The sequence below is a fragment of the Paenibacillus sp. BGI2013 genome (assembly GCF_002843485.1).
Classification (GTDB): domain Bacteria; phylum Bacillota; class Bacilli; order Paenibacillales; family Paenibacillaceae; genus Paenibacillus; species Paenibacillus amylolyticus.
The window spans coordinates 749,727-807,397 of sequence record NZ_PJFA01000001.1; the positions used below are offsets into that span (position 1 = coordinate 749,727).

At 45.7% G+C, this 57,671-nt stretch carries 55 protein-coding genes (1 of these 55 only partly in view); 46 read left to right on the forward strand and 9 right to left on the reverse strand.

Annotation, left to right across the window (positions count from 1 at the left end; genetic code table 11):
* Positions 1-126, forward strand: the 3' portion of a protein-coding gene (locus CXK86_RS03345) for a hypothetical protein (protein WP_076249791.1). It extends 429 nt beyond the left edge of the window; 126 of the gene's 555 nt are visible here — the last part of the coding sequence; its start codon lies off the left edge, out of view; its stop codon occupies positions 124-126.
* 77 nt (positions 127-203) lie between these two features.
* Here CXK86_RS03345 and CXK86_RS03350 read toward each other — a convergent pair whose 3' ends face one another.
* Positions 204-722 carry a MogA/MoaB family molybdenum cofactor biosynthesis protein gene (locus tag CXK86_RS03350; RefSeq protein ID WP_036609234.1) on the reverse strand — a complete coding sequence of 173 codons (519 nt, stop codon included), beginning with the start codon at positions 720-722 and terminating at the stop codon, positions 204-206.
* Between the two features lie 171 nt (positions 723-893).
* Between CXK86_RS03350 and CXK86_RS03355 the strand changes: the two genes are divergently transcribed.
* The 7 genes from CXK86_RS03355 to CXK86_RS03385 all read left to right on the forward strand — a co-directional run bounded on the left by CXK86_RS03355 (position 894) and on the right by CXK86_RS03385 (position 7,724).
* A complete protein-coding gene (locus CXK86_RS03355; RefSeq protein WP_101313442.1) occupies positions 894-2,012 on the forward strand; it encodes a CobW family GTP-binding protein in 1,119 nt (372 codons plus the stop codon).
* Between the two features lie 73 nt (positions 2,013-2,085).
* Positions 2,086-2,421, forward strand: coding sequence for a four-helix bundle copper-binding protein (locus CXK86_RS03360; RefSeq protein ID WP_036609230.1), 336 nt, complete (start codon positions 2,086-2,088; stop codon positions 2,419-2,421).
* A 535-nt stretch (positions 2,422-2,956) separates the two neighbouring features.
* Entirely contained in the window at positions 2,957-4,687 is a 1,731-nt protein-coding gene (gene argS / locus CXK86_RS03365) for an arginine--tRNA ligase (RefSeq protein ID WP_076249789.1), read from the forward strand.
* 6 nt (positions 4,688-4,693) lie between these two features.
* On the forward strand, positions 4,694-5,749 hold the full coding sequence (locus CXK86_RS03370; protein WP_101313443.1) for an ATP-binding cassette domain-containing protein: 1,056 nt from the start codon (positions 4,694-4,696) through the stop codon (positions 5,747-5,749).
* Positions 5,746-6,456: a hypothetical protein gene (locus CXK86_RS03375; RefSeq protein WP_076249787.1), complete on the forward strand. Its 711-nt coding sequence runs from the start codon at positions 5,746-5,748 to the stop codon at positions 6,454-6,456. Before CXK86_RS03370 ends, CXK86_RS03375 begins: the two co-directional genes overlap by 4 nt.
* A 99-nt stretch (positions 6,457-6,555) precedes the next feature.
* Complete coding sequence (locus tag CXK86_RS03380) at positions 6,556-7,101, forward strand: hypothetical protein (protein ID WP_051447120.1); 546 nt, start codon at positions 6,556-6,558, stop codon at positions 7,099-7,101.
* A complete protein-coding gene (locus tag CXK86_RS03385) occupies positions 7,098-7,724 on the forward strand; it encodes a YdcF family protein (protein WP_076249786.1) in 627 nt (208 codons plus the stop codon). The genes CXK86_RS03380 and CXK86_RS03385 overlap by 4 nt, the downstream gene beginning before the upstream one ends.
* A 183-nt stretch (positions 7,725-7,907) precedes the next feature.
* On the opposite strand, the gene CXK86_RS03390 is transcribed toward CXK86_RS03385, so the two are convergent.
* Together CXK86_RS03390 and CXK86_RS03395 are read right to left on the reverse strand one after the other, a co-directional pair.
* Positions 7,908-9,998 (reverse strand): ABC transporter ATP-binding protein, encoded by a 2,091-nt coding sequence (locus CXK86_RS03390; RefSeq protein WP_076249785.1) that lies wholly within the window; start codon positions 9,996-9,998, stop codon positions 7,908-7,910.
* Positions 9,999-10,010: 12 nt separating this feature from the next.
* The gene (locus CXK86_RS03395; protein WP_076249784.1) at positions 10,011-11,756 is read right to left on the reverse strand and encodes an ABC transporter ATP-binding protein; all 1,746 of its coding nucleotides are present in this window, start codon (positions 11,754-11,756) and stop codon (positions 10,011-10,013) included.
* Between the two features lie 486 nt (positions 11,757-12,242).
* Between CXK86_RS03395 and CXK86_RS03400 the strand changes: the two genes are divergently transcribed.
* Positions 12,243-12,539: a HesB/YadR/YfhF family protein gene (locus tag CXK86_RS03400; RefSeq protein WP_036609218.1), complete on the forward strand. Its 297-nt coding sequence runs from the start codon at positions 12,243-12,245 to the stop codon at positions 12,537-12,539.
* 56 nt (positions 12,540-12,595) lie between these two features.
* Positions 12,596-13,045, forward strand: a complete 450-nt coding sequence (locus tag CXK86_RS03405; RefSeq protein ID WP_076249783.1) for an NUDIX domain-containing protein — start codon at positions 12,596-12,598, stop codon at positions 13,043-13,045.
* Between the two features lie 98 nt (positions 13,046-13,143).
* Here the strand turns inward: CXK86_RS03405 and CXK86_RS03410 are convergent, their stop codons facing one another.
* From CXK86_RS03410 to CXK86_RS03420, 3 genes are all read right to left on the reverse strand, one after another.
* The gene (locus CXK86_RS03410; protein ID WP_036609214.1) at positions 13,144-13,656 is read right to left on the reverse strand and encodes a hypothetical protein; all 513 of its coding nucleotides are present in this window, start codon (positions 13,654-13,656) and stop codon (positions 13,144-13,146) included.
* 376 nt (positions 13,657-14,032) lie between these two features.
* Complete coding sequence (locus CXK86_RS03415) at positions 14,033-14,476, reverse strand: DUF441 domain-containing protein (RefSeq protein ID WP_036609212.1); 444 nt, start codon at positions 14,474-14,476, stop codon at positions 14,033-14,035.
* 5 nt (positions 14,477-14,481) lie between these two features.
* A complete protein-coding gene (locus CXK86_RS03420) occupies positions 14,482-15,480 on the reverse strand; it encodes a YpdA family putative bacillithiol disulfide reductase (RefSeq protein ID WP_076249782.1) in 999 nt (332 codons plus the stop codon).
* A 178-nt stretch (positions 15,481-15,658) separates the two neighbouring features.
* On the opposite strand from CXK86_RS03420, the gene CXK86_RS03425 reads away from it, so the two are divergent.
* From CXK86_RS03425 to CXK86_RS31955, 6 genes are all read left to right on the forward strand, one after another.
* Entirely contained in the window at positions 15,659-16,252 is a 594-nt protein-coding gene (locus CXK86_RS03425) for a DUF2087 domain-containing protein (RefSeq protein ID WP_076249781.1), read from the forward strand.
* Between the two features lie 531 nt (positions 16,253-16,783).
* Positions 16,784-17,809, forward strand: coding sequence for a ribosome small subunit-dependent GTPase A (gene rsgA, locus CXK86_RS03430; protein ID WP_370511412.1), 1,026 nt, complete (start codon positions 16,784-16,786; stop codon positions 17,807-17,809).
* 56 nt (positions 17,810-17,865) lie between these two features.
* Positions 17,866-18,204 carry a L,D-transpeptidase gene (locus CXK86_RS03435; RefSeq protein ID WP_076249779.1) on the forward strand — a complete coding sequence of 113 codons (339 nt, stop codon included), beginning with the start codon at positions 17,866-17,868 and terminating at the stop codon, positions 18,202-18,204.
* 162 nt (positions 18,205-18,366) lie between these two features.
* Positions 18,367-18,906 (forward strand): GNAT family N-acetyltransferase, encoded by a 540-nt coding sequence (locus tag CXK86_RS03440; protein WP_076249778.1) that lies wholly within the window; start codon positions 18,367-18,369, stop codon positions 18,904-18,906.
* Positions 18,907-19,072: 166 nt separating this feature from the next.
* Entirely contained in the window at positions 19,073-20,548 is a 1,476-nt protein-coding gene (locus CXK86_RS03445) for an aldehyde dehydrogenase family protein (RefSeq protein WP_076249777.1), read from the forward strand.
* 244 nt (positions 20,549-20,792) lie between these two features.
* Entirely contained in the window at positions 20,793-20,945 is a 153-nt protein-coding gene (locus CXK86_RS31955; RefSeq protein WP_164783094.1) for a hypothetical protein, read from the forward strand.
* 122 nt (positions 20,946-21,067) lie between these two features.
* On the opposite strand, the gene CXK86_RS32500 is transcribed toward CXK86_RS31955, so the two are convergent.
* Positions 21,068-21,307 carry a hypothetical protein gene (locus CXK86_RS32500; protein WP_074094612.1) on the reverse strand — a complete coding sequence of 80 codons (240 nt, stop codon included), beginning with the start codon at positions 21,305-21,307 and terminating at the stop codon, positions 21,068-21,070.
* Positions 21,308-21,729: 422 nt separating this feature from the next.
* Here CXK86_RS32500 and CXK86_RS03455 point away from each other — a divergent pair, with 422 nt between their 5' ends.
* From CXK86_RS03455 to CXK86_RS03505, 11 genes are all read left to right on the forward strand, one after another.
* Positions 21,730-22,050, forward strand: coding sequence for a hypothetical protein (locus CXK86_RS03455; protein WP_074094613.1), 321 nt, complete (start codon positions 21,730-21,732; stop codon positions 22,048-22,050).
* Between the two features lie 54 nt (positions 22,051-22,104).
* A complete protein-coding gene (gene essC, locus CXK86_RS03460; RefSeq protein WP_101313444.1) occupies positions 22,105-26,109 on the forward strand; it encodes a type VII secretion protein EssC in 4,005 nt (1,334 codons plus the stop codon).
* A gap of 16 nt (positions 26,110-26,125) precedes the next feature.
* Positions 26,126-26,956 carry a hypothetical protein gene (locus CXK86_RS03465; protein WP_047842537.1) on the forward strand — a complete coding sequence of 277 codons (831 nt, stop codon included), beginning with the start codon at positions 26,126-26,128 and terminating at the stop codon, positions 26,954-26,956.
* A 6-nt stretch (positions 26,957-26,962) separates the two neighbouring features.
* Positions 26,963-27,511, forward strand: coding sequence for a WXG100 family type VII secretion target (locus CXK86_RS03470; RefSeq protein ID WP_076249775.1), 549 nt, complete (start codon positions 26,963-26,965; stop codon positions 27,509-27,511).
* 186 nt (positions 27,512-27,697) lie between these two features.
* Positions 27,698-27,973, forward strand: coding sequence for a WXG100 family type VII secretion target (locus tag CXK86_RS03475; protein ID WP_017689071.1), 276 nt, complete (start codon positions 27,698-27,700; stop codon positions 27,971-27,973).
* Between the two features lie 158 nt (positions 27,974-28,131).
* Positions 28,132-30,204 (forward strand): protein kinase family protein, encoded by a 2,073-nt coding sequence (locus CXK86_RS03480; RefSeq protein WP_076249774.1) that lies wholly within the window; start codon positions 28,132-28,134, stop codon positions 30,202-30,204.
* Positions 30,205-30,238: 34 nt separating this feature from the next.
* Positions 30,239-30,991, forward strand: a complete 753-nt coding sequence (locus tag CXK86_RS03485) for a vWA domain-containing protein (protein ID WP_017689069.1) — start codon at positions 30,239-30,241, stop codon at positions 30,989-30,991.
* A 10-nt stretch (positions 30,992-31,001) separates the two neighbouring features.
* A complete protein-coding gene (locus CXK86_RS03490; RefSeq protein WP_076249773.1) occupies positions 31,002-31,844 on the forward strand; it encodes a protein phosphatase 2C domain-containing protein in 843 nt (280 codons plus the stop codon).
* 411 nt (positions 31,845-32,255) lie between these two features.
* Positions 32,256-33,062, forward strand: coding sequence for an SDR family oxidoreductase (locus CXK86_RS03495; RefSeq protein WP_017689067.1), 807 nt, complete (start codon positions 32,256-32,258; stop codon positions 33,060-33,062).
* Positions 33,063-33,214: 152 nt separating this feature from the next.
* Positions 33,215-35,734, forward strand: a complete 2,520-nt coding sequence (hrpB, locus tag CXK86_RS03500) for an ATP-dependent helicase HrpB (protein WP_076249772.1) — start codon at positions 33,215-33,217, stop codon at positions 35,732-35,734.
* Between the two features lie 856 nt (positions 35,735-36,590).
* Positions 36,591-37,196: a general stress protein gene (locus CXK86_RS03505; protein WP_017689064.1), complete on the forward strand. Its 606-nt coding sequence runs from the start codon at positions 36,591-36,593 to the stop codon at positions 37,194-37,196.
* A 177-nt stretch (positions 37,197-37,373) separates the two neighbouring features.
* Here CXK86_RS03505 and CXK86_RS03510 read toward each other — a convergent pair whose 3' ends face one another.
* On the reverse strand, positions 37,374-37,766 hold the full coding sequence (locus CXK86_RS03510) for a YidH family protein (protein ID WP_017689063.1): 393 nt from the start codon (positions 37,764-37,766) through the stop codon (positions 37,374-37,376).
* A gap of 72 nt (positions 37,767-37,838) precedes the next feature.
* Between CXK86_RS03510 and CXK86_RS03515 the strand changes: the two genes are divergently transcribed.
* From CXK86_RS03515 to CXK86_RS03545, 7 genes are all read left to right on the forward strand, one after another.
* A complete protein-coding gene (locus CXK86_RS03515) occupies positions 37,839-38,987 on the forward strand; it encodes an acyltransferase (RefSeq protein ID WP_180361715.1) in 1,149 nt (382 codons plus the stop codon).
* A gap of 506 nt (positions 38,988-39,493) precedes the next feature.
* Positions 39,494-39,868: a replication termination protein gene (locus CXK86_RS03520; protein WP_036609188.1), complete on the forward strand. Its 375-nt coding sequence runs from the start codon at positions 39,494-39,496 to the stop codon at positions 39,866-39,868.
* Between the two features lie 2 nt (positions 39,869-39,870).
* On the forward strand, positions 39,871-40,878 hold the full coding sequence (locus tag CXK86_RS03525) for a Gfo/Idh/MocA family protein (RefSeq protein WP_101313446.1): 1,008 nt from the start codon (positions 39,871-39,873) through the stop codon (positions 40,876-40,878).
* 269 nt (positions 40,879-41,147) lie between these two features.
* Entirely contained in the window at positions 41,148-41,588 is a 441-nt protein-coding gene (locus tag CXK86_RS03530; protein ID WP_076318556.1) for a ribonuclease, read from the forward strand.
* Between the two features lie 14 nt (positions 41,589-41,602).
* Positions 41,603-41,878, forward strand: coding sequence for a barstar family protein (locus CXK86_RS03535; protein ID WP_101313447.1), 276 nt, complete (start codon positions 41,603-41,605; stop codon positions 41,876-41,878).
* A 249-nt stretch (positions 41,879-42,127) separates the two neighbouring features.
* Positions 42,128-43,417 (forward strand): MFS transporter, encoded by a 1,290-nt coding sequence (locus tag CXK86_RS03540; RefSeq protein WP_101313448.1) that lies wholly within the window; start codon positions 42,128-42,130, stop codon positions 43,415-43,417.
* A gap of 133 nt (positions 43,418-43,550) precedes the next feature.
* Positions 43,551-44,243, forward strand: coding sequence for an ArsR/SmtB family transcription factor (locus CXK86_RS03545; RefSeq protein ID WP_101313449.1), 693 nt, complete (start codon positions 43,551-43,553; stop codon positions 44,241-44,243).
* Positions 44,244-44,432: 189 nt separating this feature from the next.
* Here the strand turns inward: CXK86_RS03545 and CXK86_RS03550 are convergent, their stop codons facing one another.
* The gene (locus CXK86_RS03550; RefSeq protein ID WP_101313450.1) at positions 44,433-44,999 is read right to left on the reverse strand and encodes a TraR/DksA C4-type zinc finger protein; all 567 of its coding nucleotides are present in this window, start codon (positions 44,997-44,999) and stop codon (positions 44,433-44,435) included.
* Positions 45,000-45,198: 199 nt separating this feature from the next.
* On the opposite strand from CXK86_RS03550, the gene CXK86_RS03555 reads away from it, so the two are divergent.
* The 12 genes from CXK86_RS03555 to CXK86_RS03610 all read left to right on the forward strand — a co-directional run bounded on the left by CXK86_RS03555 (position 45,199) and on the right by CXK86_RS03610 (position 57,459).
* Positions 45,199-45,576 carry a DivIVA domain-containing protein gene (locus CXK86_RS03555; RefSeq protein ID WP_017689054.1) on the forward strand — a complete coding sequence of 126 codons (378 nt, stop codon included), beginning with the start codon at positions 45,199-45,201 and terminating at the stop codon, positions 45,574-45,576.
* Between the two features lie 42 nt (positions 45,577-45,618).
* A complete protein-coding gene (locus tag CXK86_RS03560; protein WP_017689053.1) occupies positions 45,619-46,053 on the forward strand; it encodes an Rrf2 family transcriptional regulator in 435 nt (144 codons plus the stop codon).
* Between the two features lie 159 nt (positions 46,054-46,212).
* Positions 46,213-46,710 carry a metallophosphoesterase family protein gene (locus CXK86_RS03565; RefSeq protein WP_076249767.1) on the forward strand — a complete coding sequence of 166 codons (498 nt, stop codon included), beginning with the start codon at positions 46,213-46,215 and terminating at the stop codon, positions 46,708-46,710.
* A gap of 348 nt (positions 46,711-47,058) precedes the next feature.
* Positions 47,059-47,973 carry a sugar phosphate isomerase/epimerase family protein gene (locus CXK86_RS03570; RefSeq protein ID WP_076249973.1) on the forward strand — a complete coding sequence of 305 codons (915 nt, stop codon included), beginning with the start codon at positions 47,059-47,061 and terminating at the stop codon, positions 47,971-47,973.
* Positions 47,970-49,142 carry a Gfo/Idh/MocA family protein gene (locus CXK86_RS03575; protein ID WP_076249766.1) on the forward strand — a complete coding sequence of 391 codons (1,173 nt, stop codon included), beginning with the start codon at positions 47,970-47,972 and terminating at the stop codon, positions 49,140-49,142. Before CXK86_RS03570 ends, CXK86_RS03575 begins: the two co-directional genes overlap by 4 nt.
* Positions 49,143-49,205: 63 nt before the next feature.
* A complete protein-coding gene (locus CXK86_RS03580) occupies positions 49,206-50,303 on the forward strand; it encodes a Gfo/Idh/MocA family protein (protein ID WP_036609170.1) in 1,098 nt (365 codons plus the stop codon).
* 305 nt (positions 50,304-50,608) lie between these two features.
* A complete protein-coding gene (locus CXK86_RS03585) occupies positions 50,609-51,055 on the forward strand; it encodes a DinB family protein (protein WP_051447118.1) in 447 nt (148 codons plus the stop codon).
* 530 nt (positions 51,056-51,585) lie between these two features.
* Entirely contained in the window at positions 51,586-53,937 is a 2,352-nt protein-coding gene (locus CXK86_RS32505) for a YecA family protein (protein ID WP_047842550.1), read from the forward strand.
* 541 nt (positions 53,938-54,478) lie between these two features.
* Positions 54,479-54,976 (forward strand): DUF6933 domain-containing protein, encoded by a 498-nt coding sequence (locus CXK86_RS03595; protein WP_076249765.1) that lies wholly within the window; start codon positions 54,479-54,481, stop codon positions 54,974-54,976.
* A gap of 170 nt (positions 54,977-55,146) precedes the next feature.
* Positions 55,147-55,938, forward strand: coding sequence for a GNAT family N-acetyltransferase (locus CXK86_RS03600; RefSeq protein WP_083684238.1), 792 nt, complete (start codon positions 55,147-55,149; stop codon positions 55,936-55,938).
* 174 nt (positions 55,939-56,112) lie between these two features.
* Entirely contained in the window at positions 56,113-56,832 is a 720-nt protein-coding gene (locus tag CXK86_RS03605; RefSeq protein ID WP_076249764.1) for a ferritin-like domain-containing protein, read from the forward strand.
* A gap of 222 nt (positions 56,833-57,054) precedes the next feature.
* Positions 57,055-57,459 carry a hypothetical protein gene (locus tag CXK86_RS03610; protein ID WP_076249763.1) on the forward strand — a complete coding sequence of 135 codons (405 nt, stop codon included), beginning with the start codon at positions 57,055-57,057 and terminating at the stop codon, positions 57,457-57,459.
* Positions 57,460-57,671 lie beyond the last annotated feature (212 nt).

The following is a 57,671-nucleotide window of genomic DNA, read 5'->3' on the forward strand; positions in this document are numbered from 1 at the left end:
GGCCGGACAACGATTCGTAGCAAAGGGTACGTCTCACTCGTATATACAGCTTCCGGTGGAGAAAAGGACAAGTATGAACAGGATGTTATGCAGGTGTTCCAACATGTGTTGGGGCAACTAAGGTAAGAGAAGATGGGAGCACAGAAAACTTTCAATCCTTACCGTACAGCTAAAAAATAAACCCGAAAAACCCGTCTGATCTTTCAGACGGGTTTATATATTTCACGCATCACATGCCGCAGCTCGGGCAAAATGAGTTTTTCCATGGCCAATTTGACGGCTCCTTTGGAACCCGGCATGGAGAATACGGCTGTTCGTCCAATCGTTCCAGCGACGGCTCTGCTCAGGATGGCAGCGGAACCGATATCTTCGGTGTAACTGAGAAAACGGAAGATCTCACCAAAGCCCGGGAGTTCCTTGTCGAGTAATGAGGATACTGCTTCATAAGTTGTATCTCGGGGTGCAATCCCTGTTCCGCCGCTAAGTAACACGGCTTCAATATCATCACGAACAGCTGCATCTTGCAGGATGCTTCGAATGTTCTCCGTCTCATCTGGTGTGATGATGTATTCAACAATCTGATAACCCGCTTCATTCAAAAGCTGGTGCATGAGCTGGCCACTGGTATCGGTGTCTTTAGTTCGTGTGTCAGACACTGTAACAATCATGCACGATACCGTGTCAGGGGCTTCCTGGCGATGTTGTTCCACTGAATTAGTCATGAAACTTCCTCCTTCAATCAACATGTCCTCATAGCATAGACCATCCGTTAGAATCAGGCAATGTACTGGGGAAGAGTTGAACGTTATTGCACAACGAATGCGGGATGGTGTACACTCGCTAGATATAGATAGACTAGGTTACAAGAAGGACAATCAGAGAGGTGTATACGCATGAATGAAACGATTATAAAAGAACAATCCATACCTGTATATATACTGTCAGGTTTTTTGGGGAGTGGAAAAACAACACTGCTTGTTCAGTTGATTGAACATTGGCAACAGCAGGGTTTGCGCCCCGCAGTGGTTATGAATGAGTTAGGCGATGTCAATCTGGATGGTCAGATTGTGGATTCCACCGTTCCGATGACAGAGATGTTAGGCGGCTGCATCTGTTGTACCGTACGTGGTGACTTGGGATTGCAACTTGCCGATCTCGTTCAGGAGGAATCCCCTGATGTGATCATCATTGAAGCAACCGGTGCGGCGAATCCAATGGAGATTCTGGATGCAGTAACTGAGACTTCACTTTACATGCGATTGGAACTGAAAAGTCTCATTACGGTTGTGGATGCAGCACATCTATCTGGTCTGTATCAGGAGCAGAAGGGGCAGACCTTCAAGCTAATGCAGGAGCAGATTCGTTGTGCGTCTGTGCTTCTCTTGAATAAAACGGATCGGGTGAGTGCACAGGAACTGAAGGATCTGGAGCAGCTTTTGGCAAAATGGAATGGTTTCGCACCTGTAATCCCTACGGTCAAATGTGAGGTGGAGATGGATCTGTTGCTTCGCAGCGGGGCAGACGTGCACGTACGTGATTCAGCTTCTGAAGCAGGCAAGCCGGCTCACAAAGAGCATCATGTGCATACGGAAACCTGTGGTACACATGGCTGCAATCATGGACATGAGCATACAGATCATACAGTCCAAGGCGATGCTACGAATACTGACGCATCTCATAGCCATAGTCATGACCACGGTCACGAGCATTCTGCTCCTCATGCCTCACACGAACATGTTATGGTGTATACACATTATTTCAGTCATCCGGTGAACAGTGAGGCGTTTGAACAATTTGTATCTGCTTTGCCACGGGATGTGTATCGAGCAAAAGGCATCTTATCGTTTAGTGACACGGCGAGCCGTTTCTGGTTCCAGTATGCCTACCGTGAATCGGATTACATGAAGATCACACCTCAGGTAGAGGTCCCTAATGTTGCTGTGTTTATAGGTGAACATTTTGACCAAACTGTCATTCGTGACCAATTACTGGAATTGGAAGCGATAAAGTAGGTTAGATGATTCAATATTCCTCCGAACTGGGTATTAAGATGCATAGCAAACTTTGCCTGGGGGGTAACTTTAAATGACACAACAACAATATCAACAATGTATCGATGCTTGCCTGGAGTGCATGAATGCATGCAACGTATGTTACATATCGAGTCTGAAAGAATATGATCTGGCGATGTTGCGTGATTGCATTCGTTTGAATCGGGAATGTGCAGAGATCTGCAGTTTTGCTGCACAAGCGATGACACGTGGAAGTGATTTCATTGCTGAAATATGTGAATTGTGTGTGAAAGCTTGTGAAGCTTGCGCCGCTGAGTGTGGCAAACACCACCATGATCACTGCCAAGCATGTGCAGAGGCTTGCCGCAGATGTGCAGAAGCTTGCCGGTTGATGGCAGCAGTAGCGTAAATATTATTTCACTGGAATATATAATTAAAACCTATAATGACCGTTTTCCCCTAAGGAAAGGCAGTGAACACAAGCATCTGAGACGATGTGCCTATGTGTTGCCTTTCAGTAGGGGATTTTTAATGTAGGTTGCCAAGTCTGATCGTGGTATGTATAATGATGGCAATGAATTGAAACGAAGAATATCAATGATCGGGAGAGTAGCCAGATCCATACATGACAGCGAGCCGGGAGAGGTGGAAGCCGGTATGACATGACCTGAGTGAACCGCACCCGTGAGATGGTTATCCGAAAAGATGTGCGTATCCCGACCGGGGATAGGCCATATCTGTCTGAGGGTAATCCGGCTTGCGACCGTTATACGCATCGAGCGGAACAGGTTCTACTGGTATGCATGTTGAATCATATTAGGAGTAGCTGTTCACCTAGAGTGGTACCGCGGGAACTGTTAATTCAGCTCTCGTCTCTTATTTAGAGACGAGAGCTTTTTTGTGTTTAATTTCAGCCAATAATGAATGGATAAGGAGTGTTTGACATGTTGATGAAGCAGGCTGCGGCCGATATTACCCCTTTAACGGGTTTGAATGAAGAAGAGGTTCTGAGATTACTGGAAGTCCCACCACAGGCGGAGATGGGTGATGCAGCATTCCCTTGTTTTGTATTAGCGAAGTCATTAAAAAAAGCACCGGCAGTCATTGCGACCGAGCTCGCAACGGGATTGCAGGCATCTGGAATTGAAGCGACTCCCGCCGGGCCGTATGTAAATATCCGTTTCAATCGGGAGAAGCTCGCGCCGAATCTGCTGAAAGAACTGGGGAATGCGGCATTTGGTAAGCTTCAGCTTGGTCAAGGTTCACGTGTTGTAATTGATATGTCTTCCCCTAACATCGCAAAACCCTTCGGAATTGGACATTTGCGTTCTACTGTAATCGGTGCAGCACTGTATCGGCTGTATAACGAAGCGGGTTATACCTCCGTAAGTGTGAATCACTTGGGAGACTGGGGAACCCAGTTTGGCAAGCAGATCGCAGCGTACAAACGGTGGGGCAATGATGAAGCGTTGCAGGCAGACCCGATCCGTACGTCCCTGGAACTGTATGTGCGCTTCCACGATGAGGCGGAGAACGATCCTTCTCTGGAGATTGAGGCACGCGAGTGGTTCCGCAAGCTGGAGCAAGGGGATGATGAAGCACAGCGGTTATGGGCGTTCTTTGTGGAAGTGAGCATGAAGGAATTCAACCGGATGTATGAACGCCTGAATGTACAGTTCGACCATACGCTGGGAGAAAGCTTTTACAATGACAAGATGGGCGCAGTGGTTGAAGAACTGAAGGCAAAAGGTTTACTTGAAGAGAGTGATGGAGCACTCGTGGTACGTCTGGAAGATGAGAACATGCCCCCGTGCCTGATTATCAAAAAAGATGGAACAACAATCTATCCTACTCGGGATTTGGCTACGGCAGTTTATCGTCATGAGGTGATGAAGGCAGATCGGTTGTTATACGTGGTCGGAGGCGAGCAGAGGTTACATTTCCGGCAGGTATTTGCGGTCCTATCCCGGATGGGTCATGAATGGTCTGCGAAGTGTGAACATATCCCGTTTGGATTAATGCGTTTTGAGGGACGGAAAATGTCTACCCGCCGCGGTAAAGTCGTCTTTTTGCAGGAAGTGTTGGATGAGGCAGTCGCTCGTGCTTTGCAGATTATTCAGGAGAAAAACCCGAATCTGGAGAACCCTCAGAAGGTGGCTGAGGCTGTTGGTGTAGGTGCCATTGTCTTCGGTGATCTGCGTAATAGTCGGTTAAACGATGTGGACTTCTCACTGGAAGATGCGGTGAGTTTTGAAGGGGAGACTGGACCTTATGTGCAATATACCCATGCTCGGATTCAAAGTGTGCTTGCCAAGGCAGAAGAAGCGATCCGCGTGGAAAATGAAAACCCTCTGCCTAACCCCGGCCTTGCGGATGGTGAGATTGACACAGTGACCACTCCATCCTGTGTCGGAGATACCTCATGGGCATTGCTGAAACTGCTCGGTGAATATCCCGAGTATCTTGAAAAAGCAATTCATCGGAATGAGCCTTCGGTCATTGCCAAATATACTATAGATGTCGCTCAAGCATTCAACCGTTTCTATCACGCCGAACGGATTGCAGATGCGTCATCTGATGTAAGATCCTTCAGGGTGGCATTGGCCAAACGGACTGCCGAACGCCTCGCGTACAGTTTACATTTGCTAGGTGTCCAAGCTCCAGAGCGGATGTGATCCCAGGTGATATGGAGTACACGTGGACTTTTCAAGAAAGCCAATCAAGATGTACCAGACTCATCAGGTCGAGGTATGTTGCTTCAACAAGTGAGCAAGCGATTAGGTAATGCTCAAGTACTTGATGAAATTACTCTGGAAGTGAAACAGGGCGAATGTGCTGTACTTGTTGGTAGAAACGGCTCTGGCAAAAGCACGTTGCTACGTATGTTGGCAGGTATTTTGTTACCCGATACAGGATCGATCCAGCGCACAATGAAGGGTTCTGATGGGTATGCAGTAGATGGCCTGCCACGTTTACCCTTTACCTCTGGAGAGTATTTGTGGGACATGGGTCGGATTCGGGGCATTCGCCCCGAAATACTGCATGAGCGGATTAGACAACTTAGTGAACTTTTATATCTGGATACCGCGATCGATCAGAAGTTACCCTTATTATCGAAGGGTACATTGCAAAAAGTAAATCTGATTCAGGCCCTGTTACCTGGACCGGGTGGTCTTTTGTTGCTGGATGAACCGTTGTCAGGCTTGGATATTCCAGCTCAAGAGGGCATTGTATCCTTATTGGGGCAATGGAAGGATGAAGGGACATCCATCGTTACAGCTTGTCATGAACCGTTGCTTATTGAACGTTTGGCAGACCAGGTGATTGTGTTGAAGAAAGGCCGTGTGCTCCGCTACTGGAGTCGTGAAGATATACTACAAGCTGGCGAACCCGTTGTACGTATTCAAAGTCTGACGGAAGCTGGAGAGGATCTGGCTAACGATCTATCGATTGTACAACAACCGGGAGTACTGTCTTTAGTTCCTAATACAAGTTCAGGGATATCCAATGTTTGGTTGTGGGATTGGAAAGTAGTTCAACAATCAACAGATGATGTCCTCAGAATGATTCTGGCATCCGGAGGTTCGGTTGTGTCTGTACAACAGGAAGAAAGTCAATTACATATGGAAAGTCTGCTGGAAGGACAACATCCAGCTGTACATGCGAGTCGTGGAGGTGTCACAGAATCTGTGAACTTAAGCTCTTCCATGGATGATGCGGGGGGAGAAGCTGAATGATCAATCTGACCCGATATTTGTTAAGGCATCACATTCGCTCACAGAAATATTTTGCACCGGTTATCTTTTATATCATCGCCATGCTGCTGATCTATTCCTACAAACCCAACCCTATTGCGGACAGTTACAGTGTCACGGCTATGCTGTTATTTCTGGCAGCTGCTTGGCTCGGAGTAATGGTGATGAATACCGAACCTGCAAAGCAGTATCAATTACTTGTCCTTCATGCAGGAAGCAGGCGTAAGGTTGTAACAAGTCAACTCATCTGTGCCTGGATAATGCAATTCATGCTCACCGCAATCACTGTGCTGTATCCCGTGTTCGCGGGAATGTTTGAGAGACAACCCACAGGTGAGGAGTGGATGGTGACTTGGTTAGGACATTTGGGGTTATCACTGCTGGGATTAGGCATCAGTGTATTTTTTCAAAAATCGTACATTCCCTTGCTTAGTCGAAGTATGCCTGCTCTCATTATTGTATTATTACTTTCGTTTGTTCAAGGTTCCATAAGTGAACGTTTGCCTGAATCGTTAGAATGGCTTGGCCGCATTCTTCCACCAGCCTTTTATCTGGTTCGTGAGATGATGTTATTTGATGAATTAAAGATGGGCTCTTTTGTTTCGGTTATGCTATGGACTGTGTTCTATGCATCGGTGTTACTAATCATCCATGTGTGGCTGTCCGGAAGAAGAGATCTGCGGAGTTAGAAGACGCGCTTCCCGATAACTTGAATGTTGCTCTTGGTTTGGTTAGGATAGAGTGACATGGAATGGTTAACATTGTACGGTTGAAGGGGGCGCTCGCATATGCAAAATACAGATATCCAGAATGGTGACATGCTGGACAGCGAACACTCCAGGGAATTGTTTGCCTATTACGGATTGGCAGTGTACTACGGGCAGGCGCTTGAACAGCAGCTGGTCAATCTGATTTTATTAATGAAAATGTCTCAGGGCAAAGCCGTGTCTGAAGAGGATCTGGAAGATCTGTACGAACGAAAAATGAGCAGTTCACTGGGGCAGCTCATTCACGAAGTGCGCCATCATTTTACATTCTCCGAGGAAGAGACTCTTCAATTGAATGAATTATGGCAGCAACGTAACCGTATCGTACATCATTATTTCAAGGAACGAATTCACGAGACATTCAGTCCGGAAGGACGATCACGCATGATTAAGGAATTGGAGGATTTCAAAGACCGTGCACAGGAGTTGGAGATCCGTCTTCAGCAGTATACGGGTGCATGGATTGCAGAGCTTGGTCTGGATGCCGAATCCGCAGCAGCTCTGCAAACGCTGGAGCGGATGCATACCGAGAGTATGCAAGCAAGGGCTTTGGAAGAGGATGAATGACAAGCAAACGGATAACGAAACGCTGGATATTAATGACGGCTCTGGCTGTAGTATTGGTTGGAATCCTGTGGACTGGGATTACCGCAATCCGTATATCTGCATATACGGATGAGGATTCATCCAGGATATCGGATGCAGCAATCATTCTGGGCGCAGCCGTGGCGGGGGATAACCCTTCACCTGTATTTCGCGAACGTATTGAACACGGGATTGAATTATACCGTCAGGGTACCGTTCGTAATCTGCTTTTCACAGGTGGATCAAGTGGTGATGGAGAACATACGGAAGCTGAAGTGGGTCAGAAGTATGCCATCGCACATGGAGTAGATCCTGCGGACATTCGCATAGAGACCAAATCCAGAATTACCGAGGAGAATCTAGTCAATTCAATTCCGATTGGTGAACAGGCCGGTTATCAAACCTATACGATTGTGAGTGATCCATTACATATGAAACGGGCCATGAAACTGGCTGCCGGACTGGGCATGGATGCCGTACCATCTCCGACACGAACAACGGCGTATCAAACCTGGCGCAGCAAGTTTCCTTTTCTCGCAAGAGAGACCGTGATGTACATGGGATATACGATCAAAGGATGGATAGACAATCCGCAGCAGCCATGAGGTTGCACGCGGATTGTTTTTTTGTCTGGCCTAAATAAACAGTAACGGAACCTGAATCCCGATGAAAATACAAAAAAACGATCTACACCGCAAACCCTGAGGTAACTGTGTAGATCGTTTTTTGTTTTGCCGTCGAGTACATCATTTTGATTGGTTACTTAAAGAGCTTTCTGTTTTACTCTGTTATGCATTGCCCCCGGCAAAGGAGGTTGAGGTTGGAACGGAATCACCTGACGGATTCTCGAGCGTTGCGACCGCCGCTGCTTGCGCACCTTGCTGGAGCTGATACATTTTATAATAGCGGCCTTTAAGCTCCATCAGTTCATCATGTGCACCTTGCTCAACGATACGCCCGCGATGCAGAACCAGAATCTGATCTGCCGAACGAATGGTAGACAGACGGTGAGCAATGATGAAGGTGGTACGTCCTTTTTTGAGGACTTCGAGTGCGTTCTGAATCAATGCTTCCGTTTCCGTATCAATATTGGCAGTCGCTTCATCCAAAATGAGGATGGCCGGATCAAACGCCAGTGCACGAGCGAAGGAGATCAACTGACGCTGTCCAGCAGACAATGTGCTTCCTTTTTCGATGACAGGTTCGTCAAAGCCTTGAGGCAAATGAGCCAGGATACGTTCAGCGCCTACATCACGCAGCGCCTGTTCAATTCGCTCACGGGAGATCTTTTCATCGCCGAGACTGACGTTGGAAGCAATGGTGCCTGTGAACAGATACGGGTCCTGCAATACAATCCCCATATGCTCGCGAATCCACTGTTTAGGCAGATCTTTGACGTTCTGACCGTCAATTGTAATCTTGCCTTTTTGCGGATCATAGAACCGGAACAGCAGGTTGATGATTGAGCTTTTGCCCGAACCGGTATGACCGACCAGAGCGACCGTCTGACCTTGGGATGCTTTAAACGAGATATTGTTGAGCACATAATCCTTTTTATAGGCAAAGGATACATCATCGAAGACAACATTCCCTTTGTATCTTGGCATAGAGCCATCGGTTACGGCTTCTCCCTTTTCATCCATCAGCTCAAAGACGCGACCAGCGGATACGAGGGAGGAGTCCAGGTTGGCGAGCTGATTGACCATGCCGGTAATCGGCTGGAACAAGCGGCCAAGGACATCAACGAAGGCATACAGAACACCCAGGGAGATAATACTTGTGCCATCCAACACACTGGAACCAAAATACCACAGGACCACCGCAAAGGCGATATTCCGTAATACGTTAACCAAGTTGTGTGAAGTGAAGGCATTCAGGTTCAGCATTTTGTTCTGGTGTTTCATATAGTCATCATTCAGATCTTCGAATTCCTGTTTGGTTTGTTTCTGATGGCGGAATACGCGGATAATGGACATCCCCTGAATGGACTCGTTAATGATTGCATTGATCTCACTCAGTCGGGATCGAATGATCGTGTTGTAACGAGTAGCGAATTTGCGATAGAGCACAATCCATGTAATGAGCATCGGCACAACGAATAATGAAATCAGGCCGAGGCGAACATCGAGCAGGAAGAGTGCGACATATACACCTGTAATCGTGATGATACCTGAGAAAAAGTTCGAAAGAACGGCAACGAACAGATCCTTGACGGCTTCTGTATCGTTTGTGACCCGAGATACAACTTTACCTGCGGGCAGGTTATCAAAAAAGTGCACCGGCAGTCGCTGAATATGGGCATACACATCGTTACGCAATCTTTGAATGACCTTGTTGGCCGAGGATTGCAGCCAGAATGTTTTACCAAACTCCATAATGACCGAGATCACGAGGAAGATCATGTAATACACAATTAATTGATAGATGCTGGGCATCTCCGGTTTGTAAAAAGCAAACAGTTCACCAGCGGACAGGGGGGTTGCTGCATATTGGCCTGTCACTTCACCTGCGCGTGTAACCGTGAGGGTTCCATCCGTATATGTGCGGTCCCCGTCAGGTGCGCTTACCGGTTCGTTTACAAAATAAAAACTTCTGCCGGCTTGTAATACCCGGACTTCGGAACCTTTGTTTTCATCCGGTGCGAACAAGCCTTCGCGTTTGTAATTCTTACCGTTGTAGACTGCGGCTTCATCTGAAGCTGTTGTCTCATAGAAAGGCTGCTCAATCGCGAGCAAGTGATTGTCAATCATCGATTTGGCGATGAACGGCCCGGCAAGCTCGGCCGCAACCCCAATGGTAAGCATAATTAATGCAGCAATAAATGTTCCTTTGGCTTTCAAGGCGTAATCAAGCAGCCTTTTGCCTGTATTAGACTTCAATGAATTGACCTCCTACGTGGACAGATTGGACTCGACCTGTTGCCGTTCATACTGTTCACGGTACCAGCCGTTCATGGCTAACAGTTCCTGGTGAGTGCCTTCTTCCGTAATTTTCCCGTGCTCCAGTACGATGATTCGGTCAGCATGTTCAATAGCAGACAGGCGATGAGTCGAGATCAGCGTGGTTTTTCTCGAGCGTTTGTTGCGTATATTTTCAATGATTTTGGCTTCAGTACGTGCATCGACAGCAGATAAGGCATCATCGAGGATCAGGATATCAGGATTAGCAATAAAGGCACGCGCCAGCGATACCCGCTGTTTCTGTCCACCGGACAGAGAGATTCCTTTTTCACCAACAAGTGTATCCAGTCCATCGGATAAGGTTCCCAGATCCCCGTCAAAAGCGGCGGTACGAATGGCTTCCAGGATGACTTCATCACTGGCCCCAGGTTGACCGAATTGAATGTTCTGACGAACTGATTTGGAGAACAGAACTTGTTCCTGTGGTACGTACCCGATCCAGCTGTGCAAGTCATCTTTGGCGATATCCTGAATCGGATGACCCGAGATGCTTAATGTGCCCGAACCGGCAGGGTATTCATGAAGTAGTTGTTTGAGCAAAGTAGACTTACCGCTACCCGTACGACCCACAACACCCAATGTTTGACCCCGTCGTAGCGAAAAGCTGATGTGACTGAGATTGTCGACAGTGGAACTTGGGTAACGGAATGTAACATCCTGCATCGCAATTTCTTCTGGATTCGTAACGTGAGCAGGTTGCTCCACATCTTGTACGGCAGGTTCTACCGATAGTGTCTCGTTGACCCGATCAAGCGAAGCGCTACCACGTTGCATCAGGTTAATTAATTCGCCGATGGCAAACATGGGCCAGATCATCATCCCCAGGTACATGTTAAACGATACGAGATCCCCCAGGGTAATTTCATTATGAAATACAAGATATATGCCGTAGGCAAGTGCAATTACATAACTGAGTCCTACGAAGAGCCGGATGGTGGGTTCGAATAGGGCATCCATTCTGGCAACAGCCAGGTTTTTGCGATACACATCTTCGGTCACGTCGGCGAACCGTTTCTCGTCCAGACGTTCCTGCACATAGGCACGCACGACACGAATCCCGGCGATGGATTCCAGCACCTGGTCGTTCATATCTCCGAATGCATCCTGTGCCAGGGTGTAACGTTGATGTACAGCTTTACCATAGATCATCATGGCAATGGCGATAAAAGGTAATGGCAGGATTGCCGCCAGGGTCAGTTTCCAGCTGACCAGGAAACCCATGGCGAACAATACGGTGGCCAGAAAGGCCGTAGAGTCTGTTAAGGTCAGCATGCCAAAGCCTGCTGTAGTAGCAATGGAACGAAGATCATTGGTGGCCCGAGCCATCAGATCTCCTGTTCTGTTTTTCTCAAAAAAGGGAGGAGTCATCCGTAACAAGTGGTCCATAAAGCGTGAACGAAGCAGCCGCTCCACCAGGTTGGCACCACCAAACAGTTTGTGCATCCAAACGTATGTAACCAGATAGATAATGATGACCGTTCCCAGAATAAGCAAAATATAACGGGTAAGTGAGGTGCCGGTAATGGAACCGCGCACAATCTCGTCGATGGCATTACCAAGAAGACGAGGAGGCAGGAGTTCGGCAATGCCCACCAGAATAAGCAAGATGACACCGGTTAGGTATCGTTTGCGTTCCAGCCGGAAGAACCAGGCCAGGTTTTTAAGTACAGAGAACAAGTGTTATCCCTTCCTTTCGATGTCCGAGAAATGCAAATTCCGTTCATGAATGCCGAAATGTACCCACAAAAAAAGACATACCGCACGCAGGCGGTATGTCTTCATATAATCATACGGCAGCATGGCTCAGAGAACAGAGCCGCCACCATATATAAGTTCGATTGTGAGTAAACATCACAGAGGTTCTAATGAAAGAACGCCTTGTCATGCCGACTTATGAACGGAATAATGATTTCGGGTGTGCTCCGGTATTTAGTTGTGCGTTGAATTGACCTATCATATGTTTGTTAAACACCGTAATCACCCTTTCTTTTTTTGGAAATAAATACAATGTAGACCTCGTATGTTTGCATCTTAACACCGGCTTTTACAATCTGTCAAACATTTTTCACAACTTATTTTGTCTTTATGTGGTCACTCGGGTTTGTATTCAAGTCCCTGTCGAGATATGATGGAACATATATATACAGAAGGAGCTGACACCAAATGAGTACCATACATGTATCCGATCAAGCTGCTCGCTGGTACAAGGAAGAACTGAATTTGAACGAGGGAGACAGCATTCGATTTTTTGCCCGTTATAGCTCTGGCGGAGGTCTTCACCCTGGATTTTCGCTAGGTATTGCTGTGGAGAAACCAAGACATCCTGCGGATCAAACCGAAGTGTCGGGGATTCAATTTTTTATGGAAGATCACGATTATTGGTATCTGAAAGGCCACCAACTGCATGTGGATATCGTTGATGAAGGTCAGGATATCGAATATCGTTATACGGAAGTCTAAGCAATAGATGGATTACAGGTCGCCACCGGCTTCCGAGTAGGAGGAGGGGATAAGCAGTGAATCTGCCACCACGAGATTTGGCCCAGTATATCGCAAAACGCTCTCATATTGTTGTAAAAGCGGCGGTGCGGGCTGAGAACGAACAAGGTGAATTACTGCTGATTCAACATGCTGAACATGGTCACTGGCGGTTGCCAGCAGGTGAGATGCGCCCGGGTGAGGCTATTGACGATGCTGCACATCGGGAGTTATGGGAAGAGACAGGTTGGACTGCTGATACCATGACACTGGAAGATCTCTATTCGGGGCCTGACCTTCGGTATTTGCATTCAAGCGGAGATGAAGAGTATTATGTCATTGCTCTTTTCCGGACAGTGATCATTCAGGATGACCTTGTGGAGTCGCGTGTAAATAGTGATGCAGGTCTGAAGTTTTTTGCACTGGAGTCGTTACCACCTCTTAATCAGATTAGCCGAATCCTGTTAGCGAGGGATATTGCAGAATAAAATAAGTATTGACGCAAAAAAATGACCTTGGCATGCACGATAAAGTGGATGCCAAGGTCATTTTTTTAAAAATCCGATTCACGTGCTCAGAGCATGAATTACACCTGATCGAGAGGTTCATCATCCATCGCAAAATCAAAATCATCAATATCAAATACCTGTACAGGTGATTCAGACTCAATTATGCGTGCAATCAGTTCAACCTGATCGGTGAGAATCGGGATACTCAGGCGCTGAGATGTCAGCAGCAGTTCGGTCTCAATGGGATCGAAATACTCCCCGTACTGTGCCGTATCTATTGCATTGATAATGGCAATGGATACTTGGTCACCAAATAAAATGGAGGGGCTTTTGGCCCATGGAACAAGTAACGCACGCTCTATTTTTTTCTTATTCAGCGGTTCCTCGAAATAAGAAATCATTTCATTGATTTTGGATTTCACATGCTGATCATCTGCCGGGTTATCCATCATGGGATCAGGACTGGTCTGGAATTCATATAGCTCAAGGATGGTGGTATAAGGAACAATATATTCAACAGGCGCGGGCGGCGCTAGCAATTGACCGTAAATGGCCACCATCACGGCTTCTGTAATAAACTGACGTGACATGGTTCCTTAATCCTCCTGCGCCATTAATAGTTGCAAAGTGAATCTATATTTCATGCAACAGCATAACCATAATAGTACGTGTTCAAAAAGGACGGTTTTCAGTACCGAGAAGATGGGATGAAGCTAGAAATGGAGTAGCGGAGCGTAGGGAAAACTACGTGAGCAACGGACATTTCGGCTGAATTCCATATTCGATGCTGATGATGCCTCTAGGCATCCTTCGTAATCAAAAGCGGACTTTTTGAACAACCTCTAATGTGGATTATTCTGTTGTAGACTCGTGTACACAATTTGCATGAATAGAAGTATATCACACAACGGTGGGAAATACAGCCAATCTGCATAGCATGTCAGGTCACAACCTTCACAACTTGAATCAGGATTTGCCCAGGAGCAATGATAAAATTCCCGCCGCAATCAATGGACCCACAGGTACACCCTTGAACAGGGCAACCCCAAGTACCGTTCCGATTAACAGCCCTGCAACGACAGTTGGCTGTGTACCCATCAACGTAGCGCCACGTCCTCCGAGATATGCCACCAGTAATCCTACGCCAATGGCGAGCAGGGACTTCCAGTGTAGGAAAGACTCACCGATCGTCTGCAGACTCATCTTGCCACTGGCAAGAGGTGCCATCACGCCAATGGTCAGAATGATAATGCCCAGTGTAAGTCCGTATTTTTCAAGCCATGGAAATGCCTGATTCAGGTTCAGGACTCGTAGCAACAACAGAAATACCATCGCTACAGTCACAGGTGTGTTGCTGCTGATAATCCCGAGAGCCGCAAATACGAGCAACAGCAGGGAAGTCATATCCATTGTTTTCATTTCCCTTCAGTCTGTCCACGTTGTTTGCTAACGATATGTTCCGCAATGTACCGTCCATGCCAGCGTCCGGATTCAATAAAGACTTCATTGGCATTACGACCCGAAGCGATGACTCCACCCACATATACACCAGGTACGCTGCTTTCCATCGTTTGTGCATCATATAGAGGTTTATCCATATCATCAGACATCTCCACACCTACCGACGTGAGTAGTTGACGATCTGGACGGAAACCGGTCATTGCCAGTACGAAGTCATTATCCAGTTCCCGAGTGGAACCATCCGTGTGTATCAGACGAATCGAATCATCGAGTATTTCATTCACGCGTGATTCCAGGTGGAGTGTGATATGACCTTTTGTCACCATGCTCTCGAATAGCGGGCGTACCCATGGTTTAATATGCTGGGACAGACCACTGCCGCGATAAACCATATCAATATGTGCTCCGACCCGAACCAGTTCCATGGCCGCATCCACGGCTGAGTTGCTTCCGCCAATAATGGCGACACGTGTACGGGTATACGGGTGGGCTTCCCGGAAGTAGTGGGTTACCTTATCTTTATCTTCTCCAGGGATGCCCAGATAGTTAGGATGGTCAAAATAACCGGTAGCTACAACTACATTGCGTCCAACATGTACGATGGCTTCCCCGCGGCGATTGAGCGTATGTACCTCAAACGTACCATCATCCTTGCGTTTAATTTCACGGGCTTCCTCATAGTTATGAACACGCAGACCAAAATGTTCGGCTACCCTGCGATAATAGGCAAGTGCTTCATAACGAAACGGTTTATCATTAGGTGTACTGAACGGAACGTTTCCGATCTCAAGCAGCGGGGCTGTGCTGAAAAACTGCATATGGGTTGGATACAGATAAATAGATTGAACGATATTGTATTTCTCAACGATCACAGCGGACAGTCCCAGCCGCTCACATTCAATTGCAGCAGACAGACCGCATGGGCCTCCGCCGATAATAATGACATCTTCCATGTTCTTAATCCTCCTTATTTCAAGCAATATAATCCTACCGTAAATAACGAGCCAATGCCAGTTCAAGCGTGGAGTTTAATTAGACAAGCTTACTTGAAACCAAAGGAGTTGACGTGCAGAGAAGAAAAGACTAATATCAAATTAGATATATATCTAATTGAAAGCGAGATGAACGATGATGCAGCTGGAGAAAATTGTGGCTTATCATAAAGCGTTGGCTGACCCGACCCGGCTTCGCATGCTGCTGTTATTGGCACAGGGTGAACTGCACGGACAGGCACTTGCCGAGCGACTGAATCTGTCACAGCCAACCGTGACACATCATGCATCCAAGCTGAGAGAGGCGGCGCTGATTAAGGAACGACGGGAGAAAAATACAGTGTATTTCACACTCAATCCTTCGTTTATCCGCGAGAATGCACAGGCTTCGGTTGATTTTATCTTTAATCGAGAGGAGGTTGCGGATATGAGTGATGTGAACGAAACACTGAAAGCGTCGGTCATGAGAAATTTTTTCTCCAAAGATGGACGACTGCGTCAGATTCCGGCTCAATACAAGAAAAAACTGATTGTACTTGGTCATCTGGTCGAGCAGCTTGAATTTGGTCGGAAGTATACGGAAAAAGAAATCAATACATTTATAAAGCAATACCATGAAGACTTTGCCACGATTCGGCGGGAATTTATCATGCATCAGTTCATGTATCGGGAAGAGGAGATCTATGAATTGAATCCGAAGGAAATGTGGACACGCTGGGATCAGGTCAAATAGAGTAGCTGGTGGTAAAAAAGTTTGGGCTTGACAACTGTAAAGCTCAGTGTGTAACATAATGGATAATTCTACAAGGGAGGCGATTGTTTATGACAAATTTAAATGCAGTATACGTTAATTTGAATATGAACAGCGTCTCCGGAACGGATCAAAGCATGTAATTTTGCGTTAGCTGGATAGCAGTATCCATTGTAACGTGAAGTAGCGCATGCTCACATGAAGCCACGGGTGACGCACCCGTGGCTTTTTTGTTTGCCGATAAAAGGGTGTTCCTGAATTGTTTATATCGGATGGTTAAGTATTTTATCCGGTAGATCTACAAGAAGGGATGATCTTTGATTCGGTTAACTGCTTATTGCCGCGGGTGTATTTCTACCCGTGGTTTTTTGTTTTGATCTGAACCGGAGATGATTGTTCACTCGGCTTGAATGAAGTAAACAACTTATTTTGGGAGGGATTTTTATTTTAGATAACCATATTGAGAAGTACGGCTGGTCTGCAAAGTGGCAGGAACTGTGGCAAGAGACAGGGATGGAAGAGCAGGAGAGAAAGCCAGCCAGAATTATCGCAGACCATGGACATCTGCAACGTTTGATTACAGAAGAGGGCGAATGCTGGGGAAGAATTTCGGGCCGAATGCGTCATGATAGTCTGGAGACCAGCTTGGTACCAGCGGTTGGAGATTGGGTGGCCATTACAGGTCAGGCAGGTGAAGAAGCAATTATTCACAATCTGGTGTCCCGTCGGAGCAGGGTATCGAGACAGGCGGCAGGTCCAGTGACCAAGGAACAATTAATCGCCGCAAACGTAGATACACTGTTAATCGTGGCTGCACTTAATCATGATTTCAACCTTAGACGACTCGAAAGGTACGTGATGATGGCTTGGAATGGTGGCGTAAGGCCAGTCATTGTTCTGAGCAAAAGTGATCTGTGCAACAATGTGGAAGAACAGATCCGAAGTGTAGAGGGAATTGCTCCAGGCGTTGAAGTGCTTGCGATATCTGCAGTGGAGGGTCAAGGGAAATCCTTACTGGAACGATATTTGCAGCCAGGGCTGACTGTTGCGCTCACAGGATCTTCTGGCAGTGGCAAGTCGACGCTGGTGAACTGGATGATGGGTGAGGATGTGCAGCTTACGCAATCCGTCCGCGAGGGAGACAGCCGTGGGAGACATACGACAACACACCGGGAGATGTTTGTACTTCCACAGGGAGCCGTATTGATCGATACTCCAGGAATGCGCGAGCTTAATCTCTGGGATGAGGGCAATGATGGGCTGTCGCATGCTTTTGGAGAAATTGAAGAACTTGCCGCCACGTGCCGATTTCTGGATTGCAGTCATACACGGGAAGCTGGATGTGCAGTGAAAGAGGCCATACAGGATGGTTCATTGGATGAAAAAAGACTGAATAATTATCTGAAAATGCAGAAGGAATTGCAATATCAGCAACGCAAGGAAGAAGTGGCATCCAGAAGGCGTACCGCCTCCAGCAAACCGGCCAATAGTCGCAAACCCAAGCACTCCCATAGTGTGAAAGAGTGGGAGGAAGCCTGAAATCAGGCGGGCATCATCCGGTATCTTGCATAAGATAGGTCAGGAGGGATGTCATTATGCCAGATTACAGGATTATTGTAGATCTGTCTGACCACATGTTATATCTTCTGGATGGCAATCAGGTGATTAAGGGCTATCCTGTGGCCACCGGCAAGATGCTCACGCAGACTCCAAACGGGGAGTTCACTATTATTAACAAACAATCGAATCCAGGTGGGCCATTTGGCGTGTTCTGGATGGGACTGTCTGCTCCCCATTATGGCATACACGGAACCAATGAGCCTTGGTCTATTGGCAAATCCGTCTCCCATGGTTGTATACGCATGTACAACTCGGATGTACTGGATCTGTCTTCCAAGGTATCTGTAGGCACCAGGGTAACGATCCGGCCGTAGGGCCGGATTTTACTTTATAAGAGGTAGTTCAAAAAGTCCACTTTTGATTACGAATCATGCCTAGCGGCATCAGGACTGAAGTGGATGAATTTGGAATTATAGAAAGAAGAATATATAATATGGTAAATCTAAGGGAGTTGCGTGAGAAAGTGAGTGATAGCTATGCTGATCAGGCGGGCGCGTGAAGGGGATGCGCAGGGGATAGCCCATGTACATACGGAGAGTTGGAAAACAACGTATCGGGGAATTGTGCCCGACGATTTTTTGGATCATTTGACTACAGAATCAAGATTGTCCCAGTGGGAAAAGAATATTCGCTGTGGCGAAAAGGATCAGATCCTGGTGGTAGCTGAACAGGATGATGGGAACATTGTCGGATTTGCTTGTGGGGGTAAGGAACGTGAAGGCAAATTACCTTATGATGGGGAGTTGTACGCTATATATTTGCTGAGGGAAGTGCAACAAACGGGGATAGGTCAGCAACTCGCGACACATGTCGTTCATCATCTGCAGACCCACAATATGAAACGTTTGATCATATGGGCTTTGGAGCGTAATTCAGCTTGTCGCTTCTATGAAAAGATGGGAGGCACTCCAGTCCAGACACAGTCCCTCCGCATTGGTGGTCAAGATCTGATCGAAGTTGGCTACGTATGGGAAGATCTGAGCCTCTTTGGAGAGAAGAGCCTGCCTGACAGATGAAAGACTTACAGGGCGGCAAAATACTGTGGGTTGTGTTGTTTCCTTATGCTTAAGGAATGGAAGGTTAATTCAGGTCTTCACGTTTGCGTATTTCTGAACAAGGTTAATGATGTATTACACCGTTGTGCAGGTGTGACATTTAATCTTGATCAGGAGGCGTATTCACATGACTTTAATAGACACTGAACATATAACATGGACGAAACAATATATTAATGGCAGCTGGGTAGAAGGCTCCGGTGAGAAAACAATGGAGAATATCAATCCTTATACGGGAGAAGTTATTGCCACATGGCGCTCTTCCAATAAGAAAGACATAGATAAGGCTTATGAGTCAGCTCAGAAAAATTCGATTGAATGGGCAAAGTCATTACCTGCTGCGAAAGAAGAGGTATTGCGTAAAGTTTCATCCCTGATGGCGGAGCGAAAAGAGGAGATCATTCAACTGTTGATCACGGAATCCGGGAGTACCCGAATCAAATCGGAGGCGGAGTTTGCAGCGGCTAAACGGATTGTGGATGAAGCAGCATCTTTTCCTTATCGCATGAAGGGTGAGATCATCCCGTCCAACACCCCTGGCAAAGAGAACCGTGTGATTCGTGAGCCGAAGGGAGTGATTGGTGTTATCGGGCCGTGGAACTTCCCTTTGCATCTATGCCTGCGATCTGTAGCTCCAGCGATTGCCCTTGGTAATGGTGTGGTGATTAAACCAGCATCAGACACTCCGATTACGGCAGGTTGGCTCATTGCCGATTTGTTTGAACAGGCTGGTCTGCCTGAGGGCGTGCTAAATGTCGTTGCGGGAAGTGGCAGCGAAATCGGGGATTACTTTGTCGCTCATCCGGTTCCCAAAGTGATTTCATTTACGGGTTCCACAGAAGTTGGACAAGGGATCGGTAAACTGGCGGGTGAACATTTAAAAGAAACGGCACTGGAACTTGGAGGCAACAACGCGATGGTTGTGCTGGAAGATGCGGACATTGAACGTGCTGCTGAAGCGGCGGTCTTTGGCAAGTTTCTGCATCAGGGACAGATCTGCATGGCTCTGAATCGTATCATTGTGCATGCCGATATTTACGATAAGTTCGTCGAATCATTTGTTGCCAAAACGAAGAATGTCCAGGCAGGTGATCCAGCGGATGCCAAAACACTCGTGGGTCCTCTCATTCGGGAAAAAGAGGTAGAACGATTACAGGAGCTTGTGAACAAAACCAAAGCTGAAGGAGCCCGGTTATTGCTCGGAGGGTCCAGTAAAGGCAGTGTGCTTTCTCCTACTGTACTTGCCGATGTCAAACCTGAACAGGATATCGTGCAGCAGGAATTGTTTGGCCCAGTGGCAGTGATCATGAAGGCTCATGATGAGCAGGAAGCTGTACGTTTGGCGAATGATACGCCTTATGGACTTAGTGGTTCCGTATTCACCAAAGATCTGAATCGAGGATATCAGGTTGCCCAGCGCATTGAATCGGGTATGGTGCATGTAAATGATCAGTCTGTGAACGATGAAGCGCATGTGATGTTTGGAGGTGAAAAAGCTTCAGGGATTGGACGTTTCGGTGGGGATTGGGCCATTGAGAAGTTTACACGTACTCGGTGGATCAGCCTTCAGCACCAATATCGGGAATATCCAGGAGTGAAATAAGTCGAAAAAGAGTAAATTAGCAGGGGCATTTATGAATGATTAGGGTGGGTTACAAAAAGATCGACAAATCATGCGAAAGTCCGTCTCCAGCTTGGTGGGACGGGCTTTTTGCACAATATTACACCTTGGCAAAATACGGCTTAATATAAGAGCGGAAAAGCTGTTTGGGGCTGACGCTATCTGGTTATTTATGGATACACGGAAGAATCGATCCGTAAATCCAATGGCAAAGGGGCTTAAATTCATGTCCATTGACCGCTTTATTCTGAGGAAACTGAATACCTGTCAGGAAGAACATACACGTGCCAATTTGGTTCGGCTGTTTGTCATTCGTATTCGTAAAGCCGAGATTGCGGAAGAACATGATGCCGCCTATGTCCTGAGCAAACTGCACTGAGCGATGGCTGATAATAATTGCGAGCCGCTGTTAACGGGTATACAACTCAAAAAAGGAAGCTTGTCTATAACGACAGCTTCCTTTTTCATGTCTTGTAATGGATGTGTTTTGGTTGACTCCTTTTAATATAAAGATAAAGCAAGAGAGTCGTTTTCACTTCGACTGTGGAGAATGGCTTCTCCATTAACAATCTCAATACTAATTAAAGAATGCAGACATTTTTGAATGGCGCGTTTACCGTTGCTAATTTTATGCTCAAGAGCACTGCTAAGCAATCTTAATGTCTTCTGCATAGGTTGTTTGTTTTCTTGATTAAAATATACAGGGATTGATTTGTTTTGAAAGGTTATTAGGGTTCTCACTTGAAATCACCTCACGGTTGTTATTTCATACAGCTAATATTAAATTCCAATGCTTAAAATTACCTTAAAATCAGCTTATGAAAACATAAAGGTGGGTAATGTTTGAAAAGTGTTCACAATTCAATTGTGAGCGAAGGAATAAAAGTCCTGAAAAACGTAACTTAATTACCATTTAAATGGAACAAAAAACTAAAGTTTTCGTATCCTCGCAATAATTAATTGCATAACTGCCACGAAAGTTCTGAGTCGAATGTACGATATTTTAATATATACGTGGGTCATATGTAACAAAATTACAGGTGGTACATTGCAAACAGGGTGTTTATGTAAGAAAATAGGGTTGATATAACGATTCATTCTCTTTTTTTTGATTTAATCTGACATTAGGACAATTTACATATGAGACCATGGGAGGGATTCGGATGATTCTAACCGTGTATTCCGGCCGCGAGGAAGGAGAATGGTTCGACATCGATGTTCCGGACGAATGTACCATTGAACATTTGAAGACATTACTCGGCGTTCGCATTTTTGGACAGGCACCGGGAGACGGCATTCAGTACATCCTTGAAGCCAAGTTTCCGGAAGGTCTGTGGTTCTCTCCGCAGAACGCACAGCAGTTAATGGAAACAGGGCTGCGACAGGGCAGTTGCGTACGTGTTCAGCGGGCTTTTTCAACGACTTCGGAAGAAGCGCCTGTATATGGAAGACGTTCATTGTTTCAGCAGGACAGCAACGAATAGGGCTTTTGAACGTATACATTCATTATTGAACGAACTAAAGGAGGTCTTCTCTTCGTGAATGTGTTATATCAGCGTTCTCCAAGAATGACACCGGTTCTCAAGGAAGAGAGACTCGAAATACTCAGGCCTCCAACAGAACCGAGCAAACCCACGTTTTCCATGATATCCATTATTGTGCCGATCATGATGACTATGGTCAGCATTGGTTTCTACGTATATATCAATATGACCGGCAAAATGAATAACAGCAATTATATGATGTTTCAGATGATGACGGTCATGATGATGCTTACTTCTTACACCATTCCATTCTTCGTGTATCTGAGCAACAAGAAATCATATCGCAAAAAATTGGAAGAACGAAAAATAATGTATCTTGCCCAACTGGACAAACACCGGGAAGAACTGAAAGAAGCTCAGGCGGAGCAAGTGAAGAGCCTATACGAAATTCATGGTGATCCGGGTGTGTGTCTTCAAGTGGTGAAGAACCGGAACAGTTCCTTGTGGGAGCGTTCACCAGAGGATGATGATTTCCTTCAGGTGCGCATTGGCACGGGAGAGATTCCATTCCGCATCAAACTTCAGGTTCCGCGGATTGATGGTTACGAGAAGGATGAGCTGATTGAAGCGGCCCATGAACTTGCGGCTGAATTCCAGACGGTACCAGATGCTTCCATTACATTGCCTTTGTTCCAATCGAAGGTTATGGGACTTGTCGGTGATCGGGAGGAAGTGCTTGCTTCCCTGCGAGTCATCATCTCACAACTGACGGTACGCCATTCCCCGGATGAACTGAAGCTTGCTGCTTTCTATGAAGAAAAGGACAGCAAGGAATGGGACTGGCTTCGCTGGATGCCCCATATCTGGGATGAAGACCAAGGACAACGCTATATGGCCGACAGGCACAGCGGTGCGCATCAATTGGCGGACAGCTTGTTTTCCGTGTTGAATCGGCGTCGTAACAATAAGGAAGACCGCTACAAGAAAAGCGTACAAACTCCATGTTACGTTGTGATTCTCTCCGATACGCAATTGATTGAAGAAGAACCGTTACTTCCGCTGCTGCTGGAGTCGGCTCATGACATTGATGTATGCACCATCATACTGGCTAATCGCAAGGAGTCTCTACCGATGCATTGTCAGTTGATTATGGATGCCTCGAAAGGCAAAGGGGTGTATATCAAAAAAACGGAAGATGCGGATGTTATTCAACAAACGTACAAGCCTGATGTGATCTCGAAGGAGATGGCAGAGGCGCTTTCCCGTTATATGTCACCGATCCGGTTAAAGCGTTCATCTGCTTCAGATATCCCGCAAGTGCTTCCGTTATTCGATATGCTGAGTACATCACGCGTGGAAGATCTGGATGTGGTGTCCAGGTGGGGACAGACGAGATATCCTGATACGCTGCCTGTACCAATGGGTGTACGAGCTGGCGGCAAAAAAATTGCGATAAACCTGCATGACAAAATTGAACGTCAGGGTCATGGTCCCCATGGTCTAATTGCAGGTACAACTGGTTCAGGTAAAAGTGAAGTCATCCAGTCCATCGTAGCTTCACTCGCTGCTGAATTCCATCCACATGATCTGGCCTTCATGCTGATTGACTATAAAGGTGGCGGTATGTCCAATACATTTGTTGATCTGCCTCATGTGGTAGGGACAATCACCAATCTGGATGGGAATCTGATCGAGCGGGCGAATATTTCACTTCGAGCCGAATTGGTCAGAAGGCAAAAAATATTAAATGATGCGGGAAACCTCCAGCATATTGATGAATATTACAAGATTCTGCGTTCCAGACATGAACAGCCACTGCCACATCTGGTTATTATCATTGACGAGTTTGCGCAATTGAAGCGGGACCAACCGGAGTTCATGGATGAATTGATCAGTATCGCGGCCATTGGCCGGACACTTGGGGTTCATCTAATTCTGGCAACCCAAAAGCCAGCTGGTGTTGTGGACGATAAAATATGGAGTAATTCGCGCTTCCGGATCTGCCTTCGTGTACAGAGTGAGGGAGATAGCAGGGATATGATCAAAATTCCAAATGCTGCCTGGATTACAAAGCCTGGTCGTGGATATTTCCAGGTTGGTAGTGATGAAGTGTTTGAAGAAATGCAATTCGCCTGGAGTGGTGCACCTTATAACCAGCAGGAGGATTCAACAACAGTTTTGCCTGTTATGGAAGTGCGCCTGAACGGTAAGCGGGAGCCTCTGTTAACTGGAGAGCGCAGAGCCGTCCTCAAAGGTGAAGATGTTCCGAAACAGCTTCAGGTATTTATTGATTATGTTGCGCAGTCTGCAGCGGATGCCGGTATCCGTCGTTTGCCAGGACCATGGTTGCCACCTTTACCAGAGACACTGGAATGGGAAGGTCTTCAGGACTGGCAGGAAGAAGAGAATCGGGATCTGCTGCTTGATGGCGGGGCGAATGGTCTGAAACCACTGGTTGGTTTGCTGGATGATCTCCCGAATCAGCGCCAACAACCGCTCGCATTGCCTGTGGATCAAGGACATCTGGTCGTGTACGGCATGCCAGGACTGGGCAAAACAACATTTGTTCAGACCTTGCTTATGTCTCTAGCCCGTTCCCACAGAACTGAGCCTTGGCATGGTTACATTATCGACATGGGCCGTATGATGAAGGATTTTGCAGCACTACCTCAAATCGGTGGCGTGATGATGGCTGAAGAGGAAGACCGGATCAAGCGGTTATTCCGTTATATTCTCAAGCTGTCAGCACAACGTAAAGATATCATCTCGGAGGCGGGGGTTAAAACGATTTCGGCGTACCGCCGGACAGCTCACGCGGCTGTCCCGCAGGTTGTGGTCGTTATCGATGGTTATCTTTCATTCCGCAATGCCTATCCGGAAGAAAATGAACTTCTGGAGACGATCCTGCGTGAAGGCGGAAGTCTGGGTATCACCTTTGTGCTCACCGCCAATCGGGTAACAGATGTATTTGAAAAATTCAGAAGCAATATTCCCAATGCGGTTTCATTTGAGTTATCCGATCCAAGCGATTATTATTATGCCGTGGGAAGACCTTCCAAGGCGCCAAGCCAACTTCCGCCAGGAAGAGGTCTGGTCAAAGGGCAAGTGCCTCCGTTAATGTTCCAGGCGGCATTACCTTCTTCAGGGGCAGATGAGGGCAAGCGTTCATCGGCACTGCGCCGTACGATTGCTGAGATTCGCCAAGGCTGGACAGGGGAAGAAGCGCCGCAGATTGCTCCACTTCCGGAAGAGATCAAACTCAAGGATCTGCTCATTCGGACAGGATCATATGGTCAGGCTTGGGATACATCGTCTGTAACTGTCCCTGTGGGACTGCTTACGGATGATCTGGAACCATTCGAGCTTAATCTGCGTGAAGGTCCGCATTTCATGGTAACGAGTCCGATGGAAGGCGGCAAAACGACATTTTTATTGACATGGATGTTATCACTGGCTTATCATGCTTCTCCGGAAGCTGTGCAAATATACACAGTAGATATGCGTTATGGATCAGGTGGGCTGGGGGAAATCAGCAGTTTGCCCCATGTCCGTGGACATGTATCGCGAGAAGAACAGCTTGCACCTGTCATTCAACAGTTGTACGATGAAGTTCTGAAAAGAGGCGAGATTTCCGGTGGACCGGAACTTGTGCTCGTCATCGACGATGCGGACACCTTGTCCAAGCAGCTAAACGATTTTAATGTAAAAGATCAATTGGGAGCGATTGTTCGTCAAGGAAGGGATCGCGGTGTACACGTGATTCTATCCGGAGTTCCGGCAGACTTCCCAACCTTTGGTTCTGACTGGGTAACGGATGTAAAGGCCTCCCAGAGTGGAATGCTGTTCGGGACTTTAGACCCTAACGATCTCTCGTTCTTCCGTATACCTTATTCCGAATCCGGAGGTAGTTCAGGTGGGCTGAAGGTACTGCCTCCGGGTCAAGGTTATTATGTAAAACGTAAATATTCCAGGGTTAAAGGTGCAGTTCCATGTGATGACAGCTGGAAAATGACCGATTGGATTTCTGAAATTCGTGACCGATGGCATGTTGTAGTTTGAGGGGAGGTGGCTCATAATGTTGACGGTTCATGATTCTAAGCAAAAGGTAGTCACGTTGCAAACAAAGGAACTTTTTTTCCTGGCTGGTATTCTCGGTTCAGACCGACTGCTTGGTGTGGAAGATCCGTTTCGCGGCTATATGGCGGAAGATATCGCGATGGAGTGGGAGCGTGTCAAAACCTCCCTGCTTGACAAAGGATATCTGATTCGGGATCAGGATACCGATGAGCTGATCATGACACCGACCGTTTTCTCCAGGGTAGCCATTGCCGGATTGTCCGACAGAGCTTGTTGGATTCGCTACACGATCAACGGCAAGTCGTATGAGAGTTATATACATTGCACGGATGAGCGGGTCGTTGAGGTTTCCCGTGTTGACGACGTACCGGACTCGTTCCGGCTCAGCGATCTGGGAAGTGTTCGTGAAGCCATTGATGTTCTGATAGAGCGGATGAAATGGAGCGGCCATTCTCCTGCGGAGAAACCGGCCCTAATGTGCTCCAAGAAAAAATTTTATGATGTCATGAATGAGCTCGAAAACAGCGGAGTACAGACCGTGGCAGCGGAACTCGAACAGGAGACAAGTGATCCTGAGGGCTCACTTGCACTGGCACGCTGTCTGGTGGGTAAGGAGTCAGACGGGGAGCTCAGGTTGCTTGTATGGAATGAAGACGGGTGGAAGTCGCAGTCGGCAGCATTTGCTGCAAGTGCGGTATCCAACTGGTTGTTCCGGATGAGCACTGCGGCTTCAGATGATTGGCTTGTTGCAGCACTAACGACTAGAGAACAGTTTCACGAGATGCTGCTGGACTGGCTTAAACAGCCTGCAGGGGAAGAGGAAAGGTGATGGTAAATGCGCATTCGTGTGGAACCGGATGTGCTTCGGGCACTGAGCAAGCAGATTCAGTATGCAGCGGAGCAAATACAGCAAAAGATGACAGTGTTGGATCAGGCGATTCATTCGCTGGAGTGGGAGGTTGAATCCCGCTCAGCGGTGATGAATGAATGGAATCACAGTAAACGACTGGGCGAGGATGCGCTGCGTCGATTAATGGACTTAAGCGTACAGCTGGGACGCAAAGCGTTGTTATTCCAGCAGGCAGACATGGAGTACCGTTCCGTGCTGAGTCATGTGAACACAGCCTATGGTAATGCGGTCAATATGCTGAATGTTCTTCAGAACAATCGTGCAGGAGAAATCATGCCTGCACATTCTGCAACTGTAGCTGTAGTATCCGATCCCCTTTCCGCAATGGCGGCCGTATATCGTGTACAGGATGCCGCTCCGCCTGATGGCTCCCCGGCTACACTGGTGCAGGCTATGCAGCCTGAGCCTGTAGCATGGAGATTCACAGATCCTTCCTTTCGGGGAAGAAGAGGGACCGAGCCTGTGGTTTCCTGAACAGGGTGAATGAAAGTAACAGCAGAAAGTGAATCTTTTTTTGTAAATAGGCTGTTAGGAGAAGTTTCAAGCACTGAAAATGGGGTAAATAGGATTAGGTCCTTCGGCTTTTGTCCGATCGATCCTGGTATAGTACAATTTGAACAAGTAAAAATTTAATTGCACAAACCAAGGAGGAATTTACAAATGGCAGGACGTATTTTAGTTACCCCAGAGCAGCTTGATCAGGTTTCCAACCAATTTAAACAAAGCGGTGAGCAAAGTCAGCAAATCGTATCTACATTGACTCAATCCATCACAAGCATGGAAGGACAATGGGAAGGTATGACAAAGCAACGCTTCTTCCAAGAGTTCCAAGAAGCTAGCAAACAAATGCAATCATTCGTTCAAACGCTGAACAGCATCAGCGCTGAACTTACAGCTATTGCTAACAAATTCCGTACAGCTGACCAAGCTCGTTAATCTGCTTTACATAGATCAGGCCGATGTGAAGTCTGAATTCGTCCTGAATTATAGGTGGATAGCAAGCTGAAGATGTACAACTACAGCAAAAACCGGGCGTTGTCACAACACCCGGTTTTTGCTGCAACTATGACACTAGGATAGAGAGAGGGATAAGCATGTCTTTTCAACCAAATCCCGGGGATGAAGTGGTGATTAACGACATTGCCTATACGATTGGGCAACATCCGGCAGCGCCGGGTCTGGCTTATGCCCAAGCCGGAAGGCAGGGGATTGTTTATCAGTTGTTACCCCGAAATGGTTCCATTCATGGGGCTAAAGCACTAAAAGTCTTTTTTCCTAAATTCCGTATTCCGGCTATGGTGTATCAGTCTGAGCATATGGAGTCTTATAGTGAACTGCCAGGTTTGCAGGTATGCAAGCGTGATGTGCTCACTCCGGAAAGAAACGGAGCGCTCATTGGAAAACATCCCGATCTGTTATATGCGGTGTTGATGCCATGGGTGCAAGGTCAGACCTGGTTCGATGTGATCAGTGATCAGAGACAGTTGACGGCTGAGGAGAGCCTGAAGCTGGCTAGAGCGCTTGCTGGAACAGGTTCGGCTATGGAACAACGTGGACTGGCTCATTGCGATATGTCCGCTCCCAATGTAATGATTCCGTTTTTTTCCGAAGTGGAGAACCTGGGGAAGATGTCTGCGGTAGAACTTGTGGATGTCGAGCAGATGTACGGTTCCAAGATGGATCGTCCGGATGCCCTGCTTGCGGGGTCACCCGGTTATGCAGCCCATCGAACAGTGCACAGCGGTTTGTGGAGTTCATATGCTGACCGATTTGCCGGAGCTGTTATCATTGCTGAAATGTTAAGCTGGTCGGACCCTGTGATTGTAGAGAAGGCCTGGGGCGAAAGCTATTTTGATCAGCATGAAATGCAAACGGTAAGTGAACGGTATTATGCGATGCGGGAGTCCCTTGGGAAGCGTTGGGGTTCCAAACTGTCCGATCTGTTTATTCGAGCTTGGGAAAGTCACGATCTGAGCAGTTGTCCGACGTTTGGTGAGTGGTATGTTGCATTGGCTGCGGTAGACGTGGATCAGGCCAATGCGGCGGCTGCGACATCGGAAGAAAAAGCTGCCAATCCGTCCGAAGCTGATGTGAATCTGAAAAAGAGCTCAGAACCAGTAAGTGAACCGGTGAATACACAAGACGGGAACCGTCCCCAAACGCCTCACTCTCCCGATCAGGAAGCGGTTGTGAACCGTCTGTTCCTGCAAGCAAGAGCCCTTGAGGATGAAGATAAACCGGCTGCAGCACTGGAAGTGTACCGTTCGCTTTATCATTTTATTCCTCATAACAGCGCGATGCAGATGGAAGTCGAGGCTGCAATCAAGGAACTGGATGCAAAGCTTAATCCAAAAGAAGACACAGACAAGCCCGTACCTGTGCCATTCTACAGATCCAAAAAGTTCATGATTTCCTCCGCTGTGCTTATTGTATTGCTGGCAGGTGGCGTGCCAACGGTCAAAATACTCGCCGATCAGGCAGAGGTGAAACAGAAAGAACAGCAGGAAGCCACACGACTGGCAGATATCAAAGCTGCGGAAGAGGCTGAAGCAGCAAAGGCAGCTGCGCTCAAACAGCAGGAAGAGCAAGAGAAGCAAAAGGCCGCAGATGCTGCGAAACTGGACGCAGAGGAAAAGAAAAAGCTTGCTGAAGCCAAGCAGAAGGCAGCTGAAGCAAAGAAAAAAGAAGAAGAACGTAAGGCGTTACAGGCCAAGTACGACAAACAGGCGAAATATGAGGCCTTTCTGGTGAAGCAGGAACAGCAGAAGAAAGAAGCTGCTAAGAGAGCGCAGCAGGAGAAGTATGATAAACAGGCAAAATATGAAGCTTATCAGGTCTGGAAAAAAGAGAATGATGCGAAGCTTGCAAAACAGGAAGCGGAGCGTAAAGCGGCAGCTGAAGTTAAACGTCAACAGGAGATTGCTCAGAAAGCAGCTCTGAAGAAAAAACGTGCCCAGAATGTGGTCACGCTGATTGCTCATTACAATAAGACGTATAACGCGCAAAAAGGCAGAAAAATTGAAAATGCGGAATCGTATGCCCGTGATTTCAAAAATCTCTACAATACCGATGCTTCCTATTTCAAAGGTGTCGGCAAAGTGGCCGCTCGAATGAGCGCCATTAACAAATTCCTGAGCAACAATAGCTACACGTTGCCTAACTTATAAATAACACGTGAATGATGGAGGTGACTCACCCTAGATGAACTACACGATTCAAGCATCACAGCGTACACCTGCACTTATTATATATTTAATTGATATTAGCGCCTCCATGAATATGGTTCTGGAAAATCGTCGACGGATTGACGTCGTCTATGATGCCTTATCTCTCGCGATCCGCCAAATGGTGTTTCGGTCTACCAAGGGAAATCGTCTGACACCTCGCTATCGTATAGCCATATTGGCTTACAGCGATGATGTATATGACTTGTTGAACGGAATCAAAGGGATTGACGAAATCGCTGCAGTTGGTTCTTTGCCTGACCTGACTCCGAGACGATTTTCAGATTCTGCGAAGGCTTTCCTGCAGGCGGAAAAGATTCTACAGGCCGAAATTCCGAATATGCAGGATTGTCCTGCGCCACTTGTATGCCACATGACGGATGGGGTAGCCACAGGTGAAGATCCCGAGCCTATCGCGAAAAGAATCATGGGTATGAGTGTACCTGACGGGAATGTGCTGGTGGAGAATATTTTTATATCGGATCATCTGCTGGAAGGCCCAATTGCTGAACCTAGAAGATGGAAGGGAATCTCTTCGGAAACGAATCTACAGGATGAGCATGGAGAGAAGCTACGGAACATGTCATCCGTCCTACCCGAAAGTTATCGGGAAATGCTTGTTGAAGCTGATTATTTGCTTGCACCCGGTGCACTCATGATGCTGCCAGGTACATGTGCAGAATTGGTATCAATCGGGTTCCAGATGTCCGCTGCTACGCCTGTGAGATAGGAGGGGAATCATGAGAGCGATGCGTTTGGCAACATTGTCTGCTGGAGATAAGGGGGGCCATGCCGAGCAACGGCATGGCAACTTTCGCTATGTGAGTGTACAGACCGGGGAACAGCCGCTAACTCGCTATCAGGGCACGATTAAGTGCAGATATGGTTATGGCAGAGCGGCTGAGACGGTACATCAGGGAGATACAGGACAGGACTTTGCTGCGGTACGTATGAAAGGAAATGTCTGCAATTTTGTATTGTGTGATGGGGTAGGCATGAGTTATCTGGGTGATTTTGCAGCGCGTTTTCTGGGGAATGCCTTACTGGATTGGCTGGAAACGACGCAGCATCCGACGGAGGATGCCGTGGAGCGTCTTCTTCATGACCTCACCCTTCCGGCATCCGAGCAACTGGAGAAATTACAGCCACTGGAAAGTTCCCCTTTGTTGCTGCGTGAAGTGTTGATGGAAAAGCGAAGTCGGGGCAGTCAAGCCATGTATGTATGTGGACGGATTGAGCTTACGGGAGGCGGTCGCAAAAGTCGGGTGTGGCTTGCGTGGCAAGGAGATTCGCGTATTCGTCTGTGGCGTAATGGTCAGGAACAGTCTGAATTATTTCAGACTCACTGCAAGACAAATGAGCGTTGGTCTACACTTGAAGGACCTGTTGGTGGTAAGCCGCACATCTGCGAGATGAAAGGGTCCGCAGGAGATTCACTGCGTCTACAGTTATATACGGATGGACTGAACGACCTGGATGCCATTCAAGCCTATATCCCGGATGAACACATTCAGGTACTGCTGGATGCTACACATACGGGCGGACTTGAAGATGATGCCGCTTTCATTGAGCTGGAATGGTGAGTGCCAGTTACAAAGTTGTGGACCGATCCTGATGTTGCTGTGACAGCGGCGAAGATCAACTGTGAAAAAACTTGTTGGTGTTGATTTAAAAGACACTCTTTTTGGGTAATCTTGTGAAGAATTGATTTTAAGTGCGTGTTCAAAAAGGTCGGTTTTCAGTACCAAGAAGATGGGATAAAGCTAGAAATGGAGTAGTGGAGCCTAGATAGAGCTACGTGAGCAACCGCAATGTTTCCGAAGGAAACAACCTTCGTGAGCCCACACTTATTTCGGCTGAATTCCATATTCGATGCTGATGGTGCCGTTAGGCACCTTTCGTAATCAAAAGCGGACTTTTTGAACAACCTCTTTAATGATGAGCTTAAACGTACATTCTTACATAATTGCTAAAATGAAGGAGTGGGATGGATAATGACACAACATAACGGAAAGTCGCGGTTCCAAGGCAAGGTCGCGATTATTACCGGAGCAGGCTCCGGTATCGGGAAAGCCACTGCGGTCAAGCTGGCTAAAGAGGGTGCACATGTTGCATTGTTTGATCTGGTGAATGATCGGATCTCGGAAACAGAAGCAGAGATTAATGCGCTGCACCCTGGTGCGGCAAGAGCATTTGATGTAGATATTTCCGACCCGGCACGTGTGGAAAAGGCTGTACTGGAAACCGTTGAGTTATTCGGCGGTTTGGATATTGTTTTTGCCAATGCGGGCATTAACGGTGTATCGGCACCCATTGAGGAAATTCAGGTTGAAGATTGGCAACAGATTATTACAACCAACTTGAATGGTACATTTTTCACGATTAAATATGCATTGCCTCACGTGAAAAAACGGGGTGGTGGCAGTATTATCATTACGAGTTCCATCAACGGCAATCAACGCTTCTCAAGCTTTGGCATGTCGGCGTACAGCACGTCGAAGGCAGGACAGGTTGCTTTTGCCAAGATGGCTGCGCTTGAACTGGCGAAGTTCAAGATACGTGTGAACGTGATCTGTCCAGGAGCGATTGCGACAAATATCGATCAAAGTACGGTCAAAACGGATGATCTACAACAGATCATTATTCCGATGGAGTTCCCGGAAGGACAGCAACCGCTTGCGGACGGGCCGGGTCAGCCGGAACATGTTGCCGATCTGGTAAGCTTCCTTGCATCGTCCGAATCCAGACATATTACCGGAGCAGAGATCGTGATTGATGGTGCAGAATCATTGCTCAGCTAAGTGAGCATTCTGGATAAATTTCATTTTTGCTAAGGCGTGTCTTAGGGTATGTCTGCGATAGTCGTTCCTCTGGAACGGCTTTTTTTGTTATAATGCTAACATTCGAATAGAGATATTGAAGAGCAGTAGGTACATTCAATAGGAGCGATCATATGCATACAGAGTTACCGATACAAGAGGTTATTCCTGAGTTAAGACAGTTATTTTGGGATCAAGATACAGGTGTGTTAATTGCAGAGCCAGGAGCGGGAAAAACAACTGTTGTACCGCTGGCTTTGCTGGAAGAACCGTGGGTTGCGGGACGGAAAATCATAATGCTGGAACCCCGGAGGCTGGCCGCGCGTTCGGCTGCGTCGAGACTGGCGGCTACGCTTGGGGAAAAAGCGGGTCAGACTGTAGGATATCGTGTACGCATGGATACCCGGGTGAGTCAGGGGACACGCATTGAAGTGGTGACGGAAGGGGTATTGACCCGGATGTTGCAGCAGGACCAGGGTCTTGAAGATACGGCAATGATTATATTCGATGAATTTCATGAGCGGCATCTACATGGGGATTTGGGTCTGGCTCTGGCCTTGGAATCCCGAGCGATGTTACGTCCAGATTTGAAATTGCTGGTGATGTCGGCGACCCTTGATCCTGTTCCCATCTGTGCATTGCTTGGCGAAGGTACAAAATCAATTCACTGTCCGGGTCGCACGTTTCCGGTGGAAACACGATATGTGCCGAGACCAACAGCTATGCCGCTGGAACAATTCACGGCTCAGACGGTGACTAAGGCATTAGCCGAACAGGAGGGAGACGTGCTTGTTTTCCTTCCTGGCGCAAGAGAGATACACCGTACAGAACGGGAGTTATCGAACGGTTCTCTTCCTGGACATGTGAAAGTTCATTCCCTGTATGGCAGTATGCCGGTGGAACAACAGGATGAGGCCATACGCCCGGCGGCTGAGGGCTCGCGCAAAGTAGTGTTGTCCACCTCCATTGCGGAATCCAGCCTCACACTAACTGGAGTCAAGATTGTGGTGGATGCGGGGCTGAGCCGAGCATCGGCATTCTCGCCGCGCACGGGCATGAGCCGGCTTGTTACCCTGCCGGTGTCCAAGGCGTCAGCCGATCAACGGCGGGGTCGTGCAGGGCGAATTGCCCCAGGGGTGTGTTACCGGCTATGGAGCGAAGAGGTTCATGGGGGGCTGCCTGAGGCAGCTCGCCCGGAGATCACCTCCGCTGATCTCGCGCCGCTGGCGCTGGAGCTTGCCGTCTGGGGTGTCCAGTCCCCAGCAGAGCTGCAATGGCTGGACACTCCGCCTGACGCCGCCTACGGCCAGGCACAGGTGCTGCTGCGCCAGCTGGGCGGCCTGGACGACGCAGGCCGCATCACGCCCTTCGGGCGGCGGATGAACACGCTTGGCGTGCATCCGCGACTGGCCAGCATGCTGCTCCGCGCGGCGGAGCTTGGGCTGGCCAGCTACGCCAGCATGCTGGCGGCACTGCTGCAGGAGCCTGCCGGCCTCCGCAGTAGTGGCAGTGCAGGCGCGGGCACGGACCTCCGCCCGCGCGTAGAGGCGCTGCTGACCGCGGACAGCAGCGGCATGCCGCAAGCGGCAGCGGCTGTCGCAGACGGCGCGGCCGTGCGGCGCATGCTCCAGGAGAGCCGCCAGCTGCGCTCGGCTCTCGGCCCGGCGGCAGATCCGGTGCGGCCGGATGAGGACAGCTGCGGATTGCTTCTGTCCTTCGCCTATCCGGACCGGATCGGGCAACGCCGGGAGGACGGCCGCTATCTGCTGAGCAGCGGCCGCGGCGTACGGCTCGCAGCGACAGAATCGCTGAGCCGTGCAGCGTATCTGGTCGCAGCCGAGGCAGACGACCAGGGCGCAGATGCGCGGATCCTGCTGGCTGCGCCGTTGCAGGAGCAGACCTTGTTGCAGGCAGGACAGCACTTGCTGCACAATGAAGTGCAAGTGGCCTGGGATTCCAATACCCGCAGCGTGCGGGCACATAAGAGACTTCGGATTGGAGCCCTTGTGATTAAAGAGAGCAGTATTGCACAGCCGCCTGAAGATCAGGTGCTAGAAGCACTGTTAAACGGGATACGGATGGAAGGGCTGGATTGTCTGCCCTGGACAAAAACGTCCAAACAACTTGCGGACAGGCTGCGGTTCCTGCATCTCCATCTACCTGAGTGGCCTGACCTGATTGAAGATGATCTGACCGAAGAGCTGGCAGAACATCTTACCCCTTATCTGACAGGCATGCGATCGGCAGCCGACCTGAAGAGATTGTCGATGCAGGATGTATTACTGGGTGGATTGAGCTGGACGCAACGACAACAACTGGACGATGAAGCGCCGACGCATATACAGGTGCCCAGTGGCTCACGTATTCCTGTGGACTACAGTCGTCCAGAGGACCCGGCGCTGGCAGTAAGATTACAGGAGATGTTTGGACAACAGGAGACACCGCGTATAGCGGGTGGGCGAGTCCCGTTGACCATCCACTTGTTATCGCCAGCTCAGCGACCTGTACAGGTTACACGAGATTTGGCCAACTTCTGGCGAGAGACGTACTTTGACGTCAAAAAAGACCTGAAAGGTCGTTATCCGAAGCACTACTGGCCGGATAATCCACTTGAAGCGGTCGCCACAAATCGGGCCAAACCACGGGGGAAATAGATGAATTACTTCATTTTTTAAGATATTAACGACTAGGTTCCCAAAGGGCGCGCATCAGGCTTAGACTGTGCTGGAACAACGGTCGGTTTTGTAGCTGTTCGATAATTCTCTACCTTAAAGAATTACCCTTTAACCAGGACATGTCTCAAAACTCGCTGAAGTGCATCTTTTACTATCTTTCGCCCCATGTTACGTCACTTTGCCTTTTCGCTCCATGCTACGTTACTTTCCCTTGACGTCTGCTGAAAACTTCCGGCATGGAACGAGAATTTGGAATAATCTGCTTCTTTTGAGGTTGAAGACACATCCTAGAGCGTATCTTCAAACCTGCCGAAGCCGAAGCGCAACTGAACGTGCCTGGAGTGGAGCTGAACATGGAGCAGAACCATGGAGCGGAGCGCTAACGAACTTGTGACGTCTTATTCAGCGATTTGAAGCGCCCGCAGCAATCTAAGGAATCTGAAACACCTTATATCTGAATAACCAGCTGTATACAACGGGTTTGTCAGGTGATTTTGGTAAATAACGTGTCTCATGTTCCTTACAAACTTAAATGAAGACCCGAAGGCTAAATAAGACGTCCTTGGTTCCTTAGAAAATCGTCTGGGACAATCCGCCAGGATCAGCCAGTCTGGACTTCAAGATGTTTTGGACCCTAACATCCTTCAACGTAGAACATGCCTAACAACGTATCACATGTCTGAGTTTGAAGGCGCAACCTGATGAGGCATGAAAAAAATGAACCTCAGCAATTCATTGCTATTAACACATACGATATTGACTTGCAAGCGTTTGAAAGAAACGAAGGCGGGTAATAACATAACGAACCACTCAATCAGATGAGGAGGGATTCATTATGCAAAAGAAAATCGTAGGTGTGTTTAATACAGAACGTGAAGCATCGCAGGCTATCGAGGGTCTGAAAGCACAAGGATTCACTTCAGACGAAATCTCCGTTGTTACACAAGATCGGGACGAACTGAAGGCAATTCGGGAAGAGACAGGTACCAAAGCCCCTGAGGGCGTGGCTGCTGGTGCAGCAACAGGTGGTGTCCTTGGTGGCGTAGCTGGTCTGCTCGCAGGTATAGGTGCACTAGCCATACCGGGCATAGGACCGATTCTGGCCGCAGGCCCTATCGCAGCAGCATTTACCGGTGCAGCTGTGGGTGCAGGAGCTGGCGGATTGGTGGGTGGACTTGTGGGTCTTGGTATTCCGGAAGAGGACGCTAAACAGTATGAGGAGTATGTACAGAATGGTAAAATCCTGCTGCTCGTAGATTCTACGGATCGGGACTCCGATGTGTATGATGTGTTCAGTGGCAACAGCCAGCTTAACCGAGACAGAGCCGAAGCAGCTCATCGCGGAGATGTGCCAGCCGAACGTCCGGATCTGGATATGGAAGAACGCAGATTGGAAGCCCAAAACAAGGCAGCACGATTCGGTAACAATACATTCCTGTGATCTTGCCGCGAATTTAATCGATATGAAATAAAACCCAATGACTTATTATCTGCAAAATGGAATGACATATATGATCCACCAGATGGTCATTAGCCGGTTTCCTTAAGGGAAGCCGGCTTTTGTCCCTGTGTTGCATATGGGTGGGTGTCAATAATGTTGGATGGTGTTTTTACCCAGTCAAGCAGGGAATAACAATACATATAACAGTACAGCCAAAGCGAGTCCAATCACCAGTAACATCATGGTAAGAAACCGGATTAATCCGGTCGATGCCTGAAACGTCTGTTCATTGATTTGTGTACGCTTCCGATGATACGCTGCTGCCGAATACACAATGATGGATATGCCCCCAATCAGAGAAGTGATACCCGTAATAATCGCCGCAATATGTGCAAGCCGATCATACGCCGACGAATTGAAGCCAAATCCGGCAGCAAGAAAGCCGATGCCCGCCATGGCAATACCGGTGCGTACCCAGGCCAGAAAAGTTCGCTCGTTAGCCAGATGTTGCTGGACATACTTGGAATCGGTAGTGGTTACGTCTTTGTCTGTTAAAGAAATGTGAATCAACTCCGTTCATTAAATATACGGCTTCATTGTACTTTGTTTTTATCGCAAAACCAAGAAAGGATGGCTGAATGTATGCCTCGCAAAGAACGAATTACAGAAATAGAGAGCTTAAGGGGAATTGCCTTTGGAGCGGTGGTTCTCCAGCATTCCATCGCACATTACTCTTTAGTCCCGGAAACGAGACTGGAGGATGGCGTGTTACTGGCCATACTGCTGATGCTCTCCAAATTTGCAGTTCCTTTATTCATATTCATAACAGGGATGGTGCTGTTTTATAACACGGGAGACAAGCTGCATTACGGCAAGTTTATGAGAAAAAGAGTAAACGACGTGATTGTGCCTTATCTGATCTGGTCACTCATTTATTTTACACTTGCACCGCGTGGTTGGACCGGATTTGGATGGAATGACATCCCAGACTTAGGCCTGAAGTTGCTTACGGGCAAAACGACTTCACACTTTTGGTACATCATTATGTTGATTCAGTTTTATCTGTTATTTCCGCTTTTCTTGCGTGCAATTCGTTATGTATATAACCGATATGAGGCCAAGGGGCGCTTGATCGCATTATTGATTTCTGGCGTGGTGTATCTTGTACTTGCGGATCAATTAAGAAACATCGCCAAGTTCATGGAACGGGTGAATATCCCGGTGCTGACAGATGCTTTTACTACGTATGCAGACCGTAATTTCCTCTATTTCTTTATTTATTTTGTACTTGGTGCAGCAGCGGGGTTATCCGTCCAGCACTGGAATGAATGGATTCATCGATTGCGCTGGATATACTGGACAGTGTTTATTGTTCTGGGTCTGCGGTTTACTTATTTATTAATGTTAGAGTTTCAAAAGCCGGAAGGAATCAAAATTACATTCTACACAGTCAGCTTGATCCGCCCTGATATGGCACTCTTTCTGATCGCTTCCATTATGGTCATGTACCAGTTGGCCGGAAAACTGCATAACCTCAGGGCTACACGATTGCTGGGATGGATTGGTGGTGTATCGTATGGTGGTTATCTGATGCATATGTTGATGCTGCGGTATAGCTACATTCCGGATGAGTTGTTTTACGTTGCTATGGGCTGGAACCCTGTCCTTCGAATGATCATCACCTGGTTGTTGGCTCTTACATTATCCTGTGTAGTGACATGGCTTATCTCTCGTGTAAGCTGGGGCAAATGGATTGTGGGAGCCGTACCGAAATCTGTCCGCAATAAATGAAAACATCAACATATGAAAAATTCATAATAGATTACCACAGCCGCACAGAAGCGTACGGGAGTACGAAAGTCTACTAACACAAGATACAGGAGCACAGATATTACAGCTTTTGCACAGACTTTCTTGTCATTAAAATCCGATCTCACGACTCCCTAAGCCATGAAATAAACAACTTTTGAATCAATTTCATAACTCACTAAAAATGGATTTCTGTAACTGGATATAGACAAATTGAACCGTTTCGATCTATATCCAGCCTTGGTTGAAGCAGCTAAAGGTATTATGAAATTGATTCTTTTGAATATAAATTAAAATTTCATTACATGAAAAATTCACAAAAGCAAACCTTTTTCTGTGCTTCCCCCAGGTTAACGCGTATTCACACAATTTCTTTCTCACCTTCTTTGAAGATAGATAAAAGGGAGGCAAAGCGGAGAAAGATGGCAGAACCCGAACATAAGTTTTATAATACTAGATATATAGGTTCTGACAGGAGGGGAATGAACGTGGCTTTTATGATTGCACAGCGGGCATTTATCAAGCTGTATCTGATTACAATGGTTGAACAGCACAGGGGGTATGGTTACGAGATGCTGGAGGCGATGAAGCAGGAATTCAAAGACTACGGTTATGTACCACCCCAGAGCGAGGTATATCGGGCACTGCATGAATTGGTACAGCAAGGTGTTTTTTATCGCACAAAGAAGCTGAAGGGCAATGATCCAAAGGTCGATTTTCAGGAAATCGTTTTATATCATTTCACGGATGATGGTGCGGAAAAAGCTGAGTTATACAAGAAACAGGTCAAAACGGATCTGGATCGTTGTCTCGGCATGTTACACAAGGCAGAAGAGGACAATTACGGTACGAAAGGAAGATGAGCATGAACAGACAGTTACAGTGGGGTGTACTCGGTACGTCAACCATTGCCAAAAATGCAGTCATTCCGGCGATCCAGCAGTCTGAACGTGGTGAGGTGTTGGCGATTGCCAGCCGCAGCAAAGAAAAAGCGGAAACCCTTGCCGAAGAACTCGGCATTGCCAGATCGTATGGCAGTTATGAAGAGCTCATCGCTGATCCGGACATTGAAGCCGTCTATATTCCTTTGCCTAACCATATGCACAAAGAATGGACCATCAAAGCGGCACAGGCTGGCAAACACGTGTTGTGTGAGAAACCTGCTGCACTGAATGCAGATGAATCGGCAGAAATGATTGAGGCATGTCATCAGCAAGGTGTTCTTTTTGCAGAAGCAATTATGTATCGATATCATCCCAAGCACAGACGTGTGCAAGAGATTATAGCTAGTGGAGAGATTGGTATCGTCAGAGCCATCCATGGTAACTTTACCTGTAATACCGCTGATGACAAGGAGAATGTAAGGTTCAAAAGAGAGATGGGCGGCGGATCATTATTCGATCTTGGCGTGTATCCGATCTCGGCAGCCCGGATGTATCTGGGACAGGAACCGGAAGCGGTGACAGTTCACGCTCTATTCTCGGACGAGCATGATGGCGTGGATATGATGGCGTCGGGACTGGTAGAATTTCCGAATTCGGTAGCTTTAACTTTTGACTGTGGCATGTGGGCTTCAGGACGAGCGGAGATGGAGATTCTCGGGACGGAAGGGCGGATTGAACTGCCAAAAGTGTTTGGCTGGGAGAACAGTGATATTCCACCTCAGATTATTGTGCACACCGATTCGGTTAGCCGTGAGGAGCGTGTATCGGTGTCCAATTCCTATGTGCTTCAGGTGGAGACGTTTGCAACGGCTGTGCTTGAAGGAGAGGCCTTACCTTTCAGTCCGGAAAATACCATTCAAAACATGCGCGTTATTGATGCATGCCTGGAATCGGCTCGAACTCGTCAACGTGTGCAATTGATCGGTTAGATTAGGTCAGGTCAGTTTAAACATACTAGAAAAGTAGACTCCATCTTCAGGGATGAGAGTCTTTTTTTCTGTCTTAAAATGTTACAATTATAATATTTTACAATTTAAACGTCTTCATTTGATATTTCTACCAAAATGATGTGATATAAATAGTCATGAGATGACTTGTTTACTATAATCTAGCAGAACATACAACTAGACCGTTACAGCTTATAGAACGCATATCGTGACAACGTTCATCTACTTTGAAGGATCGGGAGGCCGGATTGATGAAAAAGTTGATATCCACCGCATTACTGGCATTGTTGTTAACGTTTGTTTTCCTCACAGGTTCACAGTTCACTCCAGTCGGACAGCAGAAGGCATCTGCTGCAACATGTACCATCATCAATACGTTTACGGGTGTAGCAAACTATTTGAGTGCAAACGGAACGTTGCCATGTAACTTTATTACCAAATCACAGGCAACAGGACTTGGCTGGGTAGCGTCAAAAGGAAACTTGGCTGTAGTTGCTCCTGGCAAAAGCATCGGTGGGGATACATTTGGCAATCGGGAGGGGCTTCTGCCTTCGGCCAGCGGACGTACATGGCGCGAAGCGGATATTAACTATACTTCCGGCTTCCGTAATTCGGATCGAATTGTGTACTCCAATGATGGACTCATCTACAAAACGACAGATCACTATGCATCATTTACACGTTTGAAATAGAGGAAGGAGCAGCCATGAATACCGTGATTCTGGATGGAGAAGACTTTGCTAGTAGCACTGAACTTCATCAACAATTAAAGGATAAGCTGAAACTGCCGGATTTTTATGGCGGTAATCTCGACGCTCTGTGGGATTGCCTCACGGGTACGATTGAACTTCCACTAGAGTTAAAATGGACCAACTACCAAATCAGCGAAGAACGCCTGGGGAATGAAGCAGGCCGGGTACGTGATTTGATGTTGGAGGTACAGGCTGAACAGTCTGGATTTCAATTGCTTGTTGAGAAGTAGGCAGCAAATAAAGACAGTTCAAATACAATACGTCCAGCCGAGCAGACCACATGTGGTCTGTTTTTTTTGTGTTATAGGAGGTTGTTCAAAAAGTCCTTGTGTTGATTGCGAATTCTCTGAAAGAATAGCGAGCTATAACTTTGCTTACTTGTCGTTAAAATTATTTTCACGGAGGTATTGATTTCTGCATAACTTACGTTAAAATAAAATTAACATGAAAAATATTTTAACGTTGAGGAGTGAAAAGGGATGAGCGATAACACAGCAGTTGGCAAGCAAGGTATGGGTGAGTTAATACGAATCAGACCGTACATGCAATTTATGCTTAGTAAAGTTGTATCCAGATTTGGTGATTCGATTGACTCGATTGCCTACAGTTGGATGGTGTACATTCTAACCGGTTCGAAAGTGCTGATGGGTACGTTGCTGGCGGTGAATTTTTTGCCCAATATCCTTCTGGGTCTGTTCGCCGGGGCTTTGGTTGATCGCATGTCTCCCAAGAAAGTGATTGTGATTACGAATACCGGCCGCGGGTTGTTGGTTGGTATTACAGCTCTGCTGTTTGGATTGGGCCAACTTGAAGTCTGGCATCTGTTTGTCATTACAATTCTGAATTCTTTGCTGGAATGCTTCACTAGTCCTGCAGAAGTGTCCAGTGTCCCCCGATTGCTTCCCCCATCAATGCTGCTTTCGGGTAATGCCATGTCCTCTTCCGCAACCAGAGTGGCCGAACTCGCAGGACTTGCAGTGGCGGGTGCCCTTATTGCCACAATAGGAATTGCCTGGACGATCTTGATTGATGCGGGGTTGTTTGCGCTAAGTGCTTTAATGATGAGCCGAGTAGGCTACCCTGAAGTCTCAACAGCTGCTAACAATGAAGATAAAACATTAACTGAAATGAATTCTCTTTCATCCGACAAAAGTAGTATATTCTCCGAAATGGCGGAAGCTTTTCATTTTCTTCGTAAACATGCCTTACTGTTAATTGTCTCCATCCTGTTTGCTTTCGTTAATTTCTGCCTGATGCCGTTTAATGTTCTTCGTACACCCTATGTCATTGAAACGCTGCATGCTGGCGCTGGGGGATTAAGTCTGCTCAGTGGGCTGATGGTGGTGGGGATGTTGCTTAGCGGTGTATGGTTGACACAAAGGGGAGCGAACTATCGTAAAAGTGTGCTGGTCATCAGTGGCATTGTCATGTTGGGTCTCAGTTATGCGATGACGGCACTACCCGCTTACATGACTTCCTTCCAACTGCCGGTTGCAGCGGCTTTTTGTCTACTGATGGGTATGGGGATTCCGCTGGCTACAACACCGCTTGGTACCTATCTTATGGAAGTTACCCCTTCGGAGATGCTGGGCAGAGTGTATGCCCTTCAGACTATGCTTGTCTTGAGTGTTGCACCCCTTGGGAGTCTGGTTTCGGGAGCACTTGCAGATTGGCTGACCATGCCGGTTCTGTTTATCGTTTTTGGTATTATGCTTGCCATGTCAGCAGGTATGCTGTTATTTAGCAAAAGTTTTCGAAGTGCTCTGTGAAGATTTTCAGAAGTGATCATTAGCCGATTTTCTGTATCAAGTCATTTTCGGCTCGTTTTGACCGAAGTCCTGACGCAGCGGTATAATAGAGTCATCGATGGACAACAGGTACCCCGGAAATGAGGATACAGGGATGGAGCACAAGGTTCTTTCAACAATTGAAGAAATTAAAATCTACTCCGATCCGTATCGGATACAGATTATGAATATGTTTAACAAGCAGGGCAGACCATCCACGGTCAAAGAGATCGCCGACCAGATGGGTGAGGTGCCAGCCAAAGTTCACTATCATGTAAAAAAGCTGGAGAAAATTGGTCTGCTGACCATCGTTTCTACACGTGAGATTAATGGGATTATCGCAAAATACTACGAACCATTCACCGGAGAGATCCATCTCCGTCACGAAGATGAAGACAAGGAAAACTCTCCATTGAAACAGGTGTTTCGGTCCGAGACGCTCAAATTATTAAATGAGATGTTCGAACAAAGTCGTCAGCGATTCATGCATCAGGCGGAAAATGAAGATCGGATGTTTCTCTCGGACATCACGCTGTATGCAACCCGTGAGGAAGTAGAGCAGTTGTATAAAAACATCATAAAACTCTGTGAACCCTATACAACAAAAGAGAATCGGCAAGGGGAACATGAGGTCTTTCAGTTATTCTCTGCTCTCTCTAAACCTATAGTGAAAATACCTGCTTCTAAGACAGATGCAAAAGAGAAAAAGAAAGCTACGTCTGATAAGGGTAAAGCAACTCCGAAAACGTCTCGATCTGTGTCTAAGCGGCAGGAATCTGCATCATCTGGTAGTGAGTCGGAAGAATAAACGGATGGAATACATGGGTTCAGCCTTATTGATGGAAGCAAGTAACCGCAAACGTGAGAGACTGCTATGGAGAAAACTAGAAAAAGCCGCCCAATGGCGGCTTTTTAATGCGTGATAAGGAAGGCTAATGGTGGAGCAGTCTATGGAATCAATCAATTTTGACGCTTAACGTTTCAGTTCATAACAAAGTTACATGTTCTCATCGTAGCCCTTCACATCACGTTTGGCTGCGGTTGCGGGGGAGTTGGATGTGCCATATTCTTCGACCGCTTCCCAGGCATCTGCGTTGTCGAACTTGCCGGCCCGCTTCTGTCTTCCTTCTCCAGCACCACTCGGAGGCATGGTCATCACTTCTTCTTCAACGGGGCGATCGTTGCTGATCTCCCGATTAGGCGTGTCGTCAATACAGTAAGCCGTATAGGGGATAGCTTCAAGTCGTTCGAAGGGAATATCTTCGCCGCACGTTACACAGGTTCCATATGTACCTTGCTCCATACGTTCCAATGCGTCGTTCACTTGATTGAATTCGTCTGTTAATGTATCGTCAATCGCCAGATCACGGCTGCGTTCAAATGTTTCCGTACCGGCATCTGCCGGATGATTATCGTAGGAGGACAGCTCACCGGTTGAATCTTTCAGCGACTCGACTGGAGCACCGTCTTCCATGCTGGATTCAAAATGACGCTGCAAGTTTTCACGTTGCTCCAAAAGGGCGTTTTTCAGTATTTGATGTTGATCTTTAGTTAATGTACTCATAAGGACATGCTCCTTTCCCGTTGTGGGGTGTAGTGAGTCTTTACCCGAATTGGATGAAAAGCAATCATTTTCGTGAGGAATAGGGCTGTATCGTTTTATATCTGACGGATTATGTGTTATAAAAAATAGAGAGAGAAATTGCCGTGTGTTCTTCCCAGGAAATAGAACTACGGCTTGGCTTATAATGGAGGTTGTCAATATGGATGAACATATGAAACGAAGATTGGATAAACAAAGACAATTGTTCAAACAATTGGGTGTGCAGCTAGATGCGTTATCGATTCATGAAAAACAATTTAATTATAAACTTCGTGGTTATGATCCGGATGAGGTAGATGCTTATCTTGACCTGGTCATCAAAGATTACGAACGTTTCTATGCCAATATTGCAGATCTGATGGACAAATGGCAAGAACAGCAGTTAACGATCCGTGATCTCAAGTCGTCCGCGAAACCGGTGGAAGATCCAACCAAGATTGATCGCAAACAACTGGATGATATTGTGAAACAACTGGAATACAGTGTGCGACAGCTCAAGATCAGAGCACGTCCCGAAAAGGATCTGTTCTCTGAATAAGGTCGTCATGTCCTGGATTATATTAAATAAAGGTGGTTAATCATGAGTACTCATTTTTCGGTCAGTGTGCATTGTTTGTTGTTATTGTCACTCAGCGCGCCTGAACGAATCACGTCTGCACACATTGCAGGTAGCGTGAATACCAACCCTGTCGTCGTCAGACGTATTCTGGGCGGGCTGAAAAAGGCGGGATTGGTGAACTCCTCTCCTGGAACAAGAGGTTTTTACTTAGCGAAGCCATCAAGTGAAATCACATTAGCCATGATCTATCAGGCTGCCAAGGACGAAGGTCCATTGTTCCCGATTCACGGCAATTGTAACCCGGATTGTGAAGTGGGCTTGCATATAGACAGCTTGCTGACCAATCTGTATCAGGTTGCCGAGGCGAAGGTGGAGCAGTTCTTTGCATCCATTACACTCGAAGATATGGAACGTTCCTGTACTCAGATGCAAGCTGTTCCATCACAGACAGAATAGATTGCAATAAAGACTTAAAGTGCATGTTCAAAAAGGGTGGTTTTCAGTACCGAGAAGATGGGATGAATTCCATATTCGATGCTGCGATGCCGTTAGGCATCCTTCGTAATCAAAAGCGGACTTTTTGAACGACCTCTTAAAGGAAAGGTGGGTTGTTATATGAAGATTTTAGTCATCTCTGACACGCATTTATCACGTAAATCACGGAAGTTACCGACTAGGCTCCTGGATGTATTGCCGAGTGCAGATCTCATTCTTCATGCCGGTGACTGGTCGGATTGGAGTGTATACCCATTGCTTAGTGAGTATGCACCAGTTGAAGGTGTAGCGGGTAATACGGACCCGTCCGAAATCGCTGAAAAACTGGGATATTCTCGTATTGTTGAAGTGGAAGGGCTTCGTCTGGGTCTTGTGCACGGTCATCTGGGATCAAAGGGTACGGAGCAGAATGCAATTCATACGTTTGCAGGCCAGCATGTGGATGCTGTGATCTACGGACACTCACATATCCCGGTGATGCATACCGTGGACAACACACTGGTATTTAATCCGGGGTCGCCTACGGATCGGCGTTTTCAGAAACAATACTCATTTGGCATCATGACAATAGAACAGGGGAAAATACAGGCTGAACATGTGTTCTTTGATCGGGATTAGAGAGATAAGCGCTGGTTGCAAGTTGGACGAGTACAAGAGCCAGAACCAGAACCAGCTACTGAAGTGGCGACTTGATAACTGATAGGGAACCTTTTCCTTAAATTTCATATTATATATATGATTATTGTACAAGGCATCTTTGAGCAGAATTCAAATCTGTTCCAGGGATGTCTTTTTTGATTTTTGATCACATCATTCTCTTGAGAAGTTATCTCTGAATGGGGAATGTGCTCTGATCGTTATCTGTCATTCATCTGTTGGCCTTTTCCCCTATGGTGACGTTCAGTGGAGTGATACAATGCCTTTACGACATGAAATGAATACGTTTACATAAGGAGATGGATCATGATGAAACTGTCTGTATTCACGGTGGCTACCCCTGATCTGAATGCAGAAGAACTGGCATCGGCTGCGGCAGCAGCGGGAATTGATGGAATTGAGTGGAGATTCCGTGGAATTCCTGAAGATGCTATGTCTGAAGAGCCTTCTTACTGGAGAAATAATCGATGCTCGGTAGATCCGAGCCGCTGGGAGGAACAGGTTACTGTTTTTCGTGAAGCAGCGTTAGGGCAAGGTAGAAAATCCATCGCACTTGTACCTTATCTGAACTGTGGAGATCTTTCTGCCACCGAACAGGCGTTTCAGGTTGCGGCTGGGTTAGGAGCTTCAATGATGCGTGTAGGTGTTCCTGGATATGATCGCAAGACCAGTTATCCTGAGTTATATCGTAAAGCCGTTGATTACCTGAGTGAAGTACAGGATTTGGCCAAACAGTACAACATCAAGGCGATTGTAGAGACGCATCATCAGACGATAGCACCGACGGCATCGCTGGCCTATCGGCTTGTGCAATTGCTCGACCCGCAGCATGTTGGTGTATTGTACGATCCAGGCAATATGGTGCATGAAGGATATGAGAATCATCGGATGGGACTTGAGTTGCTGGGGCCTTATCTGGCTCATGTGCATGTAAAAAATGCCGGGTGGTTTGAACCAGAAGGGAAAGATTCACAAAAGGCTAATGTGACTGAGAAGAGTAGCGGAGTGGCTTTGAATACAGCCTGGAAATGTCACTGGACGCCGCTGACTGAAGGCATGGTCGATTGGGTACAGATGGTGCGGGATCTTCGTGCCGTTGGGTATGACGGATACTACGGAATTGAGGACTTTAGTGGTGCCTTGGAATCCAAGGCGATGTTACAGCATTTTGCAGACGTTTTCGCCGAAATTGAGCGTCGTGTGGACGAGGAGGAGCAGTCATGAGTATCGTACGAGTAGCGGTGATTGGTATAGGAAACATGGGAGCAGCACATGCCAGAACGTTGGTGGCTGGAGAAGTACCCGGTGCAGAGCTGGTCGCCGTATGTGATGTAAGAAGAGAGATGGAGAGCTGGGTATCCAGTCACCTTCCGGCAACGGTCACCTATTGGCAGGATGCAGAGCAGATGATGGCTTCGGGTACGATTGATGCAGTCATTATTGCAACGCCGCATTATGATCATCCGGAACAGGCCATTCAGGCTTTCAAGCATGGCTTGCATGTCATGATCGAGAAGCCGGCCGGTGTGTATACAAAACAGGTACGCAAGATGAATGAAGCGGCCGCAGCCAGTGGCAAAGTCTTTTCCATGATGTACAACCAGCGAACCAATCCACTCTACATTAAGCTGAGAGACTTGATTGCTTCGGGCGAACTGGGTGAAGTACGGCGTACCAACTGGATTATTACGAACTGGTATCGATCCCAAAGTTACTATGATTCCGGCGGCTGGCGGGCAACATGGGCAGGTGAAGGGGGCGGTGTACTGATTAACCAGGACCCCCATCAACTGGATCTGTGGCAGTGGACCATCGGCATGATGCCGGTACGAATGCGTGCGTTCTGTTCGTTTGGCAAGTATCGGAACATTGAAGTGGAAGATGATGTAACAGCTTATGTGGAGTATGAAAATGGAGCAACGGGTGTCTTCGTAACGACTACTGGAGAAGCACCGGGTACCAATCGATTCGAGGTCAACGGAGACCGGGGTAAAATCGTGATCGAAGATGGAAAACTTACGTTCTGGCGACTTCGGGAATCTGAGCCTGAATTCAATCAGCGGTTTACCGGAGGTTTTGGACAGCCAGAATGCTGGAAATGCGAGATTCCGATTACAGGTGTGGAAACGGGTCACCCGGGTCTGATTCGTAACTGGGTTGATGCGATTCGTACAGGCGTACCACTTATTGCTCCCGGTGAGGATGGTATACACGGATTGACGTTATCGAACGCTATGTTGCTGTCCACCTGGACGGATAACTGGGTGGATCTGCCGATCGATGAGGATCTGTTCTATGAGCATCTGCAGGAACGCATTGCTGGCTCAACGACGAAGAAAGACAAGGCATTCAGTGGCAGTCAACCTGCTGATTTGAGTCAGACGTTTAAATGAAGACGATTTGTTATGTAAGACGAGTTCATTGTAATCAACATTTTATAAAAAGGATGGGATGACATGGCTAAAGACGGGATGTTTTATGCACCAAAAAGTGTTACAAAAGAGGTCGTATGTGGTCCGGGTGAGTTCACGATTGCTGCTGTTGCGCTGGATCACGGACACATCTACGGCATGGTTGGGGCATTGTTGGAGGCTGGAGCTACTCTCAAGTGGGTGTATGATCCGGACCCGGCGAAGGTAGAGGCATTTCGGAAGCAGTTCCCACAGGCTCAAGTTGCTGGATCTGAAGCCGAAGTGCTCGCCGATGATGAGGTGTTATTGGTGGCAAGTGCAGCGATCACTTCAGATCGTGCGCCGCTTGGCATGAGAGTTCTGGCCGCAGGCAAGGATTATTTTACAGACAAAGCGCCATTTACCACACTGGAGCAATTAAAGCTTGCACGAGAAGAAGTGAAGCGAACAGGCAAAAAGTATATGGTGTATTACAGTGAACGACTGCATGTAGAAAGTGCGATCTATGCGGGGCAGCTTATCGAACAAGGGGCAATCGGCAAAGTAGTGCAAGTTATGGGCACAGGCCCGCATCGCTTAAATGCTGGAGGAAGACCCGACTGGTTCTTCAAGCATGAGCAGTATGGCGGCATTCTCTGTGATATCGGGAGTCACCAGATCGAACAATTTCTGACGTTTGCATCATGTACGGACGCTGAGGTAGGGTTCAGTCGTGTGCATAACTTCAATCACCCACAGTTCCCGGAACTGGAAGACTTCGGCGAAGCTTCTCTGATTGGTGATAACGGAGCTTCCGGTTACTTCCGAGTGGACTGGTTCACACCGGATGGTCTGGGCACATGGGGCGATGGGCGTACAGTTATTCTGGGAACGGACGGTTATATCGAGCTGCGGAAGTATATCGACATCGCAAGGGAACCTCAGGGGGATCAGGTGTACCTGGTCAATCATGAAGGGGAGTACCGCTACAATGTAAAAGGCAAGGTAGGTTACCCGTTCTTCGGCCAACTCATTCGCGATTGTCTGGATCGCACCGAGACAGCCATGACACAGGAACATGCATTCAAAGCCGCAGAACTCTGTCTGATTGCACAACATAAAGCGATGAGCGAGCGCGTGGTGTGGAGTAGCGGAGCGAAGTAAATATTTTAGGTGAAGGAGAGCAAAGGTTGATCACTAAAGGTTATCCGTAAATCTTCTTTTGTTGAGTGAAGAAAGAGCAGCCCAAATGTTAAACTGCATCCAACAGGTTAGTTATGTCTAACGAATGGAGTAGTTCACACTGGGGCTGCTTTTTTGAGTATGTTCGTGACTTCGCAGATGGATTAATATGGGTTATATTATATATGTAGTTCGGATATTGTTTGAAAAGAGAGGTGTTTACGAAGTTCGTAGATATAATGTTATAGGAAATCCATGCGAAGTTAATTCAGGAGGGACTAAAGAAGATGAACAAGAAACTATTAGAGCAGTTTGAACATTTCAATAAATTTGTAAAATCAATTGATGATGTGACTTGGCAAAAGTCGATTGCTCCTGGAAAGTGGACGGTGAAGGAAGTCGTGACCCATCTATGGAATTGGGATACATATACTTTAAATACAATGCTCCCACACATAAAAGACCAAGTGAAACTCCCAGGATTCGTCGATCATGATACCCATAACTTAAAAGCAATAGAGAAGGCTAAAGAATTTACAGACAGAGAAAGTATGATTAAAACCTTTATTGAAACTCGAACCCATTTAGTCAACCAATTCCGTGAGGTAGATCATTCAGAAATTCACTTTTTTATAGGCAATGATAAACGACCTTATACCTATGAAAGATATCTAAAAATATTCGTACACCATGATGAACATCATAAGAAACAAATCGAAAACCTATTAGCGTGATTCAGAGAAGACATGGACATCCTATAACATCATATTCACGCTGCGGACATTCGTCCTGGGTCCGGCATACGCCGGACACTCGACATGCGTCGAGTCGTGAATACAGGAACGTTATATGCAACCTGAAAGGCAGCCATATCTGAGAAGGTCAAATTTCAAAGGATCCAATTCTTGATCCGAAACTTTTTTTAGAGGCAACCAAAAGGATTTAAAGCATCAAAGCATATCCAAAGAAAGGCAGAAAAATTGCGGGAAAGATTCGGAACAATAAACGGGACAACGAATTGCTTTAGAATACGAAGAGAGTTGAGAAGGATTACAAAAGCTAAAAAAGTATTACTTAAAGATAGCAAGAAAGCATAAAATTAAATAAGAAAATGTTTGGTTAAGACCATTAGAAATTAGAATATACCAAAAATGACATACGGTTTTTATCTAGTCTTTGCTAAATAACTGGAGTATATTGGGTTATGAAGATAAAAGGGTCACATGAAACTTAAAATAATACATAAGAAATGGTTGGTGTTTTAATGAACATTGAAGAATTGGATGAGTTAAAAAAGAAAACAGTCGTAGATTTACAAAATCAAGAGATGAAAATCAATGAATTTATTAATAGATTTGATACAATAGAAATGCTATCTAGGTTAAGTTATTTTTCTTATATTACAATAGATAGTGAGAAGGGATATAAATATATTCAACCTGCTAATTTAGAACACTTAGCGGGTATTATACTAAATAGAACATTTGTAGTTAAAGAAGAAATACCAAATCCGTTAGAAATAGACGACTTAATAAAAACTATTGATCACTTCATGTCATATTGGAAGATCTCTAATTACTTACGAAAAATAGATTTTGACTTAAGTGAAAAAGAATTGAGTAAAGCAATAGTAGCAGCGAATATGACGAGCAACTATGGAATTGTTAGAGGATATTCATGGTTTACTCCTATGCAACAGCAAATAATAGATCTATTGAATAACTATGACGAGTATTTAGAAAATACTATTGGTTTTACAATAGGAGATTGTTTTGAGTTTTTTGAACATCTAACACAGCTATATTCAGAAAAACTTGAGAAATTAGCAGAAAAATCTATTACAAGAGCAAATGAAATGATACCTTTTATTCTTGAAGATTATAAAAAAGGGGAAATAAGGGATAAAAATATTAAGAAGATAGTGAAAAATTATTCCAAAAATCATAAAAAAGCGATTCATGAACTTGTTCCTTATATATTATTTTCTGAGAGTCTAAAAGATGAACTTTTGTTCTCGAGTTTTGATATAAAAGTTGATGATGAGAAACTAAAGAAATTAAATAAATTCCTTGAGTTTTTCTCTACTAATATCGCTGAAGAAGTTCAAGAATATCGTTTCCCAAGCGATGATAATATTTTTAGAGCTAAACCTATTCTCAAATATGAAGACTCTTATCTTCTGATGTTTCCTAATAGTTTAAGGTGGACTTTACAGGAACAAATGGAAAAAGTTATTCAAGAAAATGAAGAAATGTGGAATGAATATGGACAGATCAAAGGTGATTATTTAGAAAAAGAGACTATTAATGTTATGAGAAAAATTTTACCTGAAGCAGATATACATTCTGAGTTATACTACAAACATAATGGTGAAAGATACGAGCTTGATGGTCTAGTGTTGTATGACAGTAATCTATTTATAATAGAATCAAAAAGTAGAGGTTTTCACTCCCCGGCAAAAAAGGGTGGGCTTGGTCGTTTGAAAAAAAACATTCAAGAGAATATTGAATATGCATTGATACAAGCCAAAAGAGCAAAAGACTTTATTGAAAGCAAGGAAGAAGTCTGTTTCTATAATCGTAGTGGTAAGAAAGTTCTTAAACTTCAATCAGAAACTTATAAAAATAAGTTTATAATGAATACTACCTTGGATTATTTTGCGGATATAACTACTTCTTTAACAAGTTTGAAAGAGGTGGGATTATATAAAGCAGAGGAATACCCATGGTCTATATCTTTGGCTGATTTTAAAGTTATTTCTGATTTTATTGAGTTTCCCACCCAGTTCATACATTATGCTTTTTTACGTACTAGAATGAATGATAATATCGCCTTGAAATCTACGTATGAACTTGATATTTTTGGGTTGTATCTTTTTCAAGACCAGGAGGAGCGACAAGATTACCATGTTGAGGAAATTGATATTGGTAAAGTGATGAAGAATATTATTTTAGGTACTCAAGAAAATGTTTATTCTGAAGTTCTTGATTATTCTCCAATATATAACAGACATTACTATGATAAAAATGTAGGACTATCTTCAGAACCATATAGAAGAAAGTTTAACAATAAATTCAAAATAATTTTGATGGAATTAAATCAACTAAATCAATATGGTCATACTACTATTGGACTAAAATTGATAGATCTTTATATGAATGAACAGGATACCATCATTGAAATGTATGATAGAGTAGTCAAAATGACACAAAACGATGGTAATTTGCATGACATTTCAAAGCCTGTTAATTATGATAAGTTAACTGGTTCTATTTATGGAGTAACTATAATGTCAGGCTATACCAGAGATAGAGTTATTATTTTAGAAAAACTAAAAGCACATTGTGTATTTAAAATGCATCAATCACAAGCCAAGGAATGGATAGGATTATGTACGTTTCTTGATGATAGAAGAAAAATAGTGAACAATTTTGTTTACGTTGATGAAGATATGCTTTCTAGTAGTAAAAAAAATCCGGATTTTATTTCTTTATTAAACATGATTGATCAGGAGACTAAAAAAGTAGGAAGAACTTTATATAAAGCAGGTAGAAATGATCCATGCCCTTGTGGGAGTGGAGTGAAATACAAAAAATGTCATGGATCTGGTATCTAAGTGTTTTAATTATATATTTGTAATGATTTATAAAAATAAGATTGCTTATTTTGGATATATAAAGATTAATAGTGATACATGAATTAAAAGGTAAAAAATTAATATATAGTAATGATAGAAATATAAGAAAGCGCCGAATCATCTATCGGCGTTTTTTGTTTAGGGTTTAAAAATCAAAGAAAATTTAAAGCTAAAAAGACGATTAAATCAGGAGATCGGGGGTTGAAATAGGAAGCATGAAGTGGCTTCAGATCAAATGAGTAGAAAGAGAGATTGGAAAAAGAGTTTTAAGAGAAAATAGATCTAAAAAAACGGATTAAGAGTTAAAAATCATTTTAAAAAGATAGAAAGAAAGCATAAAATTGAAGAAGGAAATAATGAAATAAGATTAAGACAAATTGGAAGGTCACAGGCAGCATATAACATCATATTCACGCGGCGGGCATACGCCCTTGATCCGGCAGTCGCCGGACACTCGACATACGTCGAGTCGTGAATACGGGAACGTTAGACGAAATAGACTGTGAAAGGACATATATATATGATAACAATCTCATGTACCAAGAAGCTATTTGATGCTAGTTCTTTTGTCGAAGAACCAGACAACGAATTAGAGGACGAACTCTACAAGTGGCATGCCAATGTATTTCGAATGGCTAAAAAGAATAATTTAATTATTATGAATAATAAGACAAGGTATTGCTTTATTTTGTTTGGAATAAGAAAAGAGCACTATAAAAACTTTAAAGAGATATTTCTCCATGCACTGATAGAAAATTTAAAAGCAGAAGGAATCTCTGAACCTTTAATTAACAACTATATCAGTCATGCAAACAGCATTAAGTTCATCAAAACGTATGATAGAAGCGTCATTGGATCCATGATAGACATGGTTAAAATGACTGAATTCATGATTGAAGACTATTTACCCATACAAGAAATGAACATCATCGAATTAAATAAAATGAACAACGCGACTCCCTTAGTAAAGCTAAAAAAATTTCCAAACCAATTTATGAGGGAGGCTCTTAGTATGTGAGCCTACAGTCTACTTCGTCTAGCATAATATTCATGCTGCGGACATACGTCCTTGGTCCGGCATTCGCCGGACACCCAGCATATGCTGGGTCGTGAATACAGGAACGTTATACGAAACCACTCAGGAGTAATTGTATAGTTATATGCGGATCAAGGAAGGGGATAAATTGAATGATATTGAATTTGGAATTAGCGGATATTTTAGAAAAATCTGAAATTAATTATATGGTTGATCGAATGACTGCAATCAGAGAACGAGAAGGAAACCCTGAGGGAATTGAAATAAAACGATTCGGGGAGAGCACGGCGTTTTATAGTAAAACGATGCCATGGGGTCTTTTTAATAATGTAAAGGGAAGGATTTCTGAAGATGTCATTGAAGATATCTTAGACTTTTATAATGAGCGGGAAAGGAATTTTGAGATTCAAGTCATCCCGGGTAATATAAATCAAGAAGTTATGAAAAAACTCCATAATATAGGCTTTTATCAATCAGGATTTCATACAACGCTTTTTTGTGAACCTGGAAATCTAAATTCGTTTGATCATCATAAACTGGAAATTCGTGAACTACTCGAAGATGAGTTCGATACATATGCAGAAATTCATTGTTTAGGTACAGGATTATCACTTGATGGGAAAGAACACGTAGCTGCAAATAACCGAGTACTGTTTTCTCGTCCTGGATGGCACTATTATTTGGGGTTGGATCAGGGCTATCCAGTTGCAGTAGCTGTAATGTATATAGAGAACAATGTTGCTTCATTAACATTTGCGACAACACTACCTGAATATCGAAATAAAGGATTTCAAACAAATTTATTACTTAGACGAATTCATGATACCTACAACAATTGTAATCTCGTTGTTAGTCAGTGCTCATTTGGCTCGCAAAGCCATCGGAATATGGAAAGAGTGGGTATGAGAATTGGATATACCCGGGCAACATGGACAAGGAATTAATTGTGAGGGGGAATTTAGGCTGGCATCGCCTAACATAATATTCAAGCAGCGGCCCTTCGGAGCCTTGGTCTGCGGGGTAGATTTCGAAGAGGCTTTTCAGCAGACAACCCCTTCGGGTTTCATGAATACTGAAACGTTATTTGACATAAAACTATTACATTTTAGGAGAAAATAATGAATATCACTTTCTCGAAATGGGTGCAATATTATCGAAGAAATAATCAAAACCTCAAATATATTCATTGGGATGACAACTATAAATTAACAACTAATGAAAGAGAAATAATCATTAAGTCAATTCAACAGTTTCAATTAGGAGAAAACTCCGAAGGTAAATATCTAATTAAACGTGCGCAAGAATATGTACATCAGACGCAAGATCAGGATTACTATGAAGCGCTTATAGAATTCATTAAAGAAGAACAGAGGCACGCTAGAGATCTAGGCAGATTTATGAAGGTACAGGGAATCCCACTCCTTCGTAGACATTGGGTGGACAATGTATTTAGAAGATTACGTCGATATGCGAGTTTAGAACAATCAGTCATTGTTCTATTAACTGCTGAGATTATTGCTAAGTTGTACTATAAAGCCTTGCAAAAATCTACAAAGTCAGAAGTATTAATCGATTTATGTAATCAGATTTTAAGTGATGAGGAGAAACATGTTCAGTTTCAATCTGAAACACTTCATAAATTTGCTCAAAATAGAAGCGTTCTCTTTAACAGAATAGTTTATATCCTTCGTAGAATCCTTTTTGAAGGAACGCTAATTATAGTGTGGTATCAACATAAGCCTGTATTTAAATCTGGGGGATATAAACTCAAAAGTTATTACTATGAATGCCGTCATGAGTTTAACTTAACGAAGAAGATTATAGCTAATTCACAGTAGAGGTTTACGTCAGATAACATCAGATCCAAGCTTCGGGTCCTGACGCCCCCTGGGTCAGCACGTAGGGAATTGGCAGGGGCGACACATCCGCACCGACTAACCGCATCACGGCCGCCCTTAATGTGGCTTAAGTCGATGGGACGTAATGGATACAGTAACGTTATATGCAATCCCGGAGATCTAAGTTCCAATTGAGGATGAATGTATTAGGAGGGAAGGATGATGAATCATGGTATGGCATCATGGCAAGAACTGAAAATAGATTATGAAATTAATCAAATATCTCCCAATATATCAACTAGACTAGAAGATATTGAACTTATCCCTACGGGGCTTGGAATAAAAATACTCACTATCCTTATTGAATGGGCTTGCCAGCCACAAAATACCCACCCAATTGAAATAGCGAGGAAAAAGATTAAAACAATTCCTTCTGATTGGCTAATAGAACATCTTCCTAATGTAGCTAAAACAGCAATCTGTCTTGACGATGAATGGGAGTATCGTAGATTGTTAGAGCTACTTTCAGAGGCAATTCCAAAATTACTAGATTGGGGAATTGTATTGGGAATTAATTCTAAAAATGAAGGAATTAAAGAGGAAGCAAATGACTATAAAGAAAAATAACAGTTTTGTAGAGTGCAATGAAATGAGGATGTAGATGTGGATCGAAGAAGTCTGTAAAGCATATAACATCATATCCACGCATCGGACCTGACAGTCCTATGTTCACGAGAAGTGATTGGCAGGGAAGCAGATTCAGCGAACACTTCCTCACCGACTAACCACATCGCTTCCGTCTCTTGACGGAGCCTTAATTCAGTGGGGCGTTGTGAATA

What these genes read in the sequence shown, in the direction of transcription:
- CXK86_RS03350 (WP_036609234.1), bottom strand. Translation starts at nt 722, where the DNA reads ATGACTAATTCAGTGGAACAACATCGCCAGGAAGCCCCTGACACGGTA.
- CXK86_RS03355 (WP_101313442.1), top strand. Translation starts at nt 894, where the DNA reads ATGAATGAAACGATTATAAAAGAACAATCCATACCTGTATATATACTG.
- CXK86_RS03360 (WP_036609230.1), top strand. Translation starts at nt 2,086, where the DNA reads ATGACACAACAACAATATCAACAATGTATCGATGCTTGCCTGGAGTGC.
- argS (WP_076249789.1), top strand. Translation starts at nt 2,957, where the DNA reads ATGTTGATGAAGCAGGCTGCGGCCGATATTACCCCTTTAACGGGTTTG.
- CXK86_RS03375 (WP_076249787.1), top strand. Translation starts at nt 5,746, where the DNA reads ATGATCAATCTGACCCGATATTTGTTAAGGCATCACATTCGCTCACAG.
- CXK86_RS03380 (WP_051447120.1), top strand. Translation starts at nt 6,556, where the DNA reads ATGCAAAATACAGATATCCAGAATGGTGACATGCTGGACAGCGAACAC.
- CXK86_RS03385 (WP_076249786.1), top strand. Translation starts at nt 7,098, where the DNA reads ATGACAAGCAAACGGATAACGAAACGCTGGATATTAATGACGGCTCTG.
- CXK86_RS03400 (WP_036609218.1), top strand. Translation starts at nt 12,243, where the DNA reads ATGAGTACCATACATGTATCCGATCAAGCTGCTCGCTGGTACAAGGAA.
- CXK86_RS03410 (WP_036609214.1), bottom strand. Translation starts at nt 13,656, where the DNA reads ATGTCACGTCAGTTTATTACAGAAGCCGTGATGGTGGCCATTTACGGT.
- CXK86_RS03415 (WP_036609212.1), bottom strand. Translation starts at nt 14,476, where the DNA reads ATGGATATGACTTCCCTGCTGTTGCTCGTATTTGCGGCTCTCGGGATT.
- CXK86_RS03420 (WP_076249782.1), bottom strand. Translation starts at nt 15,480, where the DNA reads ATGGAAGATGTCATTATTATCGGCGGAGGCCCATGCGGTCTGTCTGCT.
- CXK86_RS03425 (WP_076249781.1), top strand. Translation starts at nt 15,659, where the DNA reads ATGCAGCTGGAGAAAATTGTGGCTTATCATAAAGCGTTGGCTGACCCG.
- rsgA (WP_370511412.1), top strand. Translation starts at nt 16,784, where the DNA reads ATGGAAGAGCAGGAGAGAAAGCCAGCCAGAATTATCGCAGACCATGGA.
- CXK86_RS03435 (WP_076249779.1), top strand. Translation starts at nt 17,866, where the DNA reads ATGCCAGATTACAGGATTATTGTAGATCTGTCTGACCACATGTTATAT.
- CXK86_RS03440 (WP_076249778.1), top strand. Translation starts at nt 18,367, where the DNA reads ATGCTGATCAGGCGGGCGCGTGAAGGGGATGCGCAGGGGATAGCCCAT.
- CXK86_RS03445 (WP_076249777.1), top strand. Translation starts at nt 19,073, where the DNA reads ATGACTTTAATAGACACTGAACATATAACATGGACGAAACAATATATT.
- CXK86_RS31955 (WP_164783094.1), top strand. Translation starts at nt 20,793, where the DNA reads ATGTCCATTGACCGCTTTATTCTGAGGAAACTGAATACCTGTCAGGAA.
- CXK86_RS03455 (WP_074094613.1), top strand. Translation starts at nt 21,730, where the DNA reads ATGATTCTAACCGTGTATTCCGGCCGCGAGGAAGGAGAATGGTTCGAC.
- CXK86_RS03465 (WP_047842537.1), top strand. Translation starts at nt 26,126, where the DNA reads ATGTTGACGGTTCATGATTCTAAGCAAAAGGTAGTCACGTTGCAAACA.
- CXK86_RS03470 (WP_076249775.1), top strand. Translation starts at nt 26,963, where the DNA reads ATGCGCATTCGTGTGGAACCGGATGTGCTTCGGGCACTGAGCAAGCAG.
- CXK86_RS03475 (WP_017689071.1), top strand. Translation starts at nt 27,698, where the DNA reads ATGGCAGGACGTATTTTAGTTACCCCAGAGCAGCTTGATCAGGTTTCC.
- CXK86_RS03480 (WP_076249774.1), top strand. Translation starts at nt 28,132, where the DNA reads ATGTCTTTTCAACCAAATCCCGGGGATGAAGTGGTGATTAACGACATT.
- CXK86_RS03485 (WP_017689069.1), top strand. Translation starts at nt 30,239, where the DNA reads ATGAACTACACGATTCAAGCATCACAGCGTACACCTGCACTTATTATA.
- CXK86_RS03490 (WP_076249773.1), top strand. Translation starts at nt 31,002, where the DNA reads ATGAGAGCGATGCGTTTGGCAACATTGTCTGCTGGAGATAAGGGGGGC.
- CXK86_RS03495 (WP_017689067.1), top strand. Translation starts at nt 32,256, where the DNA reads ATGACACAACATAACGGAAAGTCGCGGTTCCAAGGCAAGGTCGCGATT.
- hrpB (WP_076249772.1), top strand. Translation starts at nt 33,215, where the DNA reads ATGCATACAGAGTTACCGATACAAGAGGTTATTCCTGAGTTAAGACAG.
- CXK86_RS03505 (WP_017689064.1), top strand. Translation starts at nt 36,591, where the DNA reads ATGCAAAAGAAAATCGTAGGTGTGTTTAATACAGAACGTGAAGCATCG.
- CXK86_RS03515 (WP_180361715.1), top strand. Translation starts at nt 37,839, where the DNA reads ATGCCTCGCAAAGAACGAATTACAGAAATAGAGAGCTTAAGGGGAATT.
- CXK86_RS03525 (WP_101313446.1), top strand. Translation starts at nt 39,871, where the DNA reads ATGAACAGACAGTTACAGTGGGGTGTACTCGGTACGTCAACCATTGCC.
- CXK86_RS03530 (WP_076318556.1), top strand. Translation starts at nt 41,148, where the DNA reads ATGAAAAAGTTGATATCCACCGCATTACTGGCATTGTTGTTAACGTTT.
- CXK86_RS03535 (WP_101313447.1), top strand. Translation starts at nt 41,603, where the DNA reads ATGAATACCGTGATTCTGGATGGAGAAGACTTTGCTAGTAGCACTGAA.
- CXK86_RS03540 (WP_101313448.1), top strand. Translation starts at nt 42,128, where the DNA reads ATGAGCGATAACACAGCAGTTGGCAAGCAAGGTATGGGTGAGTTAATA.
- CXK86_RS03545 (WP_101313449.1), top strand. Translation starts at nt 43,551, where the DNA reads ATGGAGCACAAGGTTCTTTCAACAATTGAAGAAATTAAAATCTACTCC.
- CXK86_RS03550 (WP_101313450.1), bottom strand. Translation starts at nt 44,999, where the DNA reads ATGAGTACATTAACTAAAGATCAACATCAAATACTGAAAAACGCCCTT.
- CXK86_RS03555 (WP_017689054.1), top strand. Translation starts at nt 45,199, where the DNA reads ATGGATGAACATATGAAACGAAGATTGGATAAACAAAGACAATTGTTC.
- CXK86_RS03560 (WP_017689053.1), top strand. Translation starts at nt 45,619, where the DNA reads ATGAGTACTCATTTTTCGGTCAGTGTGCATTGTTTGTTGTTATTGTCA.
- CXK86_RS03565 (WP_076249767.1), top strand. Translation starts at nt 46,213, where the DNA reads ATGAAGATTTTAGTCATCTCTGACACGCATTTATCACGTAAATCACGG.
- CXK86_RS03570 (WP_076249973.1), top strand. Translation starts at nt 47,059, where the DNA reads ATGAAACTGTCTGTATTCACGGTGGCTACCCCTGATCTGAATGCAGAA.
- CXK86_RS03575 (WP_076249766.1), top strand. Translation starts at nt 47,970, where the DNA reads ATGAGTATCGTACGAGTAGCGGTGATTGGTATAGGAAACATGGGAGCA.
- CXK86_RS03580 (WP_036609170.1), top strand. Translation starts at nt 49,206, where the DNA reads ATGGCTAAAGACGGGATGTTTTATGCACCAAAAAGTGTTACAAAAGAG.
- CXK86_RS03585 (WP_051447118.1), top strand. Translation starts at nt 50,609, where the DNA reads ATGAACAAGAAACTATTAGAGCAGTTTGAACATTTCAATAAATTTGTA.
- CXK86_RS32505 (WP_047842550.1), top strand. Translation starts at nt 51,586, where the DNA reads ATGAACATTGAAGAATTGGATGAGTTAAAAAAGAAAACAGTCGTAGAT.
- CXK86_RS03595 (WP_076249765.1), top strand. Translation starts at nt 54,479, where the DNA reads ATGATAACAATCTCATGTACCAAGAAGCTATTTGATGCTAGTTCTTTT.
- CXK86_RS03600 (WP_083684238.1), top strand. Translation starts at nt 55,147, where the DNA reads ATGATATTGAATTTGGAATTAGCGGATATTTTAGAAAAATCTGAAATT.
- CXK86_RS03605 (WP_076249764.1), top strand. Translation starts at nt 56,113, where the DNA reads ATGAATATCACTTTCTCGAAATGGGTGCAATATTATCGAAGAAATAAT.
- CXK86_RS03610 (WP_076249763.1), top strand. Translation starts at nt 57,055, where the DNA reads ATGAATCATGGTATGGCATCATGGCAAGAACTGAAAATAGATTATGAA.